We start from the raw sequence: 47,495 nt of genomic DNA, 5'->3' as shown, positions 1-47,495 counted from the left end.
AGGCCGTTGCTGGCGCCGTCGCTGTTGGTGGCGGTGCCGCGGATGAGGGCGTGGATGGTGCGGCCCTGGGCGAGCGCGTCCGACAACCGCTGCAGGATGACGACCCCCGCACCGTCGCCGAAGCCAGTCCCGTCCGCCTCGGCCGAGAAGGGTTTGCAGCGGCCGTCGGCGGCCAGGCCGCCCTGGGCGTGGAACTGGTCGAAGATCGTCGGGGAGGCGATGACGGTGACCCCGCCCGCGAGGGCCGCGTCGCACTCGCCCGACCGCAGCGCCTGCACCGCCAGGTGGATCGCCACCAGTGACGAGGAGCAGGCGGTGTCGACGGTGACCGCCGGTCCTTCGAGGCCGAACGTGTAGGCCAGCCGGCCCGACGCGACGCTGGTGTTCATGCCGGTGAGCAGGTGGCCGAGCAGCGCCGCCGGCGCGCCGGTGCGCGGCCCGTACTCCTGGGCGATGACCCCGGCGTAGACCGCCGTCCGGCTGCCGCGCAGCTCCGCCGTGCTCATCCCGGCCCGCTCGAAGGCCTCCCACGCGATCTGCAGCAGCAGCCGCTGCTGCGGGTCCATCGCGAGCGCCTCGCGCGGGCTGATGCCGAACAGCTCGGCGTCGAACGCGTCGGCGTCCTCGACGAAGCCGCCTACCCGGGCGTACGGCTGCCCGCCGGCCCAGCCACGACCGTCCGGGAACGGGCCGACGGCGTCCTGCCCGGCGGCCACCAGCCGCCACAGGTCCTCGGGGCTGCGCACCCCGCCCGGGTACCGGCAGGCCATCCCGACGATCGCGATCGGCTCCCGCATCGACGGGGCCGGATGCACCGCGACCGGCTCGGGGGGCGGCTCGAGAGCCGGGGCGGTCTCCTCGATGAGGGCGTGCAGCTGCGCGGCGAGCGCGGCGATGCTGGGGTGCGCGAAGACGACCGTCACCGGCAGGGACAGCCCGGTGGCCTTGGCGAGGCGGTTGCGCAGCTCGACCGACGTGAGCGAGTCGAAGCCCAGCTCCTTGAACGCCCGCCCGGCGTCGATCGCGGCCGGGTCGGGGTGGGCGAGGACCGTCGCGGTGTGCGCGCGGACCAGGTCGACCAGCATCGCCTGCCGCTGCCCGGCGGGTGCCGCGGCGAACTCCCGCCGCCACCCCGACCGGCCGGCGCCCCGGTTCGCGGCCACCCGCGCCGTCGCCGGCCCGGGACGGACCAGGCCGCGCAGCGGTGGCGGTACCACATCGGCGGCGGCAAGCGCGGCCCGGTCCAGGGACGCGGCGACGACGTTGGCCAGGCCGCCGGCGAGGGCCGCGTCGAACAGCGCCAGCCCGTCGGCGACCGGGATCGGGATGAGGCCGCCGCGGCGCAGCCGGTCCAGGTCGGCCCGGCTCAGCCCGCCGGTCATCCCGCTGCCGGCGTCCCACAGCCCCCACGCGATGCTCGTCGCCGGCCGCCCGGTGGCCGCGCGGGCCTGGGCGAGGGCGTCCAGCCAGGTGTTCGCGGCGGCGTAGTTGGCCTGGCCGGCGCCGCCGATCGTGCCGATCACCGAGGAGAACAGCACGAACGCGGCGAGGTCCAGGTCGCGGGTCAGCGCGTCGAGGTGGGCGGCGGCGTCGGTCTTCGGCCGCAGCACGGCGGCGAGGTGCTCCGGGGTCAGCCCGGTCACCGGCGCGTCGCGCAGCACCCCGGCGGCGTGCACGACCGCCGAGAGGGGACGCTCGGCCGGGACACGGGCGAGCAGGCGGCGCAACTGCCCGCGGTCGGCGGTGTCGCAGGCGGCGACGGTCGCCGCGGCGCCGAGCGCTTCGAGCCGCTCGACCAGGGCGGCGGCGCCCGGGGCGGCGGGGCCGGAGCGGCTCACCAGCAGCAGGTGGCGGACGCCGTGGACGCGCACCAGGTGCTCGGCCAGGTGGGCGCCGAGGCCGCCGGTGCCGCCGGTGACGAGCACGGTCCCGTCGGCGGGCAGCGGCCGCGGCACCGTCAGCACCACCTTGCCGACGTGGGCCGCGTGCTGCACGTGCCGCAGCGCCGTCCCGGCCTGCCGCAGGTCGAACGTGGTCACCGGCGGCAGGGTCAGCTGCCCGGCGCGCAACCAGTGCAGCAGGACCACCAGCATCTCCCGCAGTTCGGGCGCGGGCAGATCGAACAGGTCGAACGGGCGGTACCGCACCCACGGGTGGCTGGCCGCGAGCTGCTCCGGCGGGCGCAGGTCGGTCTTGCCGATCTCCACGAACCGCCCGTCGGGCGCGACCAGGTTCAGCGACGCGTCGGTGAACTCGCCGGCGAGGCAGTTGAGGACCACGTCCATGCCATTGGCGGCGGTGGCACCGAACCGTCCGGCGAACTCGAGGGTGCGGGAGCTGGCCAGGTGTGCCTCGTCGAACCCGGCGGCCAGCAGCATCGGGTGCTTGGCCGGCGACGCGGTGCCGTAGACCTCGGCGCCGAGCAGCCGGGCGATCTGCGTCGCGGCGAAGCCGACCCCGCCGGCGGCGGCGTGGATGAGGACCCGCTCGCCGGGCTGGACGGCCGCGACGTTGACGAGGGCGTGGTACGCGGTGGCGTAGACGACCGGCACCGCCGCCGCTTCGGCGAACGACCAGCCGTCCGGGACCGGCAGCGCGAGTTCGGCGTCGACGACCGCGACGGGGCCTGTCGCGCCGCGCCACGGCCCGAGGACCCGGTCGCCGACGGCGATTCCGGTGACATCCGGGCCGACCTCGGTGACGACGCCCGCCGCCTCGCTGCCGACGTGCTCGGGCTCGGGGTACATGCCGAGCGCGATGAGCACGTCGCGGAAGTTCACGCCGACGGCGCGGACCGCGACCCGTACCTCCCCGGCGCGCAGCGGTGCGCCGGCGGCCGGGTGCGCGGCGACGGTGAGGCCGTCGACGGTCCCGGTGGTTCCCGCGGCCAGCCGCCACGGCGCCGCCGCGGCTTCCGGCAGGCTCAGCGGCACGGGGGCCGGCTGGAGGCGCGGGACGAACAGTTCGCCGCGCCGCCACGCCGCCTGCGGTTCCGCGGCGGCGACGGTGGCCGCCACCGCGGCGTCGACGTCGGTGCCGGCGGTGCCGGGCGGCACGTCGAGCAGGACGAACCTGTCGGGGTGCTCGGTCTGCACGGTCCGCAGCAGCCCCCACAGCGCCGCCTGGGCCGGGTCCGCGACCCGGTCGCCGAGCGCCGGGCGGGTGCCGCCCGCGGTCACCACGGCGAGGGTCGCGGCCGCGGTGCCCGGCTCGGCGAGCCAGCCCTGGACGCCGGCGAGCACGGCCGCGGTCACCTCGTGCACGTCACCGGCCGGGGCGGCCAGCACGACCACACCGTCCACGGTGGACAGGTCGAGGCCGGCCAGCCGCGGGTACGTGCCGGACGCGGCCGGCGTCGCGACCGCCTCCCAGCGGACCTCCAGCAGGGCCGGCCCGGCGGACGGCACCGGGCGCAGGCCGACGTCGGCGGTGAGGACGGCCGCGCCCGTGGCGTCGGCGACCTCGAGGCGGTGCAGGTCCGGCCCGGCCGGGGTGATCCGCACCCGCAGCCCGCCGCGGGCCGGGCGGTGGCGGCGCACCCGCTGCCAGACGAACGGCAGTTCCAGGCGGTCCCGGTCGAGGATCAGGGCGTGCAGGGCCGCGTCCAACGTCGCCGGGTGGACCCCGTACCCGTCCTCGGACAGCCCGTCGGCGACCTCGGCGGCGCCGGTGACCTCGGCGTGCACGGCGGTCCCGGCCCGCCACATGTGGTGCAGGCCCTGGAATGCGGGCCCGTAGCCGTAGCCGGTCGCGGCCAGCCGCTCGTAGCAGCCGGCGAGGTCGACCGGGTCGCCGCCGGCGATCTGGGCCATGGCCGGATGCGCCGGGAGCTGCGCGGCGAGGGTACCGGCGGCGTGCCGGGTCCACGGGCCGTCGCCGGTGCGGGCGTGGACGGTGACCCGCCGCGCGCCCGTGTCGTCCGGGCCGCCGGCGGTGACCTGCACCTCGGCGGCCGTGCCGGCCGGCAGCTCCAGCGGGGCCTCGATGACCAGTTCCTCGACCCCGGCGGCGCCGCTCACCTCGGCGGCGTGCAGGGCCAGTTCGAGGAAGCCGGTCGCGGGGAACAGCACGGTGCCGGCGACGGCGTGGTCGGCGAGCCACGGCTGGGCGGCCTCGGACAGCCGCCCGGTGAGCACGACCGCGTCGCCCTCCGCGAGGGGCACGGTCGCGCCGAGCAGCGGGTGCCCGGCGGCAGCGAGGCCGAGGGATGCCGGGTCGCCGGAGCCGGGGACGGGCGTGAGCCAGTACCGTTGCCGCTCGAACGGATAGGTGGGCAGTTCGACCAGTCGCCGCGCGGACGGCCCGAACACCGTTGTCCAGTCGACGCTCGCGCCGCAGGTGTAGGCGTGCGCCACGGCGGCGCGGAACTGCCCCGCACCGCCGTGGTCGCGGCGCAGCGTGCCGACCGCCGCCCCGTCGACGCCGAGCCGGGCCAGGGTCTCCTCGACCGGGGTGGTGAGCACCGGGTGCGGCGAGACCTCGACGAACAGGGTGTGGCCGTCGCGGGCCAGCGCGCGCACGGCCGCGTCGAAGCGGACCGGCTCGCGCAGGTTCCGCCACCAGTAGCCGGCGTCGAGGTCGACGGCGTCGACCGGCTCGCCGGTGACGGTCGAATACAGCGGGACCGCGGCCGGGGCCGGGGTGACGGAGCCCAGCGCGGCGGTGAGCTCCTCGCGCAGCGATTCGACCGCCGGGCCGTGGGAGGCGTAGTCGACGTCGATGAGCTTCGCGCGGACGCCGCCGGCCACGCAGGCCGCCACGAACCGCCGCGTCTCAACGGCCGGGCCGGCCACGACCGTGCTCGACGGGCCATTGCAGACCGCGACGTGCAGCGGCACGTCCCCGATCCGCTCGCGGACCTGCCCGGCGGGCAGCGACACGGCCGCCATCGTGCCGGTGCCGGCGAGGGCTGTCAGCGCCCGGCTGCGCAGTGCCACGATCCGCGCGCCGTCGGCCAGCGACAGCGCCCCGGCGACGCAGGCCGCCGCGATCTCGCCCTGCGAGTGCCCGACGACGGCGTCGGGGCGGACCCCGTGCCGCCGCCACAGCTCGGCCAGGCCGATCATGACCGCCCACAGGGCCGGTTGGACGACGTCGACCCGGCGTTCCCAGCCCGGCATCCGGTCGCGGAGGACCTCGGTCAGCGACCAGTCGACGTACGGTTCGAGGGCCGCCGCGCAGTCGGCGATCCGCTCCGCGAAGGCCGGCGAGTCGTCGAGGAGGCCGGCGGCCATCTCCCGCCACTGGGCGCCCTGCCCGGGGAAGACGAACACCACCCGGCCGGTGCCCGCCACGCCTTCGGCGCCGGCGTCGGGGGTGTCGCCGGCGGCGAGGGCGCGCAGCCCGGCGAGCAGTTCGGCGTGGTCGCGGCCGAGGACGGCGGCGCGGTGGGGGAGGCCGCCGCGGCCGGCGGACAGAGTCCATCCGACGCGGGCGGGGTCACCCGGGTGCGCCGCCAGGTGCCCGGCGAGCTGTTCGGCGCGCAGTTGCAGCGCCGCCGGGGTTTTCGCCGACACGACCCACGGCACCGGCACCGGCATCGGCACCGGCGCCGGGTCGTCCGCCGTGTCCACGGCGGCGGTGGCCGGGGCCTGTTCCAGGATGAGGTGCGCGTTGGTGCCGGAGATGCCGAACGACGACACCGCCGCCCGGCGCGGCCGCTGGACGGCGGGCCACGGGGTGCCGCCGGTCAGCAGCGCCACGCCACCCCGGTCCCAGTCCACAAAGGACGACGGCAGATCGGCGTGCAGGGTGCGGGGCAATTCGCCGCGGCGCACCGCCTCCACCATCTTGATCACCCCGGCGACCCCCGCGGCGGCCTGGGCATGGCCGATGTTCGACTTCAGCGAGCCCAGCAGCAGCGGCCGGTCCGCCGGGCGGCCGGGTGCCGCGCCGTACGTCGCCAGCAGCGCCTGCGCCTCGATCGGGTCGCCGAGCCGGGTGCCGGTGCCGTGCGCCTCGACCGCGTCGACCTCTGCCGCGTCGACGGCGGCGTCGGCGAGCGCCAGGCGGATCGCCCGCTGCTGCGAGCGGCCGTTCGGGGCGGTCAGGCCGTTGCTGGCGCCGTCGTTGTTGACCGCCGAGCCGCGGATGACGGCGAGGACCTCGTGCCCGGCCGCCTGCGCGTCGCTGAGCCGCTCCAGCACCAGCATGCCGACGCCTTCGGCCCAGGCGGTGCCGTCGGCGTCGGCGCCGAACGCCTTGCAGCGCCCGTCCGGGGCGAGCCCGCCCTGCCGGGAGAACTCCATGAAGATGCCCGGTGCCGCCATCACCGACACGCCGCCGGCGAGGGCCATGCCGCACTCGCCGGCCCGCAGCGCGCGGACCGCGAGGTGGATCGCGACCAGCGACGACGAGCACGCGGTGTCGACCGTGATCGCGGGGCCCTGCAGGCCCAGCACGTAGGCGATGCGGCCGGACGCGACGCTGCCGGTGGTGCCGGTCAGCAGCATGCCGGCGTGTTCGGTGTCGCCGTCGGCGAGCCGCGGCCCGTACTCCTGCGGCATCGCCCCGACGAACACCCCGACCGGTTCGCCCGCCAGGGACGCCGGGTCGATGCCGGCGCGTTCCAGGGCCTCCCACGACGTCTGCAGCAGCAGCCGCTGCTGCGGGTCCATGGCGACGGCCTCGCGCGGCGACAGGTCGAAGAACCCGGCGTCGAACTCGTCGGCGTCGTGCAGGAAGCCGCCCGAGCCGGTCGCGCAACCCTTGGCGCGTAACGCCTCCAGGTCCCAGCCGCGGTTCTCGGGGAAGCCGGAGATGGCGTCGGTACCGCCGGCGACGAGCCGCCACAAATCATCCGGCGAGCGGACGTCGCCGGGCAGGCGGCAGGCGGTCGCGACGATGGCGATCGGTTCGTTCGCGGCACCGGGCGCGGCCTCGGCGGCGACCGGGGCGGCCCCGGCCAGCTCGTCGCGCAGGTGCGCGGCCAGGAGGCGGACCGTCGGCAGGTCGAACACGGCGCTGCCGCTGACCGGCAGGCCGGTCTCGGCGCCGAGCCGCGCGGCCAGCTCGACCGCGAGGGTCGAGTCGAAGCCCAGGTCCTTGAACGTCAGGGCCGGGTCGACGTCGGCCCAGCCGTCAAGGCCGAGGACGGCGGCGGCGTGCCCGCGCACCAGGCGCTCCGCCCCGGCGAGGTCGACCAGCCGCACCGCCGCGGGCCCGGCGGGCACGGTCTCGGCGGGCCCGGCTTCGGCGGCCCCGGCTCCGGCCGTGGTCACCTCGGGTTGTGGCAGCCAGAACCGCTTGCGGACGAATGCCTGGGTGGGCAGGTCGACGGGCGCGCCGGCCGGCACGAGGGTGGACCAGGCCGGGTCGGCGCCGGTCGTGTAGGCGCCGGCGAGGGAGATCAGGAACCGTTCGGGCCCGTCGTCGTCGCGCCGCAGCGTCGGGAGCACCGCCACGTCGTCGGCGCCGGCCGCGTCGAGGGTCTCCCGGGCGGCGCCGGTGAGGACCGGGTGCGCGGACACCTCGACGAACCGGGTGTGCCCCGCCGCGGACAGCGCCTCGAGCGCCTGCTGGAAGCGCACCGGCCGGCGGAGGCTGTCGTACCAGTACCGGGCGTCCAATGTGGACGTTTCGACGACCGTCGCGGTGGTGGTGGACCAGAACGGCACCTGCCCCGGCCGGGGCTCGATCCCGGCGAGGCCGGCGAGCAGCTCGTCGCGCAGCGGCTCGACCTGCGCGCTGTGCGCGGCGTGACCCGGCCCGCGCCGCACGTCGACGTTTCGCCCCGCGTACCGGGTGATGAGCGCCTCGACGGCGGCGAGCGGCCCGGCGACGACCGTCGAGCGCGGCCCGTCGGAGCCGGCGATCCCGAGCTCAGGATGGCCGGTGAGGTCGGCCGCGACACGGTCGGCGGGCAGCGCGACGGTCACCGTCGCGCCGGTGCCGGCGATGCGGTGCAGTGCCTGCGCGCGGCGGGCGACGACACGGGCGGCGTCGTCGAGGGTGAGGGCGTCCGCGACGTACGCGGCGGCGATCTCACCGTCGGAGTGCCCGACGACCGCGGCGGGCTCGACGCCGTGGTGCAGCCAGAGTCTGGCCAGCGACGTGGTGACCGCGAACAGGGCCGGCTGGGCGACGTCGACCCGGTCCAGCGCGGGCGCGCCCGGACGCCCGGCCAGCACGTCGAGCAGCGACCAGCCGGCGTGCGGGGCGAGGGCGTCGGCGCAGGCGTGCAGGTGCTCGCGGAACGCCTCGCTGGTCGCGATCAGCTCCCGCGCCGTCCCGGCCCACTGCGCGCCCTGGCCCGGCAGCATGAACACGGTGCCGCCGCGGGACGCCGTTCCGGTGGTGACGGCGCGGGCGGGCCGCCCGTCGGCGACGGCGGCGAGGTCGTCCAGGAGCGCGGCCCGCCCGTCGGCGACGACGGCGGCCCGGTGCGGCAGGTGGCCGCGGGTGGTGGCGAGCGAGCCGGCCACGGCGGCCATGGTGAGGTCCGGCGCGGCGAGCAGGTGCTCGCGCAGGCGCGTCGCCTGCGCCCGCATCCCTTCGGCGGTCCGCCCCGACACCACGAACGGCATCGGACGGTCGTCGTCCCGCGCGGTGTCCTGTGCGCGGGGCTCGGGTGCGGCGGTGACGACGACGTGGCAGTTGGTGCCGCCCATGCCGAACGACGACACGCCGGCCACGAGCGGGCCGTCGCCCTGCGGCCAGCCGGTCAGCTCGGTCTGCACCCGCAGGCCCAGGTCCGGCAGCGGGATCCCGGGTGCGGCGGCACGGAAGTGCAGGCTCGGCGGCAGCTGCCGGTGCCACATCGACAGCACGACCTTGAGCAGGCCGACGATCCCGGCCGCGCCTTCCAGGTGGCCGATGTTGGTCTTCACCGAGCCGACCGGCAACGGGGGCGTCGAGGCGTCGCGGCCGGCACCGAGGGTCGCCCCGAGCGCGGCGGCCTCGACCGGGTCGCCGACGCGGGTGCCGGTGCCGTGCAGCTCGACGTACCGGACCGCTGCCATCGGCACGCCGCTGCGCTCGTACGCCTCCCGCAGGACCTCCTCCTGGCCGGTGCGGCTCGGCACGGTCAGGGCCTCACCGGGGCCGTCGTTGTTGACCGCGCCGCCGGCCAGGACGGCGTAGACCCGGTCGCCGTCGGCCAGGGCGCGTGACAGCAGCTTGAGCACCAGCACCGCGCCGCCCTCGCCGCGCACGAACCCGTTGGCCCGCTCGTCGAAGGTGAAGCAGCGGCCGTCGGGTGACAGCCCGCCGAAGCGCTGCGCGGTGAGCGTGCTCTCCGGGGCCAGGATCACGTTGAGGCCACCGGCGAGCGCGAGCCCGGTCTCGCCGCGGCGCAGGCTCTCGCAGGCCAGCTGCACGGCGACGAGCGACGAGGACTGGCCGGTGTCGACGATGAGGCTGGGGCCGCGCAGGCCCAGCACGTAGGAGACCCGGTTGGCGATGATGCCGCGGTGCAGGCCGGCCATGGTGTGCTCGCCGGGCGCGACCCGGCCGGCGAGCGTGCCGTAGTCGTCCCAGATCGAGCCGACGTAGACGCCGGTTCGGCTGCCACGCAAGCGTTCGGGCACGATCCGGGCGTCCTGCAGCGCCTCCCACGCCAGTTCCAGCGCCAGCCGCTGGCGCGGGTCCATCGCGCCGGCCTCGCGCGGCGAGATGCCGAAGAAGGCCGCGTCGAACGCGTCGACCTCGTCGAGGTATCCGCCGGGGAGGCCGGCGGTGTGCGCCTCCCGGCCGGCGGGCGCCGGGCCGACCGCGTCGACCCCGTCGCGCAGCAGGCGCCAGAACGCGTCGGGGTCCGGTGCCTGTGGCAGCCGGCAGGACATACCGATGACGGCGACCGTTCCTGCACCGTCGGTGTATTCGTTGTTCCCGTCTGCGTTCGTCATGTCGTCACCAATCCCCATCCGCGGCCCACGTTCGCGGGCGACCCGGCGGAACGAAATGCGTTCATCCTGGAAGAGAGGGCTGAAAGGCGGCTTGCCACCGGCTAAAGACAGGATGTGCCGGTGTCGTAGGGGCGGCTAGGGGTGTGGACGTGATCGGGTTGCGCCATACGCTCGGCGACAGATACGCCGATCAGTCCGTCGAGAGGAGGTGGCGCGATGCAGTCGCCGCCCTTGCGCATTCTTCTGGTCGAGGACGTCGAGGTGGTGCGGGAGGCGCTGGCCGCCTTGCTGAACTCGCACCCGGACCTCCACGTGGTCGCGCAGCTCGGCCGCGGTGACGTGATCGTCCCGGTCGCCGTGCGCAGCCAGCCGGACGTCGCTGTCATCGACGCCGATCTCGCGGGTGTCGACGGGCTGTCAGCGGCGATTCTCCTGCACCAGCAGTACCCGGGGTGCCCGACGCTGATCCTGTCGGGCGTGGACAAGCCGGCGGCCGGGGACAGCGCCGACGCCGGTGTTTCCGGCCTGTTGCTGCACGCCGCCCCGGCGGCTGACCTGGCCGGGGCGGTGCGCACGGTGGCCGATCGCGGCCGCTCCCGGGCGGCGGCGAGCGCGGTTGTCGCTCAGGCGGCCGCGCACGCCCTCGCCGCCGCACCGTGCCAAGGCGGCGCGGCCACGGCCGGCGGCCCGCCGCCGGTCGACGACCCGGTGCAGGCCAACGGCGGTGCGCCCGCACCGTCGTGCCCCTTGTCGCCGCGCGAGCTCGAGGTGCTGCGGCGCACGGCGCACGGCGAGTCGGTGCGCGACATCGCGGAGGTCCTCCGGCTCGCCGAGGGCACCGTGCGCAACCATCTCACGGCGATCGGCACGAAACTGCGGGCACGGACCCGCGTCGATTCCGTGCGCATTGCCCAGATGGCGGGATGGATTCCGGCCTGAGGTCGGGTCAGTAACGCCGCGAACCGCGAATCGCACTCGTCTTTGTTGAAATATCGGGGTCCTTCACCACCGATTTGCCAAGATTGCTTGAATTCATGGGGATAGATGTTAGGGGTCTGCCGGGAGCGCCGTTGTGCGATACTGGCTTCGCGCCTGATTCGGCTCATCGGGTGACATCGCCTTTGGGGGGCAGCGCGGTGCCGCTGACAGCTCCGGATCCCGTTGAGCGCAGCCGGCATTTCGACGCGCTCCGCGCGATGTATGACGCCTGCGCCGGCGGCAGCGGCCGGCTGGTCCTGCTCGGCGGGCCGGTCGGCACCGGCAAGACCGAGGTGCTCCGCGCGTTCATCGCCAGCGTCCGCGACCAGGGCGGCGAGGTGCTGGTCGCCGGCGGCTCGGAGTCCGAGCGCAACCTGCCGCTGGGGGTCCTGGAGCAGCTGCTCGCCCGTCCCGGCCTGCCCGCCGACGTGGTGGCCCGCAGCGCGGCGCTGATCGACGGGCAGCAGCCGCCGTGGCGCACCTATCTGTCCCGCCAGTCCGATCCGGCCGGCACCGTCCTGGACGATCTCTGCGACAGCCTGCTGCAGCTCGCCACGCCGCTGCCGCTGGTGGTCGCCGTCGACGACGCCCACCTCGCCGACCAGCCGTCGCTGCGCTGCCTGCACCGCCTCGCCCAGCGCCTGCCCACCGCCGCGATCCTCATCGTCCTGGTCGAGTCCACCACACCGACCACACCCGGCGCCGACGGCCCGGCGGCCGCCCTGCCCGGTACCGCGCCTGCCCCGCCCGGCACCGCACCTGCTCCTCCCGGCACCGCACCGGCCACGCCCGGCACCGCCGGGCGGGCATACGCAACGGGCGGTGGCGGCGGGCCGGCGGATGACCCGGCCGGCGCCGGGCCGCTCGGCGCCCCGTTGCCCGACGGCGTCGAGGTGTGCCGGCTCGAGGTCGAGCCGCTCACCCTCGCCGGGGTCGGGGAGCTGCTGCGCCGCCGCGAGGGCGACCGTGCGACCGACGCCGCCGCCTTCCACCACGCCGTCACCGGCGGCAACCTCGTGCTGCTGCACGCCGTCCTGGAGGACCGGCGCGCGGTCGGCGCCGCCCCAGACGACGTGGTGATCGGCGACAACTTCGCCGAGGCGGTGACGAGCTGCCTGTTCCGCTGCGATCCGGTCACCCTGCAGGTCGCCCGGGCCGTGGCGGTCCTGCGCGAGCCCGCCCGCCCGGCCGAGATCGCCCGGCTCGTCGAACTCGACGAAGCGGTCGTCGACCGGGCGCTGGAGCTGCTCACCGGTGGCGGGCTGCTCGACGGCGGCCGGTTCCGCCACCCGATCGGCCGGTCCGCGGCGCTGGGCAGCATGGCGCAGTGGGAGCGGGCCGCGCTGCTCCAGCGGGTCGGGCAGCTGCACGCCGGCGGCGAGACCGCCGAGGCCGCCGAGCAGCTCGTCGAGGCGGGCCGGCGCAGCGGCGACTGGATGCCGACGGTGCTGCGCGAGGCCGCCGAGCGGTCCCTCGCCGACGGGGACCTGGACCGCGCCCGCTCGCTGCTGCGCGCCGCCGCCACGATCAAGATGGACGAGGGACAGCGGGCCGGGATCGCCGCGGCGCTGGCAAACCTGCGCTGGCGCACCAATCCCGGCGAGGTGCTCCAGCACGTGCCGGAGCTGCTCGCCGAGGTCCGCGCCGGCCGGCTCACCGGCCGGGCCGCCGTCACCACCCTGCTCTACCTGCTCTGGCACGGCCAGCTGGACGAGGCCGTCGACATCCTGCCGCAGGTGGTGTCGGCAGCCGCCGACGACCCCGACGCGCAGCGGCTGCTGGCCCCGGCCTTGAGCTCGCTGGCGTTCACCTACCCGGGCAGCGCCCGCCGGCTGCCCGACCCGGTCGGCGGCGCCACCACCGATCCGCTCGCCGCCGCCCGCGCCGTGCTGCGCGACTGTGCCCCCGACGGCGACACGTTCGGCCTCACGTTCGCCGCGCTGTACGTCTCGTCGTTCGCCGCCGGTGACGACGGCTGGCAGGACCCGTGGGAGCCGGCGGTGCCGGGCAGCGACCTGCCGGTCTGGCAGGGGCTCACCGAGGCCGTGCGGGCCGAGGAGGCGCTGCGCCGCGGCGACCTGGCCGCGGCCACCGAGCACGCCCGCCGCGGCCTGACCGAGCTCGGCCTCGACGGGTGGGGGGTCGCCGTCGGCTGGCCGATCTCGGTGCTGGTCTGTGCCGCGAGCGAGGCCGGCGACTACACCGCGGCCGCCGGATACCTCAGCATGCCCGTGCCGGCCGGCATGTTCTCCACGCCGTTCGGCCTGCGCTACCTGATGGCGCGGGGGCGGTACCACTTCGGCACCGACCGCGTGCACGCCGCGCTCAACGACTTCTACGCCGGCAGCGAGACCGCCGCGGCGTGGCAGCTCGACCTGCCCGAGCTGCTGCCGTGGCGGACGGAGCTGGCCCGGGCGTACATCAAGCTGGATCGTGTCCGCCCCGGCCAGGATCTGGTCCGGCAGCAGCTGGCGGGCCTCGCCGACGGCCAGACCCGGCTGCGCGGTGCCGCCCTGCGGGTCCTCGCCGCGACGCTGGACCCGCAGGCCCGGGTCCCGGTGCTCAAGGACGCCGTGGACCTGCTGCAGATCGCCGGGGACCGGCTGGAGACCGCCCGCGCCCTCGCGGATCTCGGCGCTGCATACCAGCGCACCGGCCGGGCCGAGCTGGCGCGGACTACGCTGCGCGCGGCCGAGCAGCAGGCCCGGTTGTGCGGCGCCCTGCCGGACGCGCCGAAGACCCGCCCGCAGCCCGCCGAACCGGCCGCCGAGGCAGACCACCCCGACGCCGCACAGCTCACCGACGCCGAGCGCCGGGTCGCCGCGCTGGCGGTGAAGGGCTACACCAACCGGGAGATCGCACAGCGGCTGTTCCTCACGGTGAGCACCGTGGAGCAGCACCTCACCAGGGTGTACCGCAAGCTGCACGTGGTGCGCCGCCGCGAACTGCCGGCGTGGCTGCGGGTCGGTGTCTTCGACGACCCGGACTGAGCCGCGAAACGTTGCCGGGGGCGGGGATCAGACCGGCCGGCGCAGGTCCGGCGGCAGTTCGAGCAGCTCGGTCCGCCCGCGTACCCCCAGCTTCCGGTAGATGCGGGTCAGGTGCTGCTCCACGGTGCTCACCGTGACGTTGAGCTGCTGCGAGATCTGCCGGTTGGTGCGCCCCTGCACCGCGAGCGTCGCCACCCGCAGCTCCGCGTCGCTGAGGTCCGTCGGGCCGTTCGACGAGGACGGCGCCGCCGCGCCCGAGCCGTTGCCGTCGGCGGGCTCGGCGGTCGCGACCGGCTCGCCGGCGGCGTTGAACCGGTCGAACATCCGCATCATCAGCCGCGCCTGGGTCTCGTCGCCGAGCGCGTGCAACGCCTCGCTGAGATCCGCGAACGCGCGGACCAGTTCCAGCCGGTCGCCGCTGGCCTGCAGCTGGTCGATCGCCGTGCGCAGCAGGGTCGGGCGCTCCGGCAGGTCGGAGGCCGCGGCCAGGATGCGGGTGGTGATCCCGCGGGTGCGGGTGTTGTCCGGACCGAGCCGGCTGAGCTGTTCCTGCGCGAGTTCCTCGGCCCGGTGCCGGTCACCGAGGGCGAGCCGCGCCTCGGCCAGGTCCCCGCGCCACGGCAGCGCCGTCGGGACGTCCCGCCGCCACCGCTGGCAAAGGTCCCGGCACCGCTCGAAGTCGGCGACGGCATCCTGCGCGTGGCCGAGGGCGAGCCGGTGATGGCCGCGCGCCCGCAGGTACTGCAGCCCGATCGGCGTGCGGAACATGGCCTCCGGCACCGGGACGCGCAGCAGTGCGGCCGTCTCGTCGTGCGCGCCGCGCCGCGTGTAGGCCAGGCTCAGCGCCGACAGCGGCAGCCCGACCATCACGCCCCAGCCGTCGACCGGCAGCAGCGACAGCGCCCGCCGCCCGTCGAGCTCGGCCCCGGCCAGATCCCCCTGCCGCAGGCAGATCGTCGCCCGTATCGCGCTGAACAGCGCCGACCAGGTCGACGTGCGGCGGGCCTGCGCGCTCTGCTGGAGCACGTCGCACCAGGACTTCGCCCGATCCAGGCGTTCGGCGAGCAGCAGCAGCTCCAGGGAGACCCATACGGGGCCGAACGTCGTCTCGTCCAGCGGGGACAGCCGCAGGATCCGTTCGGCGTCGGCGACGAGCCGCTCCGGCCGGGAGTGCAGCAGCGTCTCGACCACGCCGACCGCCTGCTGGTACGCCCGGCGCAGGGTGGGCACCGCGATCCGTGACTGTGGCGGCTCGGCCTCGGCCTCGATCGGCTTCGACACCTCGGGGTAGAGGTAGTGCAGCTGCGCGACGGTGCTGTAGAGCGCCATCACCGTGTCCGGCGAGTCGTCGGTGGTGGCGGTGCCGACGATCCGGCCGAGCACCTCGATGGCCGCGTCGACCTGGCCGAACCACAGCAGGAACAGCACCAGCTCCAGCGCGGCCCGGCCGGTGAGCCGGCCCTGCCGGTCGGCGGCCAGCAGCGCCGCGACGCCGGACCGGGCGCCCGACGGGTCCATCCGCCAGTGCGCCCGCACCAGTTGCAGCTGAATGGCGACGCGTTCGTCCTCGACCGTGCACCACTCGTCGGCCAGCCGCAGGCATTCCAGCGCGAAGCGGGGGTCGTCCTGCTCGGCGTCCTGCCGGGCCGCGGCGAGCAGCAGCGGCACCCGCCACGGCTCGCCCGGCGGCATCGTCTCCAGCAGGCGCCGGGCGGCGACGAGCTGCCGGGCCGCGGCCGTGGCGCGGGCGCCGGTCTCGTGCAGGACCGCCGCGGCACGTTCGTGCATCGCGGCGAGCTCCTCCGGCAGCATCGACTCCAGGACGGTGGCCCGGGTCCGCGGGTGGCGGAACCGGCCCTCGGCGGTCAGCCCGGTCTCGTCGGCCTCCTGCATGGTGCGGGTGGCCGACCACCCGTCGGTGTCGATGAGGTCGCCGAGGACCGCGAGCTCGGCCGGTTCGTCGAGGACGGCGAGGGCCCGGACCAGCTTCACCAGTCGCGGGCCGCTGCGGTGCAGGCAGGTCAGCACGGCGCGGCCGAACGCCTCGCCGGCCACGGCCGGCCCGCCGTCGTTGCGGCCGTCCTCCAGCAGGGCCGTGAGCAGCCGCGGGTTGCCGCCGCAGATGCGCAGATGGTCGGCGACCACCTCGGGCGCCGGCGGTTCACCGCCCCGGCCGGCCAGCAGGTCCGCGACGGTGTCGGCGGTCAGCGGGCGCAGGCGCAGGCGGCGGCAGTACGGCAGGCTCTGCACCTCGGCGCGGAAGCGCGGGTCGAGGACCCGCCGGCCGGCGGACTCGGTGAGCACCACCAGGATCGGGGCGCGGTGCAGGCGGCGGGCGAGGTACAGCAGGAACTGCAGCGATCCCTCGTCGGCGAAGTCGACGTCGTCGACCCCGACGAGCACCGGTGTGGTGGCGGCGATCCGCAGCACCAGGTCGGCAAGGCCCTTGCGAGCCATGGGGGACAGCTCGCCGGACGGGCGCTCGGTGAGGAAGGGGTCGGCGTCGGGCACCGTCTCCAGCAGCCGCTTGGCGTCCTCGAGGTGGTCGGCGGGCAGGGCGCTGCCGGTGAGGAGCCGCCGGAGCAGGCCGAGCGGCGCCGGGCTGCCCACCCCGCCGGCGGCGGCCACCAGCGCCAGCGCTCCCTGGGCGCGGGCCTGCCGGGCGACGTCCTGCAACGCCTCGGTCTTGCCAGCGCCGGCCGCGCCGCTGATCAGGACGATCTCGCCCTTGCCGCCGGCGCTTCTGGTGAGGGCGCCGGCGAGCACGCCGCCGGGCTCACCTGCGCCGGGCCCACGCATCCCCGTTACCCTCCGGAATTCGGTGCTACGAGTGCGCAAACCGTTGGGCCACAAAAGACATCCGCCGCAATCGATCACCGCGGCGACAACTCAGATTTACAGCGGGGAATGGGTGCTGTCAACTGACACGACGAAGTGCCGACCGAACAGTGGATTGGTTGGATACCAGTCGGTGGAGATAAGTGATCATGAGTGATGCGCGTCGATGTTTTCGTATCACGATGTTTACGGCAGCGACCCCTGTCCGTCACGAATGGACGGCGGACAGGGGCCGGTGGGTGAAGGGCGGTTCACGCTGCCGTCACTCGGCCACCTTGGTGCGGGTCGTCCAGCGGAACACCGGCCGCTCCAGCGCCGGCTCGATGAGCTCGAAGTGCTCGTGACCACCCCGGTGCGGGATCTTGATCTTGGAAAGTTCGCTCGTCCACCGCACGCTCATCGTCTGCGGCAGTGTCGCCGGGCCCCCTTCGAGGACCACGACGACGGTGCTGTCGTAACCGTTGTCGGTCATCGCTGTGCCTCCGTTCACTCCTGCTGTTCGCCAATGTGTCTGCTCAGGGTTCCGGCACGGCCACCGGGTTCGCTTCAGCATCGACGCCCCCGCTAAAGGCCTGCCAAATTGCGGATTGCGGCCCCCTGGCGAGCCCGCCGCAAGCTGTTACGGTCGATGCGGCAGAGGGGGAAGATCACGATGACCGTCGACACGCCACAGCTCGCCACCGCGATACGCACACCCGCTTTCCTGCGCCCCCGGCCGGTCGGCGCCCCGGCGCTGCGCCTCGTCGGGTTCCCGCACGCGGGCGGCTCGGCCGCCGGCTACCACCCGCTCGGCCGGCTGCTGCCGCCCGACTGGGACCTGCTCCTGCTCGACCTGCCCGGCCGCGGCCAGCGGCACGCCCAGCCCAGTCTGGGGTCGATGGCCGAGGTGCTGCTGTGCGCGCTGAGCGACCTGCGCCCGTGGCTCGACGGCACGCCGCTGGCCCTGTTCGGGCACAGCTACGGCGCCGTCCTCGCCTACGAGGTCGCCCTGGCCCTGCAGGATCTCGGGCGCCCGCCGGTGTGGCTCGGCGTCTCCGGCCGGGTCGCGCCGGGCGTCACCGCCGGTGGCCTTGCCCGGCTCTACGACCTCGACGACCGGCGCCTCACCGAGCAGCTCGTGGCGCTCGGCGGGCTGCCACCGGCCCTCGCTGAGATCCCCGAGCTGCTGGAGCGGTTCCTCGGCCCGGTCCGCGCCGACCTGCGGGTGCTGGACACCTACCGCCCGCGGCCGCACCGGCCCCGGCTGTCCTGCCCGCTCACCGCGCTGTGCGGCACCGACGACCCGCTCGCCCCGGCCGCGGGCCTGCCCGCCTGGCGCGACGAGACGGACGCCCGGTTCCGGCTGCGGACGTTCCCCGGCGGCCATTTCTACCTGCTGGGTGACGGCCTGGATGCGTTCGCCCGCGCCGTCGTCGCCGACGCCGGAGGAACCGATGCCTGAGGAGCCGATGCCTGAGGCGCGGCTGCTTGCGGAGCGGACGCCTGAGGCGCGGCTGCTTGGGGAGCGGACGCCTGGGGAGCGGACGCCGGGGGAGCGGGTGGCTGAGCGCGGGCTGCTCGGCCTCGTCCTGCCGGACGGCGTCATGGCCGCCGAGGCGTTCGGCGACCCGCCCGAGGCGACGCTGCTGCCGCAGGAGGAGCCGGTCGTCGCCGGCGCCGTCGCGAAGCGGGTCCGGGAGTTCACCACCGTGCGGCACTGCGCCCGGGTCGCCCTGCGCGACCTCGGCCGCCCACCCGCGCCGATCCTGCCGGGTGAGCGCTCCGCGCCGACGTGGCCCGCCGGGGTGGTCGGCAGCATGACCCACTGCGACGGCTTCCGCGGCGCCGCCGTGGCCGAGGCCACCCGCTTCGCGGCGATCGGCGTCGACGCGGAGCCGCACGGCCCGCTGCCCGACGGCGTGCTCGGCCTCGTCGCCCTGCCGACCGAGCGGGCCCGCGACGGCGCGCTGCGGGCGCTGCGCCCCGAGCTGCACTGGGACCGGCTGCTGTTCTGCGTGAAAGAGGCCATCTACAAGGCGTGGTTCCCGCTGACCGGCCGCTGGCTCGGCTTCGAGGACGCCGATGTCACCTTCGACGCGGCCGGCGGCACGTTCCACGCCCGGATCCTCGTCCCCGGCGACTGCCGGCCGGGCGCCGGCACCGGCCCGCTCACCGCGATGCGGGGCCGCTTCGCGGTCGCCGGCGGGTTCGCACTGGCCGGCATCGCCGTCGAGAACACTGCCGGCATCGCCGTCGAGAGCGCTGCCGGCATCGCGGTCGGGAACACCGCAGGCGTCACGGTCGAGAACACTGCCGGCGTCACGGTCGAGAACACCGCAGGAGTCGCGGTCGGGAACACCGCGCGCGTCGTGGTTAACACCGCGGTGCCCGGGTTCGCACTGGCGGGCATCGCGGTCGAACACCCCGGCGAGGTCGCGGACGCCCCTCGGTAGACTCGGGGCCATCTACGAAGGGCGTGCCGGATGCCGAGTTCGATCGTCGGAAACCTCTTCTACAGCGGTCCGCCGCTGCACGTGCTGCACGACGAATACGCCAAACGCGGCCGGGTCGACGACAAGGCCCCGGTCCTCGCCTCCACCGAGATCGACATCGACGCGCCGATCGCCGACGTGTGGCGGCTGCTCAGCGACGTGGCCGCCTGGCCGACCTGGAACACCGACGTCGGCAAGGTCACCCTCGACCCGGCCGTCGCCGTGGACGCCGCATTCCATTGGAAGAACGGCCCGTCCAACATCAGGTCCCGGTTCGCGGTCGTCACCCCGGAGCGGGAGCTGACCTGGACCGGCGTCAGCACCGGCATCCGCGCGGTGCACCGCAACACGCTGGAGCAGCTGCCGGCCGGCCCGGTGCGGATGCGCACCGAGGAGAGCATGGCCGCCCCGCTCGTCGGTGTGCTGTACCCGAGCCGGAAGCTGCAACGCGGCCTCGAGCAGTGGCTCGACCTGCTGAAGCGGACGGCCGAAGCCGCCTAAGGGGAGCTTTAGCGCCCACCCACAGACTCACCCCAGTCGGCGTGCTGCCGGCGGTCACGCGTGAGCGGAGGGGTGATGGGCGCGATTGTCCGAGCTGTCTGCGGACGGCGGACCAAGTGGCTGACGCTGATGGTCTGGCTCGTCGTCGTGGTGGGACTCGGCGGGCTGGGCAGCCGGCTCGCCGAGGTGCAGAAGAACGACATCTCGGCCTGGCTGCCCTCCGGCGCCGAGTCGACCCGGACGCTCACCATCGTGCAGCGGCTGCAGCCCGACCACACGGTAGAGGCGCAGATCGTGTACGTGCGTGCGGGCGGGCTGACCGCCGGGGACAAGGCCAAGGTCGACGCCGACGCGCGGGCCTTCGCGTCGGTGCCGGGCGTGCGCGGGACCGTCGGCGCGCCCGAGGTCTCTGCCGACGGCAAGGCGATCCAGGTCCGGGTTCCGGTCGAGCTGCCGAAGACGGGCTGGGACCAGGTCAAGACGACCGCCGACGGGCTGCGTGGCATCGCCGCCGCCGACGCCGCCGGCCTGAGCGTGCACATCGCCGGGCAGGCCGGTTACACCGCCGACCAGGCCGCCGCCTACGGCGGGATCGACGGGGTGCTGCTCGCCGTGGCCGCCCTCGTCGTCATCGTGCTGCTCCTGCTCACCTACCGCAGCCCCGTCCTGTGGCTGCTGCCGCTGGCCGCCGTCTCGGTCGCCCTCATGGTCGCCCAGGGGCTCATCTACCTGCTGGCCCGCGACGCCGGGCTGACCATCGACGCGCAGGGATCGGCGGTGCTCACCGTCATCATCTTCGGCGTCGGCACCGACTATGCCCTGCTGCTCATCGCCCGGTACCGCGAAGAACTGCGCCGGCACGAGGACCGGCACGTCGCCATGGCGGTCGCGTTGCGCCGGGCCGGTTCCGCGGTCGTGGCCAGCGCCGCCACCGTGGCCGCCGGCATGCTCTGCCTGATGTTCGCGCAGATGCGCTCGACCGAGGGTCTCGGCCCGGTCGTCGCGATCGGGGTGGCCGTCACGGTGCTGGCGATGCTGACCCTGCTGCCCGCGCTGCTCACCGCCTGCGGCCGGTGGGTGTTCTGGCCCGTCCGCCCGGTGCACGGCGCGCCGGAACCGGCCGGCGGCGGCTTCTGGCACCGGCTCGGCACCTGGATCTCGGCCCGGGCGAGACTGGTCTGGCTGCTGTCCGCGGCGGTCCTGGCGGTCGCCGCCCTCGGCGCGGTCAACCTGCGCCTCGGCGGCCTGAACAACGAGGACACATTCGTCGACCGGCCCGACTCGGTCGTCGGCCAGCGAGCCATCGAGGAGCACTACGGCGCCGGCGTCGGCGACCCCGCCCTGATCGTGGCCCGCGCCGGGCAGGCCGACCAGGTCCGCGCGGCGGCGGCCGGCGTCGACGGGGTGGCCGCGGCCAGCACCGGCCCGGTGACCGGCGACGGCTGGGTCCTCGTCACCGCCGTCCTGCGCGACCCGTCCGACAGCGCCGCGGCCCGCGAGGCGATCGGCCGGCTGCGCACCGCGGTCCACGCCGTGCCCGGCGCGCAGGCGCTGGTCGGCGGCGACACCGCGGTCCGCCTCGACATCGCCGACGCGTCGCGCTCCGACAACCTGCTGATCATCCCGCTGGTCCTGTTGGTGGTCTTCGGGGTCCTCGCCGGCCTGCTGCGCTCGCTGCTGGCCCCGCTGCTGCTGATGGCCACGGTGGTGCTGTCCTTCGGCGCCGCCCTCGGCGTCAGCGCCCTGGTGTTCGACCACGTCTTCGGCTTCGGCGGGCAGGACACCCTGTACCTGCTGTTCGTCTTCGTCTTCCTGGTCGCCCTCGGCATCGACTACAACATCTTCCTGATGACCCGGGTGCGCGAGGAGGCGCTCGTGGCCGGCACCCGCCGGGGCGTGGTCGCCGGCCTGGCCGCGACCGGCGGGGTGATCACCTCGGCGGGCCTGGTGCTCGCCGGCACGTTCGCGGCCCTCGGCACGCTGCCGGCGGTGTCGTTCGTCGAGATCGGGTTCACCGTCGCGTTCGGCGTCCTGCTCGACACGTTCCTGGTACGCACCGCGCTGGTCCCGGCCCTCGCCAGCGACATCGGCCGGGCGATCTGGTGGCCCAGCGCCCTGGCCCGCCGCACCGAGAAGACGCCCGAGCCGGACGCCCCGGCTCCGGACGCTGCCCCGGTCCCGGTCAGCTGACCCCCCCAGCCAACCCCTGTAGGAGGACGATTCCTGTGACTGCTGTGCTCGAGGAGACCCCGCTCGCCCGGCTCCGCGTCCTGCACAACGAGGGCCGGATCGCCGCGGAGTACCGGGCCGTGCCGGGGCTCCTCGCCGAGATGACCGACCCGGTCGACCTGACCCGCGCCGGGCAGGTGCTGTCCCGGACCGAGCCGGACGAGATCCTGGCCGCGGGCGGCGCGACCGACGCCGACACGGTGACCGTCGCCATCACCGGCCACGCCACGCTCGGCACGCTCGTCGCCCCGCTCACCGCCCAGTTCGCCCGGCACGGGCTGCTGCTGCGGCCCCACGTCAGCGACTTCGACGCCTACATCCGTGACCTGCAGGACCCCGGCAGCGAGGTGTACAGCAGCGGCGCCGACCTGGTCCTGTGCGTGCTCGACGCGCAGATCGTCTTCGACGAGCTCGCGCCGGGCTGGACCGCCGAGGACGTGGCCGCGACCGCGACCGCGAAGCTGGCCCTGCTGGAGCGGCTCGTCGCCGGCTACGCCGAGCGGGCCGGTGGCCGGCTGGTGCTCAACACCGTGCCGCTGCAACGCATCCACACCGCGCAGCTGGTCGACCTGCGGTCCCGTGCCGCGCTCGGGATGGCCTGGCGGCAGTTCAACATCGGGCTGCTCGGCCTGGCCGAACGGCACCCGCGGGTCACCGTCGTGGACCTCGACCCCGTCCTCGCCGAGGGCGTCGCCGTGCACGAGCCGCGGATGGCCGTGTACGCCAAGGCCCACCTCGGCGACGACCTGCTCTTCGGCTACGCCCGCGAGGTCGCCCACCTGGCCCGCACGGTGCGCGGCAGGACCAAGAAGGTCCTGGTCCTCGACCTCGACAACACGGTCTGGGGCGGGGTCCTCGGCGACGACGGCCAGGACGGGATCGAGGTCGCGACCACGTTCCGCGGCGAGGCGTTCGGCCGGTTCCAGCGCGTCGTCAAGCAGCTCGCCGCGCAGGGCGTGGTCCTCGCGGTCAGCAGCAAGAACGACCTGGACCCGGTGCTCACTGCGCTGCGCGAGCACCCCGACATGGTCCTGCGCGAGAGCGACTTCGCGCGGGTCAACGCCAACTGGAACGCCAAGGACGTCAACATCCGCGACATCGCGGGCGTGCTCAACCTCGGGCTGGACAGCTTCGTCTTCGTCGACGACTCGCCGTTCGAGCGCGGGCTGGTCGCCCAGGCGCTGCCGGAGGTGACCGTCGTGGCGGTCGACGAGGAGCCGGCGCTGCACGTGGAGCGGCTGCTCGCCGACGGGTGGTTCGACGCGCTGGAGCTCACCGAGGAGGACCGGGCGCGCACCCAGTTGTACCGCGCCGAAGGCGCCCGGCAGGAACTGCTGGACGGCAGCGGCTCCCTCGCCGACTACCTCGACCAGCTCGACGTGCGGGTCGCCGTCTCCCGGGTCGGCGACGCCGAGGTGGCCCGGGTCGCCCAGCTGACCCTGCGCACCAACCAGTTCAACCTGACCACCGAGCGGCTCGACCAGGCCGACGTGCAACGCCGGGTCGACGACCCGGAGCACCTGGTGCTGGCGGTCCGCTCGGGCGACCGGTTCGGCGACAACGGCGTCGTCGGCGCGGTCTTCGCCCACCGCAGCGGTGACGCGCTGCACGTCGACAATGTCCTGCTCAGCTGCCGCGTCTTCGCGCGCGGCATCGAGCAGGCGGCGCTGTCGGAGGTGCTGCGCCTCGCGCGGGACACCGGCGCCGCGACCGTGCACGGGACGTACCGCCCGACCAAGAAGAACACGAAGGTGCGCGACTTCTACCCGTCGCTCGGCTTCGAGACGGTCGCCGACACCGACGGCGAACTGTCGTTCCGTCACGACCTGACCGACCTGCCCGGCGTGCCGGGCCACCTCACGCTCCAATCCGACCTCGGCACCGAGGCCGCCACCCCCGAAAGGACCCCGGCATGATCACCGAGACCGACTTCATCCGGATCGTGCGCGACGAGCTCGCGCTGCCGCTGGCCAAGAAGGACCTGGAGGGCGACCTCGACGGGGTCGTCAGCTGGGACTCGCTGCACATGCTGCGCCTGATCTCCGCCGTCGAGCGGGAGACCGGCAAGCGCGTGCTGATCGGCAGCCTGCTGACCGAGCGCAGCCTCCGCGGCATCTATTCCAAGGTGGCCGCGGCCTGACCCGCCGGTCGCCGGCCGGCGCCGCGGGAGCCCGCTGTGGCCCCGCGGCCCGGTCCGGCCACCAGTCCCGAGGAGGACACTCGTGAGCATTGTCGACGACGCGGCCCGGATCGACCCGGACGCCGCTCCCGCGACACCCGACCGGCGGCGCTGGTGGGCGCTGCTGGTCATCTCATTCGCCCAGTTCATGATCGTCATCGATGCGACGGTCGTCAACGTCATGCTGCCCCAGCTGCGCGCCGACCTCGGCCTCACCGCCACCGGCATGCAGTGGGTGATGAGCTCCTACGTGCTGCTCTTCGGCGGCCTGCTGCTGCTCGGCGGCCGGCTCACCGACATCCTGGGCCGCCGCCGCGTCTTCATCGGCGGCCTGGCCCTGTTCACCGTCGGCTCGGCCCTGGCCGGCCTGGCCGGCGGCGAGGCCGAGCTGCTCGCGGCCCGCGCCCTGCAGGGCCTCGGCGGGGCCGCGATCGCCCCCGCCACCCTGTCGATCCTGGTCACCACGTTCGCCGAGGGCAAGGAGCGCAACAAGGCGTTCGGCATCTGGGGCACCGTCATCGGCATCGGCGCGTCCATCGGCACCCTGCTCGGCGGCGCCGTCGTCAACGTCGGCTGGCGGTGGGCGTTCTACATCAACATCCCGGTCGGGGTGCTGCTGGTCGTCGGCGCCCTGCTGCTGGTCAGCGGCGCCCGGCCGGTTGGCCCACGGCCGCCCGCGGACACCGCCGGCGCGCTCACGGCCACCGGCGGCATGCTGCTGGTGGTGTACGCCATTGTCAGCGTCACCACCAACGGCTGGACCGACCCGGTGACCCTGGCCGCCGCCGCGGGCGGGGTCGTGCTGCTCGGCGCGTTCCTGCGCATCGAGCGGTCCACCCCGGCGCCGCTGCTGCCGCTGCGGCTCTTCCGGCAGCGCGGCGTGGTCGCCGGCAGTCTCGGCGAGTTCCTGACCGCCGGCATCATGCTGCCGTCGTTCTTCCTGTTGCCGCTGTACATGCAGACGGTCCTCGGCTACAGCCCGCTCAAGACCGGCCTGGCGTACATCCCGACCAGCCTCGCCCTGATGATCGTCGCGCCGATCCTGCTCCAGCTCATCGGACGGACCGGGCCCCGGCCGCTGTACCTCATCGGCACCGTCCTGCTCGGCGCGATGCTCGTGCTGATGCTGGACACGCCGTTGCACGCGAACTACTGGACGGTGCTGCTGCCGGTGACCACGCTGCTCGGCGCCGGTCTGGTCTTCTGTCTGGTGCCGACCCCGGTGGTCGGCACGTCCCAGGCGACCGGTGACGACGCCGGCGCCACGTCGGCGGTGCTCAACACGGCCACCCAGGTCGGCGCCGCGTTCGGCCTGGCGGTCATCGCCACCGTCGTGCAGGACCGCGTCGCCACCCTGGTGGCGCAGGGCGTCGACCCGACCGAGGCGCTGAACTCGGCGCTGCACCGCGGTTTCGCGGTCCTCGGCGTCTGGGTCGTGCTGAGCTTCCTCAACGGCCTGATCGGCTTCCGCGGCCTGCGCGGCGCGGAAGAGAAGCCCGGCGCGGCGGAGGTGAAGGAGGACCAGCCCGCGACCTGAGGCGTGCCCTGGTAGGTGGGGTCGGTGCGAGGCGAGGCCCGGGCGGCGTCCGGGCCCGCCGCGCCCCGGCATCCACGTGCCGGACCCGCCTTGGCCCTCGGCGGGGCTTCAGCGGACCGCGGGCGGGTGCGACCGCCCGCGATCCCTTGCCGATCCCCAGTCGGTCCCCAGCCGCCGTCACGGTGCGACTCAGGCGGCGCCGAACATCCAGACGCCCGGGCGCATCTCGACGGCGGCGGACAGGCCGCCACGGCCGGGCTCGCGGCGGATGCGGTCGGCGACGCGGTGCGCGAACTCGCGCCAGCGGGGGTCGCCGAGCTGGTCGGCCGCGCGGCCGCACTCGGCGAAGCGGTGCAGGGCCGCCTCCCGCTCGCCGCGGCGCAGTTCGACCAGGGCCAGGCCGCGCAGGGCGTCGGTGGCGCCGCGGACGTCGCCGTCGGCCCGGCACAGGATGAGGCCCTGGGCATACAGGCGGCGCGCCTGGTCCACGAGGCCGCGCTCCAGCGAGACGTCGGCCAGACCGATCATGCTGTGCGCCTCGACCGGTCGGCAGCCCTCGGACCGGGCCCAGTGGTGCGCCCGCTCGAACGCGGCGGTCGCCTCGGGGACCTGCCGGCGCTGCCAGGCAAGTTCGCCCAGGGACAGCTCGGCGACGGCCTCGGCGGTGCCGTTGCCGGCCCGGCGGGCCGCGTCCCGGGCCAGGTCGAGGACCTCGCCCCAGTCGTCCCAGCCGGCGCTGACCTGGAAGTATCCGCTCAGCGCGTCGGCGAGGCGCCAGACCAGCGGCCAGTGCCCGGCCTGGTGTGCCCGGCGCACGGCGGTGACCAGCCCGGCCGCCTCCAGGTCGAACCAGCGCAGCGGCGCGTCCCCGACGACCCTGGCCGCCGCGGCCGACGGGACCGGCTCCGGCTCGCCGAGCAGGTCCAGTGCCCGGCCCGGGGTGAGCAGGGCGTCGGCGTGCCGGGCGAGGCCGGTCGCGGTGCGGCACCAGCGTTCCACCGCCGCCGCGCGCACGTGCGCGGGCTCCTCCGCGAGGAGCTCCACCGCCAGGGCGCGCAGCAGGACGTGGAAGCCGAACCGGCCGGGCCGGCCGACCACCGAACGGTGCTCGATGAGCTGCGCGTGCACCAGCTCGGCGAGCACCTGCTCGGCCGCGTCAGGGCCCGCCCCGAGCAGCGCCGCGGCCGTCCAGGCCGCGAAGTCCTGCGCCGGCGCGACGGCGAGCAGCCGCATCGCCTGCTGCGCCGCGGGACTGACCTCGCGGTAGCCGACAAGCAGGTTCGCCCGCACGTCGATGTCGCCGATCGCCAGCATGCTCAGCCGGGCCGGCTCGTCGGCCAGCCGCCGGGCGAGGGTCTCCGCCATCCACTGTGGACGCATCGCGAGGCTGGCGCCGGCGACCCGCAGCGCGAGCGGCAGGTAGCCGCACAGCCGCGCGATGCGGGCGGACGCGCGCCGGTCCGCGGCGATGCGTGCCCCGCCGGTGGCGGTGAGCAGCTCGTGCGCGGCGGCCGGGTCGAGGACGGGCAGGACCACGTGCCGGGCGCCCTCGATGGCGGTGAGGATGCGCCGGCCGGTGATGAGGACCGTGCACTCGCCGGTGGCGGCGAGGATGCCGCGGATCTGCCCCTCGGTGACGACGTCGTCGAGGACGATCAGCAGCCGCCGGCCGGCGATGACCCGCTGCAGCGCGGCGAGCAGCCCGTCGAGGTCGCCGCCGAGGTCGTGCCCGGCGGCCGGTGGGAACGCCCGCAGCAGCCGCTGCACCGACTGGGCCGCGTCCAGCGGCGCCCCCTCGCTGCTGCGCAGGCTGGCGAAGATCCGGCCGTCGCCGAAGCGGTCGCTGAGCCGGTGCGCGAGCGCGAGCGCGAACGCCGTCTTGCCGACCCCGGCCTTGCCGGCGATGCTGAGCACCCGCGCGGTCCGGGGTCCGCCGTCGCCGAGCAGCTCGGCGGCCTGGGTGAGCTCGGCGTCGCGGCCGACGAAGTCGGCGACCGGCCGGGGGAGCCAGACGACCGGGTCGGCGGGGCGGGAGCCGCCCCCGCCGCGCCAGTCCAGGCCCGGGTCGAAACGCAGGATCCGCTGGTGCATTTCGCGCAGGTCGGCGCCGGGGTCGGTGCCGAGCTCCTCGGCGAGGCGGCGGCGGACCCGGCCGAACACCCGCAGCGCGTCGGCCTGCCGGTCGCTGCGGTGCAGCGCCAGCATCAGGTGGGCGTGCAGCCGCTCCCGCAGCGGGTGCTCGTCGGCCAGCGGCAACAGCTCGGTGACGATCTCGCGGTGATGGCCCAGCTGCAGCTCGGCCGCGAACAGGTGCTCCAGGGCGTCCAGCTGCAGCTCCTGTAACCGCGCCGCGGCGGACATGAGCACCGGCCCGTGCGGGATGTCGGCCAGCGGCGGGCCGGTCCACAGCGCCGTCGCCGCGCGCAGCAGCCGCGCCGCCTCGGCGTGCTCCCGCCGTTTCAGGGCGGCCCGGCCGTCGCGGCGCAGCGCCTCGAACCGGGTCAGGTCCAGCTCGTCGGGGCCGACCTGCATGACGTATCCGGGCGCGCGGGTGACGATCGGCCCGCCGGTGGCCGGCTCGAGGGTCTTGCGCAGCTGCGAGACGTACACGTGCAGGGTGGTCGTGGCGGTGCGCGGCGGGTGCTCGCCCCACAGCTCCTCGATGAGACAGTCGGCGGAGACCACGTCGCCGGCCCGGATGAGCAGGGTCGCCGCCACCACCCGCAGCTTCGCCGCCGACGGGGTGCGCTCGCCGAGCCGGACCGGGCCCAGCAGCCGGTACCGGGCCGGCACGTCCTGGCGCTCCACCGGGATCAGCCGTCTTCCAGGACGGTGACCGACGCGGTGCCCAGCGGCGTGCCGGTCTGGGTGAACCGCAGCTCCACCGGCACCACCGGCTGGCCGTCGCGGTTGCGGGTGGCGGTGCCGGGCCTGGCCGTGCACCGCACGGTCGCCTCGCCGGCCACCGCGGCCGTGAACCGGCCCGACCACAGCGTCACGGTGCAGTGCCCCGAGGCGAAACCGCGCAGCCGGCCCGCGGTCAGGATCGCGGCCTGCCGCCCCGCTTCCAGCAGGTCACCGTCGGGAGTGTCCCGCCACGGTGCGGCGCTGCCGCCGGCGGTACCGGCGAGATCCAGCCGCAACTCGTCGTCCTCGCCCCGGGCAGGCTGGCCGACCAGCACGTTGCGCGCGTCGGAGCGGCCGACCGAGTGCGGGGACAGCAGCCGGAAACGCCCCCGCCCGGCGGCCCCGGGCGCCGGCACCGGATCGCTGCCCGGCGGCGGGAACGCCACCTCCAGCCGGGCGCTGCCGCACGGCACGCCACCGATGGTGATCGTGGCCCGGCAGAGCAGCCCCGACGGCGCGCCGCCGCCGCCCGGCTCCGCGGCCCGCACCCGCAGGTCGACGGTCGCGTGCGCGGGGCGGGCCGAGGCGCGCCACGGCGGCAGGCTGGTGATCCCGGCCTCGAAACGGCCGAAGACCGCGGGCCGGTCGGCGGGCACCCGGAAGTATCCGTGGCCGATGAACACGACCGCCTCGCGCAGCGCCTCGGCGAGGAACAGCGGATCGTGCCGCTTCCCGGGGCCGTCGTTGTACAGGGGGTGCGCCGACGGCAGCTCGGCCGACAGCGCGAACCCGTGCTCCTGGGCGCCGGCCGTGTCGGCGAAGGTCCCGGTGGCCGAGGACGAGCGGTGCACCAGTCGTTGCAGGACCGGTGTGCGATTCATGCCGTGCATTCTTCATCCCACCCGTGTATGTATCACGTCGACCGTGAATTCTTCATTTTCCGGGCTGTTCGAATATCGGTTTCAATGGCGCTCTGCGGGCCAGAATACTATCGATATCGATCGCATACAGGTGCCTTGAGGCCGCTGCGGGCCGCATTTTTGCCGGACGCAAGGCACGCTTTAGCGGGCCGAACCATGGTGACGGGGTCAGCTCAACCGATCGCACTGGAGGCACCTGATGCGCTGGGAAAACGTGTACGTGGCCGGGCTCGGCGCGTACCTGCCGCGGGAGGCGGTCAAGGCGGACGACGCCGTCGCGGCCGGCCTGTACGACGCGGGGGAGCACGAGGCCAACGGCATCCGCGAGGTCCGCGTCGCCGGCGAGGGCGAGGCCCCGGCCGAGATGGCCGCCGCGGCCGGCCGCCAGGCCGTGCAGCGCTCCGGCCACGCGCCGGAGGACTTCGGCCTGGTCCTGCACGCCTGCTGCGCCCATCAGGGCCAGGACTTCTGGACCCCGGCGTCGTTCGTGCAGCGGGAGGCGGGTGCCGGCACCGGCGCCGCCATCGAGATCCGCCAGGGCTCCAACGGCGGCCCCGCCGCGCTCGAGCTCGCCGCGTCCTGGATCACGTCGCGCAACGACTCCCCGGCGGCGCTGATCACCACCGGCGACTCGTTCAAGCTGCCGTACTTCAACCGCTTCACCACCGACGACCAGCAGATCTACGGCGACGGCGCGGGCGCGGTGGTGCTGTCGACCAGCGGCGGCTTCGCCAAGGTGCGCTCGACCGCGAGCGTCGGCGACCCGTCGCTGGAGCCGATCTACCGCGGCGCCGACGCGTGGAACGACGCGCCGTTCTACGACGGCAAGCCCGGCGACATGCGGGCGCGCAAGCACGCGTACCTCATGCAGAACCCGAACGGCTACGAGGAGGCCATCGAGCGGATCGGCCGCAACTTCGGCGGGGTGCTCCAGCAGGCCCTGACCGACGCCGACACGACGCTGCCCGACACCCAGTGGTTCGTGCACGCCAACGTCGGGCAGACCGTCGCCGACTGGGGCTTCTACGGCCAGCTCGGCCTCGACCCGAAGCAGACCACCTACGAGTGGGGCAAGGACTACGGCCACATGGGCGCGGGCGACCAGTTCATCGGCCTGAACCACCTGATCGAGACCGGCCGGCCGAAGCCGGGCGACCTGATCGTCACCGTCGGCGCCGGCATCGGCTTCATGTGGACGGTGGCCGTGCTGGAGGTCCTCGATGTCCCCCAGTGGTGAGGCGGCGACCCTGGCGCCGGTGACCGAGACCGCCGCGGCGGACGACTTCGTCCTGCCCAACGGCATGGTCGTGGCGCACCAGCGGGCGTACGAGACCCGGTACCTGTACGACGAGATCTTCGCCCGCAACTGCTACCTGCAGCACGGCATCACCCTGCCGCCCGCCGCGGTCGTGCTCGACATCGGCGCGAACATCGGCATGTTCAGCATGTTCGTGGCCCAGCAGTGCCCCGGCGCGACGATCCACGCCATCGAGCCGGCCCCGGCCCTGATCGGCGTGCTGCGCACCAACCTGGCCCGGCACGTGCCGGGCGGCGTCGCGCACCACTGCGGCGTGTCGGCCGTCGACGGCTCGATGCTGTTCACCTACTACCCGAACTCGTCGGTCTTCTCCGGGTTCCACGCCGACACCACGGTCGACCGGGCCGTGCTGCGCAAGGTCATCGAGAACGCGGCCGAGGAGAGCGGCGAGACCGAGCCGGTGCCCGACTTCCTGCTCGACGACCTGCTGGAGAACCGGCTGTACGCCGAGCAGCACGAGGTCGCGACCCGCTCGGTGAGCTCGCTGGTCGCCGAGTGCGGCCTGGACCGCATCGACCTGCTCAAGATCGACGCGGAGCGCAGCGAGATCGCCGCGCTCGACGGGATCACCAACGCGGACTGGTCCAAGGTCCGCCAGGTGGCGCTGGAGTCGCACGCCGGCGCCCAGGAGCACGGCCTGCTGGCCGAGATCCTGCGCCAGCGCGGCTTCGACGTCGTGGTGGACACCTACGGCCCGCTGCGCGACACCGGCTTCGCCAACATCTTCGCCCGCCGGGTCGACTGAGACCGGCCGGAACCGACCGAAGCCAACCGAAGTAACCGAAGCAACCGGAGCCGGCGACGCCGGCCGCACCCCACGAACCGCCGGCCGGCGGCACCGCCCCGGCCGGCGGGGAACTCACCGTGCACACCCGCAACCCCGACGGAGCACCATGTCTGAGCAGCCCCTCTACCTCGCCGCCGCGGCGGCGTGGCTTCCGCCGCCGATGGAGCTCACCACCCTGGCCGGCCAGGGCGCCGACGAGTTCGTCACCAACGGCATCGTCAGCATTCCGGTCGCCGGCCCCGACGACGCGCCACCGGTCATGGCGGCACGCGCCGCGCAGACGGCGCTTGCCCGGGCCGCCGCGCTGCACCAGCAGGACGACGTCGTGCTGGTGCTGTACGCGAACACCTACCACCAGGGCCAGAACTCCTTCTGGTCGCCGGCCTCCTACGTCCAACGCAGCGCCGGGGTGTCCGGCGCCGCCGCGATCAACGTCGGTCAGGCCTCCAACGGTGGCATGGCCGCGCTCGACCTCGCCGCCGGTTACCTGTCGGCGCGGGGCAGCGGCGCGGCGCTCATCACCGCCGCCGACCGCTTCTGCGAGCCCGGCATCGTGCGCTGGGCCGCCGACTACGGCGCGGTCTACGGCGACGGCGCCGCCGCGGTCGTGGTGTCCACCAGCGGCGGGTTCGCCCGCATCGTGTCGGTGCACACCAGCACCGACGCCGAACTGGAGCAGATGCACCGCGGCAACACCCGGTTCCAGCCCGCGCCGACCGGCGCGCTGGTGGACGTGCGGCTGTCGAAGGTCCAGTTCATCACCGACTTCGGCCTGGACAACCTGCTGCACCGGCTGTCCACCGGCATGCGGTCGGTCGTCGACGCGGCGCTCACCCGCGCCGGCTGCGACCTGGCCGACATGGCGGTCGTGGTCCTGCCGAACCTCAACCGCAAGATGCTCACCGACCAGTACCTCGAACCGCTCGCCCTGGACCCGGACCGCACCCTCGTGGAGTGGTCGTCGAGGGTCGGGCACCTCGGCGCGGCCGACCAGCTCGCCGGCGTGGCGCACCTGGTCGAGTCCGGCCGGGTGGCGCGCGGCGACCGCGTGCTGCTCGTTGGCACCGGCAGCGGCCTGTCCTGGTCCGCCGCCGTGCTGGAGATCCTCGACGTGCCCGTCTGGGCCGAGCGCACCGCGGAGCCCGCACCGGTACCGGTGGGCTGAGCCGCAACGACCGGTCACCGGATTGGCAGACGCGAATCCGGTGGCGTACGAACGCGCCCTCGAAATGTGGTATCCGCACGAGAGCAAAGGACAGTTCTTTGCGAATCACAGCCCTCAGTGAAGTGCTTCCGGGAGAACCGGTCACCAATTCCGACATGGCTGCCCGGTTCGGCCTGCACGAGCAGTGGCTCGAGCGGATGACCGGAAATCGCAGCCGCTATTTCTGCAATCCCGACAGCCCGGCCGGGGTGCCGAAGAGCACCGGCGACCTGGCTACCGCCGCGGGCGCCAAGGTCCTGGAGGCGGCCGGGATCGGCCCGGCCGACATCGAGTTCCTCATCCTGACCACCGCCTCGCCCGACCACCTGATGCCGGCGACCGTGAACCTGGTCGCCGACCGGCTCGGCATCGACGGCGTGCCGACCCTCCAGCTCACCTCCGGCTGCGCCGGGGCGCTGCAGGGCCTGTACACCGCCCGCGCGCTGCTCGCCAGCGGGCTGCGCCGCGGCCTGGTCATCGGCGCCGACACCTGCCTGAAGTTCTGGCCGTCGAAGCGCGACGTCGCCGACATGCGACCGGCCGAGATGATCAACTTCGCGTTGTTCGGCGACGGCGGCGGCGCCGCGGTCGTCGAGGCCGACATCGAAGGCCCCGGCTTCGTCGTGGAGCACATGGTGCTGCGCGCCGTCGGCCTCGGCCGCAAGCCGGCGCAGGTCGTGCGCTGGTACGGCGCCGAGGGCGCGCCGATGGTCACCGGCCCGAACGGGGTCAGCGCCCCGGAACCGATGGGGGAGGAGGACTACAAGGCGATCGAGCGGCACGTCCCCGAGGCCGCCGCGCTGGTCCTCAGCGAGCTCGGTGAGCTCACCGGCTGGTCCCTGGAGAAGGTCGAGCGGGTTCTCACCCCGCAGCTCAACGGCGTCATGACCGAGAAGATCCGGGAGTACCTCGGGGTCCGCCCCGAGCAGGCCGTGTCCTGCGTGGCCGAGACCGGCAACAACGGCAACGCGCTGCCGTTCATCCAGCTGCGCCGCGCCCGGGCCGGCATGAACGGCACCGCCGACGGCGCCCGGATCATGGTTGCCACCATCGAGTCCTCCAAATGGGTCATCTCCGGGATGGCGCTGCGGCACCAGGGGGCCTCCGATGGCCGTTGACGTGAACGTCGCGCCCCTCACCCCGCCGGGCGGGGTCGCGCAGCTGCGCGCCCTCAAACGCGCCGGCGGGCTCGGCGGGGCAGGACACGAGCTGCGCCGGCTGCTCGCCGGCCTCACCGATCCCCTCGACCTCGAGGCCGCCGGCGCGCTGCTGTCCGGCGGCCGGGCGCACGCCCAGCTGGCCGCCGCGGGCGGGTTCGTCGAGCAGCGGGTCGCGCTGCTGGGCAACTCGACCCTCGACGCGCTGCCCAACCTGCTGACCGCGGCGCTGGTCCGCGACGGCTTCCTGCCGCAGGTGCGGCTGGCCGGCTTCGACCAGTGGCGGCTGGAGATCATGACGGGCGCGCCGAACCTGGCCGACCTCAGTCCCCGGGTCACCGCCTGCCTGCTCGACGACAACGCCGTGTTCGAACGGGTCGGCGACCCGCTCGACTCGGCGCAGGTCGAGGCACGCTGCGCGGCGTTCCCGGCCGAGCTCGGCGCCTGGGCCACCGCCTGCCGGCAGGCCCTCGGCGGCCTCGTCGTGCTGGCCACCGTGCCGCTGTCGGCGCTGCGCCGCGACCGGTACCTCGACTACGCCACCCGGGCCCGGATCGAGGCGGCCTGGGACCGGATGAACGCCGCGATCCTCGACCTCGGCGCCGAGCAGGGCACGGTCGTGCTCAGCGCGGCGGCCATCGCGGCCCGGTTCGGCACCAGCGCGACCGGCGGTACACCCGGATCCATCTTCGGCGCGGACCGGATGCGGCACGTCGCCGGGCAGACCTTCTCCACGGCGTTCCTGGCGGGATACGCCGACGAGCTCGGCCGGGTCGCCCGCGCCGACCTCGGCAGGGCCGCCAAGTGCCTCGTGCTGGACCTCGACAACACGCTGTGGGGCGGGGTCGTCGGCGACGACGGCCCGGCCGGGATCAAGCTCGGCGGCGCGTACCCGGGCTCGGCCCACCGCGAGCTGCAGGACCTCGCCCGCGACCTGATGCGCCAGGGCGTGCTGCTCGCGGTCGCGTCGAAGAACGACGAGGCGCTCGCGCGCGAGGCGATCGACACGCACCCGGAGATGGTGCTGCGCGGCGACGCGTTCGTCGCGTTCGCCGCCGACTGGAACCCCAAGCCCGGCAACGTCACCGCGATGGCGGCGCAGCTCAACATCGGCAGCGACGCGATGGTCTTCCTCGACGACAACCCGGCCGAACGCGACCTCATGCGCCGCGCCGCGCCGCAGGTGACGACCGTCGAGGTGGGCACCGACCCGGCCGGGTACGCCGCACAGCTGGCCGCGCGCGGCGACTTCGCGCTGCTGCGGGTCACCGACGAGGACCGCAACCGCACGGCGATGTACCGAGCCGAGACCCAGCGCGCCGCGCTGTCGCGGACCGTCGTGGACCTGGAGCAGTACCTGCTCGACCTCGGCTCCCGGCTGAGCGTCGAACGGCTCGCCCCGGTCAACGCCGCCCGCATCATCCAACTGTTCGGCAAGACCAACCAGTTCAACCTCACCGGCCGCCGCTACAGCGACGAGGAGGTGCGCCGGCGCGAGCACGACGGCACCGGCGCCTACTTCGGCGCCCGGCTCGCCGACCGGTTCGGCGACCACGGCCTCATCGCCGCGGTCGCGCTCACCCGGTCCGCCGACGGCGCCTGGGAGATCGAGAACATGGTGCTCAGCTGCCGCGTGTTCAGCCGCAACGTCGAGGACGCCCTGGTCGGGCTGATCCTGCGGGCGGCCCTGGCGGCGGGCGCCACCGCGGTGCGCGGCGGCTTCGTCGAGTCACCGAAGAACGGCAAGTTCGCCGGGTTCTACCCCGGCCTCGGGTTCGCGCCGGTTGCCGGCACCCCCGGCCGGTTCCAGCACGACCTGCGGGATCTGCCGACGCTGCCCCGCTGGATCCAGATCACGCCGGACGAAGAGGTGTTCCATGTCTACTGACGTTGTCGTCGAGGTCGTCGCCCAACTGCTGGACGTCGACGAGGAGGAGCTCACCGCCGACCGGTCGCTGGCCGCGATCGCCGGCTGGGACTCGGTCAACTCGCTGCGGGTCCTCGTGTACCTCGAACGCGAGCTGAACGTCTCGCTGGACTACGAGCGGTTCGTGGCCGCCCAGACGGTCGGCGACCTGGCCGCGATCACCGCCGACGCGCAGCGGGCAGGCGCGCGGCCATGAGCCGGACCACCGTGCCGTTCCCGCCGGCCCGCCGGCAGACGTACACCTTCCTGCGCGACGCGCGCCGCACCGCCCACGTCTACCTCCTGGCCGAGGTCGACGCGGCGGCGCTGCGCGCGGCGCGCGAGGCGGCGGGCCGGCCCAGCTACGTCAGCTACGTCATCAAGGCGGCGGCGGAGGTCCTGGCCGGCTACCCCGACGCCCGTGCCGTGCTCAGCGACGGCGCCCGGCCGCGCCTGACGGTCTTCGAGGACGTGCACGCGAAGGTCCTGTTCGACCGGACCATCGACGGCCAGCGGTGCGTGCTGTCCGGAACCGTGGAATCGGCGCAGGCGCGCACGATCGAGCAGATCCAGGCGGCCATCGACGGCTACAAGCAGGCGTCGGTCGACGGGGCCGGCCCGTTCGCGTCGGTCCGCCGGTTGCAGCGGCTGCCGCTGCCCATCGCGTGGCTGCTGTACCGCATCGTGCTGCGCGACCCGGCGCGGCGCAACGCGCTGCAGGGCACCTTCGCGGTGACCTCCGTCGGGCAGGAGCCGGTCCAGGTGATCCTGCCGATGATCACCGGCACGCTCGGCTTCGGTGTCGGGCGCATCGCGGACAGCCCGGTCGTCCGCGACGGCGAGATCGTCGTCGCGCCCGTGCTGACCCTGTCCCTCACCTTCGACCACCGGGTCCTCGACGGCGCCATGGCGGCCGAGATCCTCGGCCGGGTCAAAGACCGACTCGAGCACTGGGAGCAGTGATGAGCGAGTTTTCCGAACTGCCCGACAGCACCGACGTGCTGATCGTCGGCGGCGGCCCGGCCGGTGCGCTGCTGGGCTGCCTGCTGGCCCGGCGCGGCATCGACGTCGTCGTGGCCGAGAAACAAAGCGACCTGGAGCGCAGCTTCCGCGGCGAGAACATCGCCCCGCGCTCCGTGCACACCCTGCGGGAGCTGGGCTTCGGCCCTGCCCTGGACGAGCACGGCTACCTGTCCATCAACAGCGTCACCGCGATCGAGCGGGGCAAGCGGCTGCTGCGCCTGGAATACGGCAAGTTCCCCCTGGCAACGCTGCCGATCGACATCCCGCAGCCGGCGCTCATCGGCATCTTCCTGACCGCAGCCCAGGCGCACCCGGGTTTCCATCTCGCCATGGGTACCGCGTTCACCGGCCTCGTCGAACAGGACGGTGCCGTCACCGGGGCGACCCTGCGCGGGCCCGGCGGGGCGAAGACGACCGTGCGGGCCCGGGTCGTGATCGGCGCCGACGGCCGTTTCTCCAAGGTCCGCCAGCGCTCCGGGCTGGCCGCCGACATCAAGCCGATGGCGCGGGACTTCCTGTCCTTCAAGCTGCCCCGCCCGGCGGGCTGGGGCGACGACGGCTACCTGATGATCGAGGACGACCGGCACCTGGTCGTCCTGCCGACCTGGCCGGACTTCCTGCGCATCGGCCACAACCTGCCCAAGCGGCAGCTCGGCGAGCTGCGCTCGGCCGGCCTGCCGGCGTTCAAGGCGGGCATCGCCGCGCTCGACCCGCGCCTCGCCGACCTCGTCGAGGAGCACATCAAGAGCTGGGACGACACGTCGTTCCTGGAGATCTTCACCGCCGAGATGGAGCAGTGGGCCCGCGACGGCCTGCTGCTCATCGGCGACGCGTCACACACCTGCACGCCGATCCTGGGCCAGGGCGTGAACCTCGCCATCCAGGACGCGGTGTGCCTGGCCCCGGTCCTCGCCGGGGCGCTGGAGCGCGGCGGCGACCGGCCGCTGCCGGCGGACACGTTCACCGACTACATCGCCATGCGCCGCCGGCACAAGACCACGGTCACCCGCTACCAGCGGTTCCAGGAGGGAGCCCTGGCGGAGAAGCACCCGCTGAAGCTGATCCTGCGCCGGGTGCGCTTCACCACGCTCAACCAACTGCCCCTCAAGTACCGCCTGCTGGATCGGGTGGTCAACGCCGCCCACCCGATCGACCCGGTGGACATCGTGGCCGGGGCGCCGACCCTGGTGCCGTCAGTCAGGAGTGGTCAACGATGAGTCAGGACCCACGCCAGCGCATCGCCGTCGTCGGCATGGCCGGCCGGTTCCCCGGAGCGTCCGATGTGGACGGTCTGTGGCGGCTGCTGACGGCCGGCGACGAGGCGATCGTGCCGATCCCGGCCGACCGCTGGGACCGCACCGCCCAGCTGGACCCGGAGAAGTCCGTCCAGGACGTCGGCGGGTTCATCGACGGGGTCGACCTATTCGACCCGACGTTCTTCGGCATCTCGCCGCGCGAGGCCGAGGACGTCGACCCGCAGCACCGGGTGCTGCTCGAAGAGGTCTGGCGGGCCCTGGAGGACGCCGGGACACCGGCCGCCGCCCTGCACGGCAGCCGCACCGGCGTCTACGTCGGCTCGTCATGGCACGACTACGAGCTGCTGCGCAAGGACCGGGGCACGCCGACGACGCAGCACAGCACCGTCGGCACCGCCATGGACATGCTGTCCGCCCGGATCTCCTACCTGCTCAAGGTCACCGGCCCCAGCCTCACCGTGGAGACCGGCTGCTCGTCGTCGATGGTCGCGCTGCACCTGGCCTGCCAGGCGCTGCGGCACGGCGAGGTCGAGGGCGCGTTCGTCGGCGGGGTGAACCTCATCCTGTCCTCCGACGGTTCGGTCGGCCTGACCCACTTCGGCGGGCTGTCGCCGGACGGGCGCTGCAAGGCGTTCTCCGCCTCCGCCAACGGTTTCGTGCGCGGCGAGGGCGTCGTCGCGCTGTACCTCAAGACCCTCGACCGTGCCATCGCCGACGGCGACCACATCCGCGGGATCATCGTCGCCACCGGCGCCAACAACGACGGCGGCGGCGACGGCCTGGTCGTGCCGAACCCGGCCGGCCAGGAGGACCTGCTGCGCCGCGTCTACGACGAGGCCGGCGTGCCGCTGTCCGACGTCGTCTACATCGAGGCGCACGGCACCGGCACCGGCCGCGGCGACCCCATCGAGGCCACGGCGATCGGCCGCGCCCTCGCCAGCCGCCGCGACCCGGGCGCCGACCCGCTCGCCATCGGCTCCGTCAAGACCAACATCGGCCACCTCGAACCCACCGCCGGCCTCGCCGGCCTCGTCAAGGTGCTGCTCGCGGCCCGGCACGGGGTGGTGCCGGCGAGCCTGCACAGCGCCGAGCTCAACCCGGAGATCCCGTTCGACGAGCTGCACCTGACCGTCGCCCGGCAGCCACTCCCGCTGCCCACCGACCGTCCCGTGTACCTCGGCGTCAACTCCTTCGGTTGGGGCGGCACCAACGCCCACGCCGTCGTCGCCGCCGGCCTGCCGGTGCCGGACCGCGCCGACGAGCCCGGCGGCGCCCGCGGCATCCCGGTCGTCGTCGCCGTGTCCGGGCACACCGAGGACAGCCTCCGCGAACGCGCCGCCCAGCTGCGCGACACCGCCGCGGCCGTCACCGACCCGGCCGGCCTCGCGGCACTCGCCGGCACCCTCGGCAACCACCGGGACCACTTCGCCCACCGGGCCGGGGTCGTCGCCGAGACCGCCGAGGCGCTGCGCGACCGGCTGGCCGTCCTGGCCGAGCCGGCCGCCGACGGCGGCGTCGAGCAGGCCGGTGTCCACACCGGACGGTCCCGCCCGCACGGGCGGACCGCGTTCGTCTACCCGGGACAGGGCGCGCAGTGGGCCGCGATGGGCCAGCAGCTGTACGCCCAGAGCCCCACCTTCGCCGCCGAGATCGACCGGTGCGCGGAGGCGCTGTCCGAATACGTCGACTGGGACCTGCGCGCCGTCGTGGCCGGCACCGCCGGCGACGGCTGGCTGGAGCACCTCGACATGATCCAGCCGACGCTGTGGGGCGTGTCCGTCGCCCTCACGTCGCTGTGGCGGGCTGCCGGCGTCGAACCCGACGTCGTCATCGGCCACTCCCAGGGCGAGGTGACGGCGGCGACGATCGCCGGCATCCTGCCGCTGCGCGACGCGGCCCGCATCGTCGCCACCCGCAGCCGCCTGGCGCTGCGGGCCACCGGCAAGGGCCGGATGCTCGCCGTCGACCTGGACCTCGACGGCGCCCGCGCCGCCCTGGCCGGCTTCGAGGACCTCGTCTCCGTCGCCGTCAACAACGGCCCGACGTCGTGCGTGCTGTCCGGCGAGACCGACGCGGTGCTCACCCTCAAGGAGATCCTCGACGCGGAGGGCACCTTCTGCCGGCTCGTCAACGTCGACTACGCCTCGCACAGCCCCCAGATGGACGTGCTGCTGGACGACCTGCGCGAGCAGCTCGACGGCGTCGCGCCGCGGACCGGCACCGTCCAGCTCATGTCCACCGTGGACCTGCGGCTGTGCCCGGGGCCGGAGCTCGGTGCCGACTACTGGGCCCGCAACCTGCGCCAGCCGGTCCTGTTCGCCGACGCGATGACGGCACTCTTCGACGACGGCGTGACCCACGTCGTGGAGATCAGCCCGCACCCGATCCTGGTGCCGGCGCTGGAGCAGCTCGCCGCGCTGCGCGCCGAGCCGCCGACCGTGCTGAGCACCATGCGCCGCGACACCGGCGCGCCGGCCGACATCGCCGGTGCCTTCGCCCGCGCCTACGTCGCCGGCCTGACCCCGTTCGCCGGGCTGCCCGGCACGCCCGAGGTCGCCGTCCCGCCGTACCCGTGGCAGCGCAAGCGGTACTGGCTCACCAGCGGCTCCCGCGCGGCCGGTCCGTCGACCGGGTTCGAGCCCGTCCTGGAGCCGGCGACCACCGAGGCCGGCGTCTGGCAGGGCACCCTCGACGTGTCCGTCGGGGCGTTCCCGTGGGTCGCCGACCACAAGGTGCACGACGCCGTCGTGCTGCCCGGCGCGGCGATGATGGCCCTCGCGCTGTCGACCGGCCGGGCCCGCACCGGGACCTTGCCGGGACGGCTCACCGGGGTCGCGTTCCACCGCGACCTGACCCTGCCCAGCGGCACCGACGAGCCGGCCCGCGTCGCCGTCGTCCTGCGCGACGACGTCACCGACGGCGGCAGCTTCACGCTGCTGTCCCGGGTGCCGGGCGCGAACGACTGGACCACCCACGCCACCGCGCGGCTGGCCCCGGGTGTCCCGGCCGAACCGCCGGCGTTCCCGGCCCACCTGAGCAACGGCCGCGGCGGCGCCGAGGACTATCCGGCCGACACCCTGTACGCGGCCTGCGCGGCCCGTGGGCTCAACTACGGCCCGGCGTTCCAGGGCGTCACCGGCATCACGGTCGTCGGCGACGAGGCCCTCGGCGCGATCAGGCTCCCGGACCGGTGCCGGGCCGGCGCCCGCCCGCACGGGCTGCACCCCGCGCTGTGGGACGCCGCCCTGCAGGTGTCGCTCGCGCTGTACCCGGGCGACGCGGCCGTCGTGCCGACCGGCGTCGCGGCGGTGACCGTGCTGCGCGACCCGGGCGAACCGGTGACCGAGCTGTGGTCACACGTCGTGCGCCGCGACGCGACCACCTGCGACCTGGTCCTGTTCGACGCCGACCGGGAGCCGCTGCTGGCGATGACCGGGCTGACGTTCGCCGTGCTGCCCGCCGGCGACGACACGTCCGGCACCGCCGAGCGGCTGCACCGGCTGCGCTTCGACCTGGACCACAAGCCGGACCCGGGCACCGGCGACGGGCCGGTCGGCTCGTGGCTGCTCTGCGCGCCCTCCGGCGACCCGCGGGCCGAGGCGCTCGCGGCGGCCATGCGCGCCGCCGGCGCCGACGTCCTCGTGTCCACCGGCGCGGCCGTCCCGGCCGGGGCGGAGCCGGGCGCCGTGGCGTTCCTGGCACCGGACGCCGGCACCGGCCTCACCGCGCAGCGCGACGGGCTGCTGGAGCTGACCGAGCTGGTCCGCACCTGCCTGCGCCGGGCGGTCCCGCCGCGGCTGGTGGTCGTCACCGCCGACGCGCAGGCCGTCACCGCCGGCGACGTCCCGGACCCCGGGGCGGCGCTGTACTGGGGGTACACCCGCGTCCTGCGCCGCGAGCACGGCGAGCTTTCCCCGGTCGTGCTCGACGTGGCCGGCGCCGAGGAGGGCTGGGCCGCGGCGTGCGCGGCCGAGCTGTTCGCCGCCGGCTCGGGTGACCCGGCGACGGCCGAGGACCAGGTCGTGCTGCGCGGCGCCGAGCGCTACGTCGGCCGACTGGTTCGCGGTACCGCCGAGCCCGACGCCGACCGTCCCGCCCCGCAGTGGCAGACCCCGCCGCAGCCGTTCCGGCTCGTCGCGGACCGGCCCGGCTTCTGGGACGGGCTGAACTACAAGCCGCTTGCCAGGGTCACCCCCGGCCCGGGCGAGGTCGAGCTGGAGGTCGACGCGGCCGCGCTCAACTTCATCGACGTGATGAAGGCGATGGGCACCTACCCCGGCATTGAGGGCCGCGCCGCCCAGCTCGGCGGCGAGTGCGCCGGCCGGGTCACCCGGGTCGGTCCCGGCGTCACCGGCCTCGCGCCCGGCGACCGGGTCGTCGGCTGCGCGTTCGGCGCGTTCGCGTCGCACGTGACCCTGCCGGCGGCGCACTGCGCCCCGATCCCCGACGCGATGGGCGCCGCCGACGCGGCCGCGCTCCCGCTGGTGCTGATGACCGCCTGGTACGGGCTGCACGACCTGGCCCGCCTCGAGGCCGGCGAGACGGTCCTGGTCCACTCGGCCACCGGCGGGCTCGGCCTCGCCGCGATCGCCGTCGCCCGGCACCTCGGCGCGGAGGTCATCGCGACCGCCGGCACCGAGGAGAAGCGGGCGCTGCTGCGCGACATGGGCATCGCTTCGGTGTTCGACTCGCGCGACCTGACCTGGGCCGACGGCGTCCGCGCCGCGACCGGCGGGCGGGGCGTCGACGTGGTCCTCAACTCCCTCACCGGCGCCGCCATCCCGCTCGGGCTGGATGTCCTGGCCGAGGACGGCCGGTTCATCGAGGTCGGCAAGAAGGACATCTACGCCGCCCGCACGATCAGCCTCGACGCGTTCCGCAAGGGCATCAGCCTCGCCTCGGTCGACCTGGCCGGGATCATGGAGCGCCGCCCGGCCCGGTTCGCGCGGCTGCTCACCGACGTGTGGGCGCACGTCACGACCGGGGCGGGCTGGACCCTGCCGGTCCTGCCGTACCCGTTCGCCGAGGCCGCCGACGCGCTGCGCACGATGGGCCGGGGCACCCACGTCGGCAAGTTCGTCCTCGTCGACCCGGCCTCGGTGCGCTCCATCGCGCCGGACCCGCTGCCCGGCGGCCGGCTGCGCGCCGACGGCACGTACGTGATCAGCGGCGGCCTCGGCGCCCTCGGCCTGTCCCTCGCCGAGGACTTCGCGGCCCGCGGCGCGGGTGCCCTCGCCCTGCTGGGCCGGCGCGAGCCGGGCCCGGACGCGGCCGCGCGCATCGACGCGATCCGCGCGACCGGCACCCGGGTCACCACGCTCGCCGTCGACGTCGCCGACGAGGCCGCGACGGCGACCGCGCTGGACAAGGTCCGGCGCGAGCTGCCGGCGATCCGCGGCGTCGTGCACGCCGCCGGCCTGCTCGACGACGCCACCATCCTCAACCTGGAGGCGGCGCAGACCGAGCGGGTCCTGCGGCCCAAGGTCGACGGCGCGCGGCACCTCGACGCCGCCACCACCGGCGACCCACTGGACCTGTTCGTGCTGTTCTCCTCCGGCGCGGCCCTCGTCGGCAACGCCGGGCAGGCGGCCTACGCGGCCGGCAACGCCTACCTCGACGCACTGGCGGCCCGCCGCCGCGCCGAGGGGCGCCCGGCGCTGTCCGTCCAATGGGGACCGTTCGAGGCGATCGGCCTGGCCGCCGCCGACGACAACCGCGGCGCGCGCCTCGCCGAACGGGGCATGACCGGGTTCACCGTCGAGGAGGCCTGGCCGGCCCTGGCGGAGCTGCTCGCCGACCCCACCGGCGGGGTGCCGGTCATCGGGTACCTGCCGCTGAACCTGCGGCAGTGGTTCGACGCGTACCCCGACACCGCGGCCCAGCCGAGCTGGCGGGTGCTGCGCGAGGCGGCCCGCTCCGGCGGCACGGCCGGCGGCTCCGGCAGCGCCGCGCTGCTGGCCCAGCTGCGCGCCGGCACCGAGGCCGAGCGCCTCGTGCTGGTGGAGAGCCGGGTCAAGGAGCTCGCCGGGCGGGTGCTGCGCCTCGACCCGTCCGACATCGACCGCGACGCGCCGTTCAAGTCCCTCGGCCTCGACTCGCTGATGGGCCTGGAACTGCGCAACCGCCTCGAAGGGGCGTTCGGCCTCCGGCTGTCGCCGACCCTGCTGTGGAGCTACGGCACCTCGCAGGCACTGGCCGGCGTGCTCTGCGACCGGCTGTTCGCCGAGCCGGCGGCCTGATCGCACCACCCGGCCCCACCCGGCGGCGCGCCCGCGCCGCCGGGTGGGGGCCACCTCCAGCAACGACACTCGTGTGAGGACCGACATGGACCAGCGTGGAACCGACCAGGCCGCCCCGACGCCGTTGTCGCGCGCCCTGGACACCATCAAGAAGCTGCGCGCGCAGCTCGACGAGCAGGGTGGCGCCCAGCCGATCGCCGTCATCGGCGCCGGGCTGCGGTTGCCGGGCGGCATCGGGACGCTGGACGGTTACTGGGCGGCGCTGACCGCCGGCCGGGACCTGGTCCACGCCCGCCCACCGGGCCGCAAGTGGCCGTTCGCCGCCGAGTGGGACGCCCTGCCCAACCGGGGCGGCTGGCTGGAGGAGGTGCTCGGCTTCGACGCGGAGTTCTTCGGCATCAGCCCGCGCGAGGCCCGCGCCCTCGACCCGCAGCAGCGGCTGCTGCTGGAGGTGTCGTGGGAGGCCCTGGAACACGCCGGCCTGCCGCCGCGCGCGCTCAAGGACGTCCGCACCGGCTTCTTCCTCGGCATCACCAACGCCGACTACCGCGACTGGGAACCGGCCGGCTCCGACGTGTACTGGGCCACCGGCAACGGCAACTGCTTCGCCGCCGGCCGGGTCGCCTACACGCTCGGGCTGACCGGCCCCGCCGTCGCCGTCGACACCGCGTGCTCGTCGTCGCTCGTCGCCGTCCACCAGGCCGTGCAGGCGCTGCGGCGGGGGGAGTGCGCGGTCGCGCTCGCCGGCGGCGTGAACCTGCTGCTGTCGCCGCGCTCCACGCGGTACGGCAAGGAGATGGGCTCCCTCGCCCCCGACGGGGTGTGCAAGACCTTCGACGCCCGGGCCAACGGTTTCACCCGCGGTGAGGGCTCCGGCATCGCCGTGCTCAAGCGCCTCGCCGACGCCGTCCGCGACGGCGACCGCGTCCTCGGCGTCATCCACGGCTCCGCGGTCAACCAGGACGGCCGCTCCACCGGCTTCACCGCCCCGAACGTCCTGGCCCAGATCTCCCTGCTCGAGGCCGCCCTCGCCGACGCCCGGCTGACCCCCGCCGACATCGGCCTGGTCGAGGCGCACGGGACCGGCACCGCGCTGGGCGACCCGATCGAGATGGACGCCCTCGCCACCGCCCTCGGCCGGCGCAACGGCGGCGCCCCGCTGCACACCGGCGCGGTCAAGACCAACCTCGGCCACCTCGAGGCCGCCGCCGGCATCGCCGGTCTGCTCAAGACCCTGCTGAGCCTGCGCTTCCGGCAGATCCCGCCGCTGGTGCACTTCGACACCCTCAACCCGCGCATCGACCTGTCCGGCACCGGCATCACGGTGCCGACGGAACTGACCGGCTGGTCGCCGGCCGCGGGCCGGTATGCCGGGGTGAGCGCGTTCGGCATGAGCGGCACCAACGCCCACGTCATCCTCGGCCCGGCTCCCGACGCCCCTGACACCGCCGCCGGGCCGGTGGCCGAGGTGACCGGCTTCGAGATCTCCGCCCGCGACGAGGCCGCGCTGCGCCGCCTCGCCGGACGGTTCGCGACCGTCGCCGAGACCCTCGATGCGGCCGGCTACCCGGCCTTCGCGTACACCGCGACCCGTGGTCGCGCCGCGCATCCGGTCCGTGCCGCGATCCGCGCGACCGGACCGGCCGAGGCGGCCGCCGCCCTGCACGCCCTCGCCGCGGGCGCCGAGCCGCCGGTCGCCGGCACCACCACTGCCGACGACCTGCCCCGCAGCGTCGCCGACCTGCCCCCGTACCCGTGGCGGCGGGCCCGGCACGCGCCCGAGGAACTGGACGCCCCGGTCCCCGCCTACGAGCTGGCCTGGCAGCCACTCGACCCGCCGCCGGCCGCGGTGACGACGTCGCTGGTCCTCGCCGGTGACGACGCGGCGGTCCTGGCGCCCCTGGCCGCGGCCGCTCGCGCGGCCGGACGGGAGGTGACCGTCCTCGGGCCGGTCCCCGGCAATGCCGGCCCGGTGCCCGACGGCGACGCCGAGTGGGCCGCCTTCTGGGTCGGCCGCCCGGCCCCCGCGGTCCTGGCGCTCGCCTTCACCGCCCCGCCGCTGCCGGCAACCGACGCGCCGGCGACCGGCTCGGACGCGCTGGTGGCCGGCTCGAACGCGCTGGTGGCCGACGGCGCGCGGCTGTGCGCGGCCGTCACCACGGCCGTGCGGTCGCTGCCCGCCGGGGGCACCGCGCACGCCCTCACCCGCGCCACCCGCGCCGCCGTCCCCGGCGACGTCTGCGTGCCCGGCGCGCACGGCCTGCTCAACGGGCTGGGCGCGGTCCTCGGCCTGGAGTTCCCGGCGACCTGGGGCGGCCTGATCGACCTGCCCGCCGACCCGGCCCCGGCCGACGTCGCGGCCCTGCCCGCACTGCTCGGCGCGGCCGGCGTCGAGGACGTCCTGGCCGTGCGCGGCGGCGTCGTGCACACCGCCCGGCTGCGGCCCGCGGCCGTCACCGCCGGCGCCGGCGGGCTCAACGTCGACGGCGACGGGACGTACCTGATCACCGGCGGCCTCGGCGGCGTCGGCCGCGCCGTGGTCGGCGACCTCGTCGCCCGCGGCGCCCGGCACCTGCTGTTGATCGGCCGCACCGCCGAGGCGGACCTGCCGGCCGCCGGGCGGGACGCGCTCGCCGCCTGGCGGGCCGCCGGCGCGACCGTCACCTACCGGGCCGCCGACGTTGCCGACCCTGCCGCCCTGGCCGCCGCGTGCGCCCGGATCCCCGGCGCGCCGCCGGTGCGCGGGATCGTGCACGCCGCCGGCACGCTGCGGGAGACCCCGCTCGCCACGGCCGGCGAGGCCGACTTCGCCGAGGCGCTGGGCGCCAAGTACGCCGCCGCCTGGCACCTGCGGCTGCTTGCCCGCGACCACCCGGTCGAGTTCGTCGTGCAGCTGTCGTCGGTGACCGCGCTGTGGGGGACCGCCGGCTACGGCGCCTACGCCGCCGCGAACGGTGGCCTAGACCTGCTCGCCGCCGCCCCGGGCGGCCCCGCGACGCGCACGGTCGCCTACGGGCCCTGGGACGTCGCCGGCATGGTCGACGAGGCGTCGCTGGGTGGCCTGGCCCGCCTCGGCGTCGGCGCGGTGACCGCCCCGATCGGCTGCGTGGCGCTCGGCGCCGGACCACCGACCGGCTACCTCGTCGTCTGCCCGGTCGACTGGGACCGCTTCACCGAGGTCACCGCCGCCCGCCGCCCCCGCGCCCTGTTCGCCGGTCTCACCACCGCGCCGGCCCCGGCCGCCGCGGGCACGGTCTCCGCGCCCCCGGC

At 75.1% G+C, this 47,495-nt stretch carries 24 protein-coding genes; 19 read left to right on the top strand and 5 right to left on the bottom strand.

Features of this window, described 5'->3' with window-relative positions; translation table 11 throughout:
• On the bottom strand, positions 1-9,845 hold a 9,845-nt coding region (locus tag AB0K00_RS50855; protein WP_363537940.1), incomplete at its 3' end, for an SDR family NAD(P)-dependent oxidoreductase.
• A gap of 231 nt (positions 9,846-10,076) precedes the next feature.
• On the opposite strand from AB0K00_RS50855, the gene AB0K00_RS50850 reads away from it, so the two are divergent.
• The gene (locus AB0K00_RS50850; protein WP_363537938.1) at positions 10,077-10,784 is read left to right on the top strand and encodes a response regulator transcription factor; all 708 of its coding nucleotides are present in this window, start codon (positions 10,077-10,079) and stop codon (positions 10,782-10,784) included.
• A 197-nt stretch (positions 10,785-10,981) separates the two neighbouring features.
• Positions 10,982-13,813, top strand: coding sequence for an AAA family ATPase (locus tag AB0K00_RS50845; RefSeq protein ID WP_363537937.1), 2,832 nt, complete (start codon positions 10,982-10,984; stop codon positions 13,811-13,813).
• A 27-nt stretch (positions 13,814-13,840) separates the two neighbouring features.
• On the opposite strand, the gene AB0K00_RS50840 is transcribed toward AB0K00_RS50845, so the two are convergent.
• Together AB0K00_RS50840 and AB0K00_RS50835 are read right to left on the bottom strand one after the other, a co-directional pair.
• Positions 13,841-16,612 (bottom strand): AAA family ATPase, encoded by a 2,772-nt coding sequence (locus AB0K00_RS50840; protein ID WP_363537935.1) that lies wholly within the window; start codon positions 16,610-16,612, stop codon positions 13,841-13,843.
• A 301-nt stretch (positions 16,613-16,913) separates the two neighbouring features.
• Positions 16,914-17,123 (bottom strand): DUF5988 family protein, encoded by a 210-nt coding sequence (locus AB0K00_RS50835; RefSeq protein ID WP_363537933.1) that lies wholly within the window; start codon positions 17,121-17,123, stop codon positions 16,914-16,916.
• Between the two features lie 156 nt (positions 17,124-17,279).
• Between AB0K00_RS50835 and AB0K00_RS50830 the strand changes: the two genes are divergently transcribed.
• From AB0K00_RS50830 to AB0K00_RS50800, 7 genes are all read left to right on the top strand, one after another.
• Complete coding sequence (locus tag AB0K00_RS50830; RefSeq protein ID WP_363537931.1) at positions 17,280-18,092, top strand: alpha/beta fold hydrolase; 813 nt, start codon at positions 17,280-17,282, stop codon at positions 18,090-18,092.
• A complete protein-coding gene (locus AB0K00_RS50825) occupies positions 18,085-19,083 on the top strand; it encodes a 4'-phosphopantetheinyl transferase superfamily protein (protein ID WP_363537929.1) in 999 nt (332 codons plus the stop codon). Before AB0K00_RS50830 ends, AB0K00_RS50825 begins: the two co-directional genes overlap by 8 nt.
• A gap of 30 nt (positions 19,084-19,113) precedes the next feature.
• Positions 19,114-19,623: an SRPBCC family protein gene (locus AB0K00_RS50820; RefSeq protein ID WP_363537927.1), complete on the top strand. Its 510-nt coding sequence runs from the start codon at positions 19,114-19,116 to the stop codon at positions 19,621-19,623.
• Between the two features lie 75 nt (positions 19,624-19,698).
• Positions 19,699-21,813, top strand: coding sequence for an MMPL family transporter (locus AB0K00_RS50815; RefSeq protein ID WP_363537925.1), 2,115 nt, complete (start codon positions 19,699-19,701; stop codon positions 21,811-21,813).
• A gap of 35 nt (positions 21,814-21,848) precedes the next feature.
• Positions 21,849-23,768, top strand: coding sequence for an HAD-IIIC family phosphatase (locus tag AB0K00_RS50810; protein ID WP_363537923.1), 1,920 nt, complete (start codon positions 21,849-21,851; stop codon positions 23,766-23,768).
• Complete coding sequence (locus tag AB0K00_RS50805) at positions 23,765-23,992, top strand: acyl carrier protein (protein WP_363537921.1); 228 nt, start codon at positions 23,765-23,767, stop codon at positions 23,990-23,992. The genes AB0K00_RS50810 and AB0K00_RS50805 overlap by 4 nt, the downstream gene beginning before the upstream one ends.
• 82 nt (positions 23,993-24,074) lie before the next feature.
• The gene (locus tag AB0K00_RS50800; protein ID WP_363537919.1) at positions 24,075-25,568 is read left to right on the top strand and encodes a DHA2 family efflux MFS transporter permease subunit; all 1,494 of its coding nucleotides are present in this window, start codon (positions 24,075-24,077) and stop codon (positions 25,566-25,568) included.
• Between the two features lie 189 nt (positions 25,569-25,757).
• Here AB0K00_RS50800 and AB0K00_RS50795 read toward each other — a convergent pair whose 3' ends face one another.
• Positions 25,758-28,376 carry a BTAD domain-containing putative transcriptional regulator gene (locus AB0K00_RS50795; RefSeq protein ID WP_363537917.1) on the bottom strand — a complete coding sequence of 873 codons (2,619 nt, stop codon included), beginning with the start codon at positions 28,374-28,376 and terminating at the stop codon, positions 25,758-25,760.
• Positions 28,377-28,381: 5 nt separating this feature from the next.
• Positions 28,382-29,296 (bottom strand): AfsA-related hotdog domain-containing protein, encoded by a 915-nt coding sequence (locus tag AB0K00_RS50790; protein WP_363537915.1) that lies wholly within the window; start codon positions 29,294-29,296, stop codon positions 28,382-28,384.
• Between the two features lie 238 nt (positions 29,297-29,534).
• Here AB0K00_RS50790 and AB0K00_RS50785 point away from each other — a divergent pair, with 238 nt between their 5' ends.
• The 10 genes from AB0K00_RS50785 to AB0K00_RS50740 all read left to right on the top strand — a co-directional run.
• The gene (locus AB0K00_RS50785) at positions 29,535-30,572 is read left to right on the top strand and encodes a ketoacyl-ACP synthase III family protein (protein WP_363537914.1); all 1,038 of its coding nucleotides are present in this window, start codon (positions 29,535-29,537) and stop codon (positions 30,570-30,572) included.
• Entirely contained in the window at positions 30,556-31,398 is an 843-nt protein-coding gene (locus AB0K00_RS50780) for an FkbM family methyltransferase (protein ID WP_363537912.1), read from the top strand. Before AB0K00_RS50785 ends, AB0K00_RS50780 begins: the two co-directional genes overlap by 17 nt.
• Before the next feature lie 148 nt (positions 31,399-31,546).
• Positions 31,547-32,605 carry a ketoacyl-ACP synthase III family protein gene (locus AB0K00_RS50775; RefSeq protein ID WP_363537910.1) on the top strand — a complete coding sequence of 353 codons (1,059 nt, stop codon included), beginning with the start codon at positions 31,547-31,549 and terminating at the stop codon, positions 32,603-32,605.
• 155 nt (positions 32,606-32,760) lie between these two features.
• Entirely contained in the window at positions 32,761-33,762 is a 1,002-nt protein-coding gene (locus AB0K00_RS50770; protein ID WP_363537908.1) for a 3-oxoacyl-ACP synthase III family protein, read from the top strand.
• Positions 33,752-35,689, top strand: coding sequence for an HAD-IIIC family phosphatase (locus tag AB0K00_RS50765; RefSeq protein ID WP_363537906.1), 1,938 nt, complete (start codon positions 33,752-33,754; stop codon positions 35,687-35,689). Before AB0K00_RS50770 ends, AB0K00_RS50765 begins: the two co-directional genes overlap by 11 nt.
• Positions 35,679-35,924, top strand: coding sequence for an acyl carrier protein (locus tag AB0K00_RS50760; protein WP_363537904.1), 246 nt, complete (start codon positions 35,679-35,681; stop codon positions 35,922-35,924). The genes AB0K00_RS50765 and AB0K00_RS50760 overlap by 11 nt, the downstream gene beginning before the upstream one ends.
• Positions 35,921-36,670 carry a 2-oxo acid dehydrogenase subunit E2 gene (locus AB0K00_RS50755; RefSeq protein ID WP_363537902.1) on the top strand — a complete coding sequence of 250 codons (750 nt, stop codon included), beginning with the start codon at positions 35,921-35,923 and terminating at the stop codon, positions 36,668-36,670. Before AB0K00_RS50760 ends, AB0K00_RS50755 begins: the two co-directional genes overlap by 4 nt.
• Positions 36,670-37,947: an FAD-dependent monooxygenase gene (locus tag AB0K00_RS50750; RefSeq protein WP_363537900.1), complete on the top strand. Its 1,278-nt coding sequence runs from the start codon at positions 36,670-36,672 to the stop codon at positions 37,945-37,947. The genes AB0K00_RS50755 and AB0K00_RS50750 overlap by 1 nt, the downstream gene beginning before the upstream one ends.
• On the top strand, positions 37,944-44,225 hold the full coding sequence (locus AB0K00_RS50745) for a type I polyketide synthase (protein WP_363537898.1): 6,282 nt from the start codon (positions 37,944-37,946) through the stop codon (positions 44,223-44,225). Before AB0K00_RS50750 ends, AB0K00_RS50745 begins: the two co-directional genes overlap by 4 nt.
• An 85-nt stretch (positions 44,226-44,310) precedes the next feature.
• Positions 44,311-47,495: SDR family NAD(P)-dependent oxidoreductase (locus AB0K00_RS50740; protein WP_363537896.1), on the top strand; the 3,185-nt coding region annotated here is incomplete at its 3' end.

It is taken from the genome of Dactylosporangium sp. NPDC049525 (assembly GCF_040676755.1).
GTDB lineage: Bacteria > Actinomycetota > Actinomycetes > Mycobacteriales > Micromonosporaceae > Dactylosporangium.
Note: the sequence above shows the minus strand (reverse complement) of the source record. Positions and strands in the feature narration are given on the sequence as shown.

Coding starts and splice junctions, on each gene's coding strand:
- AB0K00_RS50840 (WP_363537935.1), bottom strand. CDS start 16,612: ATGCGTGGGCCCGGCGCAGGTGAGCCCGGCGGCGTGCTCGCCGGCGCC.
- AB0K00_RS50835 (WP_363537933.1), bottom strand. CDS start 17,123: ATGACCGACAACGGTTACGACAGCACCGTCGTCGTGGTCCTCGAAGGG.
- AB0K00_RS50830 (WP_363537931.1), top strand. CDS start 17,280: ATGCGGCAGAGGGGGAAGATCACGATGACCGTCGACACGCCACAGCTC.
- AB0K00_RS50825 (WP_363537929.1), top strand. CDS start 18,085: ATGCCTGAGGAGCCGATGCCTGAGGCGCGGCTGCTTGCGGAGCGGACG.
- AB0K00_RS50820 (WP_363537927.1), top strand. CDS start 19,114: ATGCCGAGTTCGATCGTCGGAAACCTCTTCTACAGCGGTCCGCCGCTG.
- AB0K00_RS50815 (WP_363537925.1), top strand. CDS start 19,699: ATGGGCGCGATTGTCCGAGCTGTCTGCGGACGGCGGACCAAGTGGCTG.
- AB0K00_RS50805 (WP_363537921.1), top strand. CDS start 23,765: ATGATCACCGAGACCGACTTCATCCGGATCGTGCGCGACGAGCTCGCG.
- AB0K00_RS50790 (WP_363537915.1), bottom strand. CDS start 29,296: ATGAATCGCACACCGGTCCTGCAACGACTGGTGCACCGCTCGTCCTCG.
- AB0K00_RS50785 (WP_363537914.1), top strand. CDS start 29,535: ATGCGCTGGGAAAACGTGTACGTGGCCGGGCTCGGCGCGTACCTGCCG.
- AB0K00_RS50780 (WP_363537912.1), top strand. CDS start 30,556: ATGTCCCCCAGTGGTGAGGCGGCGACCCTGGCGCCGGTGACCGAGACC.
- AB0K00_RS50775 (WP_363537910.1), top strand. CDS start 31,547: ATGTCTGAGCAGCCCCTCTACCTCGCCGCCGCGGCGGCGTGGCTTCCG.
- AB0K00_RS50770 (WP_363537908.1), top strand. CDS start 32,761: ATGGCTGCCCGGTTCGGCCTGCACGAGCAGTGGCTCGAGCGGATGACC.
- AB0K00_RS50765 (WP_363537906.1), top strand. CDS start 33,752: ATGGCCGTTGACGTGAACGTCGCGCCCCTCACCCCGCCGGGCGGGGTC.
- AB0K00_RS50760 (WP_363537904.1), top strand. CDS start 35,679: ATGTCTACTGACGTTGTCGTCGAGGTCGTCGCCCAACTGCTGGACGTC.
- AB0K00_RS50755 (WP_363537902.1), top strand. CDS start 35,921: ATGAGCCGGACCACCGTGCCGTTCCCGCCGGCCCGCCGGCAGACGTAC.
- AB0K00_RS50750 (WP_363537900.1), top strand. CDS start 36,670: ATGAGCGAGTTTTCCGAACTGCCCGACAGCACCGACGTGCTGATCGTC.
- AB0K00_RS50745 (WP_363537898.1), top strand. CDS start 37,944: ATGAGTCAGGACCCACGCCAGCGCATCGCCGTCGTCGGCATGGCCGGC.